Source organism: Serratia sp. J2, from assembly GCF_046269175.1.
Lineage (GTDB): Bacteria > Pseudomonadota > Gammaproteobacteria > Enterobacterales > Enterobacteriaceae > Chania > Chania fonticola_C.
Window position 1 is genome coordinate 57,040 of record NZ_JBKABN010000013.1, and the last position, 57,671, is coordinate 114,710.

Consider the following 57,671-nt stretch of genomic DNA (forward strand, 5'->3'; position numbering starts at 1 on the left):
AAGGCTGGAGATCCTGATGCAAAATGCGGCCGAAATTCTCCTCGGCAGAACCCGGCGGTGGCCCGTAGTTATTGGCCAGATCGAAGTGGGTAATGCCAAGATCGAAGGCACGATGTACCAGACTGCGCGCATTGTCATACAGCGAGCTATCACCAAAGTTGTGCCACATACCGAGCGAAACGGCTGGCAGTTGCAGCCCGCTGCGGCCACAGCGGCGATATTCCATATTCTGGTAGCGGGCAGGCTCAGCTTGATAAACCATAAAATCCTCATCGACGGCGGGAAATGATATTCAGTGTATGCGCTTACATCTGGGTTGTCAGAGTGCCAGATCACGCTAATTGTCCGCCATTTATTCAAATTGCTTATGGATGATCTTTACTGCATACCGTTAGTGCGTAGATGTAAAGTGAGGTTTCCAGTGCCTTTTGCCGATAAAGTTCGAAAATTCGGCAGCATCTTTAATACTTAATACTAACCATTCTCCCGTTACCTAGGTGATGATCATGAGCAAGAGCTATACGGTGGCAGATTACCTTCTCGATCGGTTAGCCCAGATTGGCATTCGCCACTTTTTCGGCGTACCGGGAGATTACAACCTGCAGTTTCTCGATCACGTTATTGATCATCAGCAGATAACCTGGGTCGGCTGCGCCAACGAGCTAAACGCCGCCTATGCTGCCGATGGTTATGCCCGCTGCAAGCCTGCCGCGGCACTGCTGACCACCTTTGGCGTGGGTGAATTAAGTGCGATAAACGGCATTGCCGGTAGCTATGCCGAATACCTGCCGGTGATCCACATTGTTGGCGCCCCGGCTTTGCGAGCCCAGCGTGCCGGGGATTTGTTGCACCATTCGTTGGGGGATGGGGATTTTGGTCATTTTGCCCGCATGGCGAAAGAGGTCACCATCGCCCAGGCCAGCCTGACGGCCAGCAATGCGGAAGCGGAAATCGATCGCCTGTTGACCACCGCACTTTACGAGCGCCGCCCGGTGTACCTGCTGTTGCCAAGTGACGTTGCTGAAGCTCCGTTGGCTTCGCGCCCGGCACCTTTAGTGTTACGCCAGCCCAATCTGTCCGACGTTTCCCTACAGGCATTTATCGCCGCCGCACGGGAAAAACTGCAGGCAGCGCAGAAGGTTTCCCTGCTGGCGGATTTCCTGGCCGAACGCTTTGGTGCCGAACCGGTGCTGGAACAATGGATGAATGAGGTCAATATTCCTCATTCCACATTACTGTTAGGCAAAAGCGTGTTGGATGAAACCCATGCCTGCTTCACCGGAACCTATGCCGCAGCCGCGAGCGATCCGCAAGTCAGGCAGCAGATTGAGGGGGCCGATGTGGTGATTAACGTCGGGGTGCGTTTCACCGACGCCATCACCGCGGGTTTTAGTCATAACCTGCCCGTGGATAAATGCATAGATATTCAGCCGTTCGAGGCAAGGGTTGGACAGCAGGTATTCAGCCAGGTCCCGATGCGGGACGCGGTGAAGGCTTTACACCAACTGACGTTATCGTTGGCCAGCAAATGGACGTTGCCGTCGATCAAACGGCCAGCGCTGCCAGGTCCCAGTGCCAGCGGTCTGGATCAACATGGTTTCTGGCAGCAGATCCAAGACTTCTTGCTGCCGGGAGATATCCTGATTGCGGAGCAGGGTACCGCCTGTTTTGGCGCTGCGTCGCTGACGTTGCCGCAGGGGTGCCGGTTTATCGTACAGTCCTTATGGGGATCGATCGGCTATACCTTACCGGCGGCGTTTGGCGCGCAGACTGCCGAGCCTCAGCGTCGAGTGATATTGCTGATTGGTGATGGAGCCGCTCAGCTTACCGTGCAGGAGTTGGGGAGTATGTTGCGCGATGGGCAAAAGCCGGTGATCTTGCTGCTGAATAATGACGGTTACACTATCGAGCGAGCCATCCATGGGCCGGAACAGCGCTATAACGATATTGCGCAATGGAACTGGACGCGGCTACCGCAGGCTTTATCGCTCGATCATAAGATGAAGTGCCTGCGGGTCACCGAGCCTGATCAACTGCGTGCGGCGCTTGGAGAGGTCGGTGGTTGCGAGCAACTGGCGTTTATCGAGGTGGTGCTGCCGAAAATGGATTTTCCCGAACTGCTAGATAGCGTTTCACGGGCCATTCAATCGCGTAATGCGGCGGCCTGATCGGTGGCATTTTCCAGCAGGCGATCCAATAACCACAGCCCCGCTGGCCCCGGCGGGGTAAGCTTGGACCATACGGCGTCGACCGAGATGGTTTGCGGCCAGCCACGCATTTTCAGCTCTGTCAGACGTTGCTGCCCGTACTGTTTGACCAGCCAGTGCGGCAATATCGCCCAACCCGCCCCTTGTTCCGCCATCTCCAACAGCATCAGATAGCTGGGTGCCGACCAGGTTCGCCCGCGCGGTTTGGCCGCGTTGTTGCTGGTATAGGTGTTGAGGTAAAGTTGGCGGCTGCTGGCAAGGTGGGCTTGTGTCAGGACAGGGAGATGGGTCAGTGGATGGTCATGAGCAACAAACAGCCCCATTTCAGTCTGCTCTGGCAGCCTGGAGACGGCAATCTCGGGGGGATAGGTGGGTTGAACCGCCAGCATCCCCAAGTGAGCGCGGCCAGTCTGTAGCAGATCCAGCACATCCTCCCCTTCGGCGATCATACATTCCAGCTCGATATCCTGATAACGCCGCTCGAAATGTTTCAGCAGGTTATCGTGATGGTTGGGTTGATAGGTATCGGAAAAAACGATGGTCAGCCGTGGTTCGATATTGTCCCCCAAGCGGATGCTCAGCGCATCGAGCCGTTCGCTGGCCGCGAGAATTTCCTGCACGTGGCCCAGCACCTTGCGGCCAGCCTCCGTCAATACTGGTTGACGGGCTTGGCGATCGAACAGCGTCAGCCCGAGATCTGCCTCCAGATTGGCAATGGCGGTGCTGATGGTGGATTGGCTTTTGCGCAACCTGCGTGCGGCGGCAGAAAACGAGCCTAACGCGGCGGCCTCAACAAAGGCCAGGAGGGCTTCTGGGGAATAGCGCATGATGTATCTACTTTATCGATGGAACCTATTTTTAATCTACGCAAAAAAGCGATGATAATCACCTGACTTTTTCAATAATGATCACAAAGCAGGTGAAGTATGCAGTTGCAAAACAAGTCGTTGACTGAACGTATCGTTCACGCAGTGGGATTCGAAGCTATCGCTGTAATGATCTGTGCCCCTGTGGGGTCATGGTTGCTTAACCGCTCTATGGCACAGGTCGGGACGCTGGCGATCATGTTATCTACTGTCGCCATGCTGTGGAATATCGTCTATAACTCGATCTTTGATCGGCTGTGGCCGGTGAGCCGAGTGGTCAGAACGCTCAAAGTGCGTATTGGCCATGCCTTTGGCTTTGAAGCCGGGTTTGTGCTGATTGGTCTGCCGATAGCCGCCTTTATGCTCAATATTTCGTTGTGGCAGGCCTTTGTGTTGGAGATTGGTTTCTTCCTGTTCTTCCTGCCCTATACCATGGCGTATAACTGGCTCTACGATACCCTGCGCCAGCGTTGGTTCGAGCCGCGCCAGGCTCAGGCTAGCAGTTCGCGCAGCAAATAATTGCTTCGTCAGTCGGGTCGTTCTCGGGTAATGTCTGGTTGATAGTGAGTCAAAACCAAGGAGAACCGAATGAAAGTGTTGGGATTATTGGGCGGGATGAGTTGGGAATCCACCATTCCCTATTACCGAATGATCAACGAGCAGGTGAAACAGCGGCTTGGTGGCCTGCATTCAGCCAAAATCGTGCTCTACAGCGTGGATTTTCATGAGGTGGAACGCTTGCAACACCAAGGTGATTGGGAAGGCGCTGGCCGTTTGCTGGCAGGGGCCGCCGCTTCGCTGCGTGCTGCCGGTGCCGAAGCCATCGTGATCTGTACCAACACTATGCATAAGGTGGCGGATGCGGTGGAACAGGCCAGCGGTCTGCCACTGATCCATATTGCCGATGCCACGGCATTGCAGGTACGGCAGCAAAATATTCGCCGTATCGGCTTACTCGGTACGCGCTTTACCATGGAGCAGGATTTTTACCGTGGGCGTTTGCAGGATAAATTTGCTATCGAAGTGGTCACGCCGGATGCTGCCGATCGCGATATCGTACACCGCATCATTTATGAAGAGCTGTGCCTGGGCAAGATCGTTGATACCTCACGCGATGAATATCGCCGGATTATTGCCAAGCTGGAACAGCAGGGCGCCGAGGGGATTATCTTTGGCTGCACCGAGATCGGCCTGTTGGTTAGCGCACAAGATGCCGCTGTGCCAGTATTCGACACCACGGCAATTCATGCGCATGCCGCTGCCGAGTATGCTCTGGCCTAGTCTTCATGCGGAGGCTGGTATTTTACTACCAGCATTAAAGGTTTGCCCGCCAGCACTAACCAGGCGGGCAACATAACAATACACAATATCGGTAACAGGTGTAGCTCTGGCACCACCGCCACGGCCATAAACAGGCTCAGCCAGCCGTCGCGAGTCACTACCAGCACCAACCCCATAATGGCACAAGAAACGGTGATCGCTGCCGGAACCGCCGGAACATGTTGATGCAACATCAACCCCAGTGCGACACCGATAAATACCGCCGGGAAAATACGCCCGCCACGGAAGCCACTGGCGGCAGCTACCACCAGGGCGGCCAGCTTGGTCAGGGTGATCACCAACAATTGGCTGGTGGTGAAACTGCCGTCGACCACCAACAGTTTCATCTCATCCAACCCTTTGAACAGGGTGACATCTCCGCCAATTACCCCAAGGATCCCCAGCAACAGACCGCCTAGTCCGAGCATCAATACCGGATTTTTCAGCGAATGGAACATGTGGTGCATACGTGGGAAGCACCAGATCGCCACCATCCCCAGAGCAATAGCGATCAGCGCGACCACTGAGCCGCTGAAGATATCGCGTAGCCGGGTCACCTCGTAAGCATCAAGCTGTAGGGTAAAGTTCGGGGTAAAGAATATCTGGGTAGTGATGGCCCCGGCGGCGGCGGCCATCAGCGGGGCAAACAGCCGGTCCCACAGGGGGACTTCGTTATTTCCCCCTAGCGTTTGCGAGAAAATCAGGGCGGCGGCAACAGGAGTACCAAACATTGCGCCAATCGTGCCAGCGGCGGCGAGGATGATCCAATCCATCCTGGGCACTTTGGGTAATAGCCTGGCCCCAAGTGCGACCACCAGGGCAATATTGATGGCGGTGATCGGGTTTTCCGGCCCCAAACTAACGCCGCCTGCCAGGCCGATCATCAAAGCCAACGCCAGCCCCGGTACGGCGACCAGCGGCAAAGGCATGCCGATCAGTGATTCGGTTGCCGGATCGGGCCCGGCATGGCCCGGTACGAAACGTATGATCAACCCAACGGCTATACCGGTCAGCGTGAGAATACCTATGGTCCACCAGGGTGAATGGCTATCGATATTGAGCAGTTCCGGGAGGCGAGTCCACAGTAAATTCTGCAGCATGCTGGCACTTTCCATCAGCAAGATGAGGATCAGGCTGGAGGCGGAACCGATAACGATCGCGGGCAGGGCGAAGGCCAACATAGCATTGGCGCGCGGATGCAGCATGCAGGATCCCTTGTTGTTACGTCCCTGATTGGCAGGGAAAACAGAGAGTAAAGCCAGCAGAATCGCCAGGCCCCAGAGAAATGGTTTGCATAGTATATAGCTCCAACGGAGCGATTTCGCTAATGGTAGCCGCACGCCATCGCTTTCATCTCACGTTTTTTGCGCCAATCTGTAACCGTCGGTATAAATCGGTGAAAACGGTGCTGGCTGAAACGATTTTTGTGATCGAGATCGCTATTGCGCAGCGGGCCACAGAATGGCGATTGTTGTTTGGGCGGCGTGATTTTACAGTGTACCCAATTTCGCATTATTCATTTTAGGGAGAAACACCGATGACCTATGCCCTCGTAGGTGATGTTGGCGGCACCAATGCCCGCCTGGCGCTGTGCACTGTCGAGACGGGCGAGATCGCCCAGGCGAAAACCTATTCTGGTCTGGAGTTCGATAGCCTGGAAGCGGTGATCCGCCAATACCTGGCCGAGCTGCAACTGGAGGTTCAGGATGCCTGTATTGCCATCGCCTGCCCGGTAACGGAGGATTGGGTCGCCATGACCAATCACACCTGGGCCTTCTCCATCAAAGCGATGAAAGAAAGCCTGGGCTTAAAGCACCTGGAAGTGATTAACGATTTTACCGCGGTTTCGATGGCTATCCCGATGCTGTCCGAAGATGACGTGTTGCAGTTTGGCGGTGGCAAAGCGCAAAAGGATAAACCGATTGCCGTTTACGGTGCGGGTACTGGCCTAGGGGTAGCGCATCTGGTGCATGTTAACCGCCGCTGGGTGAGCCTGCCGGGTGAGGGCGGCCACGTGGATTTTGCACCGAACAGCGAAGAAGAGGACATCATCCTCGAGGTACTGCGTGGCGAAGTAGGGCACGTCTCAGCGGAGCGTGTGCTGTCTGGCCCTGGGCTGGTGAATCTGTACCGTGCCATCGTTAAGGCAGATAAGCGGCTACCCGAGAAGCTGGAGCCAAAAGACATCACCGAGCGTGCGCTGGCGGACAGCTGTACCGATTGTCGCCGTGCCCTGTCACTGTTCTGCGTGATTATGGGGCGGTTTGGCGGCAACCTGGCGTTGAACCTGGGGACGTTTGGCGGGGTGTATATTGCCGGGGGCATCGTGCCGCGCTTTATGGAGTTCTTCAAGGCCTCCGGGTTCCGCGCCGCCTTTGAAGACAAGGGCCGCTTTAAAGACTATGTACGTGAAATTCCAGTCTTTATGATCACCCATTCCCAACCGGGGCTGCTGGGAGCCGGTGCCCATCTACGCCAGACACTGGGGATACACCTGTAATCAGCCAATAAAAAAGGGGCGCTACCAGTTTGGCAGCGCCCCTTTTTTTGCCGACCAAAGACGACGGGTTGATTAGCCGTTGGCCTTAGCCAATACTGGCTCTGCGTGAGACTCTTCTTCCTGCTCAACCGCTTTCGGCGCTTTGATAAACAGGGTGATCAGCAGTGAAATCACCGACAGCACACCCATCACCATAAAGGTCGCGTGGAAGCCGCCGAAGTGGTTGGCAACAAACGACCCTGCCAGCGCGCCCAGACCAAAGCCCTGATAAATGATGCCGTAGTTTTTGCTGTGGTTTTTCAGACCGAAGAAGTCACCGACAATCGCCGGGAATACGGTAATGTTGCCACCGAAGCAGAAAGCAACCGCACCGACGCAGATAAAGAACAACGTATGGCTCAGCGTCACGAAGCTCAGTGCGGCAATCGCCAGAATAGTGACCAGCATGGTGAAGCTGATGACGCGCATACGGCCCACTTTATCCGACAGGGTGCCCAGAATGATGCGGCCTGCGGTATTGAAGATTGCCACGGCGGAAACGGTGTTGGCGGCGGTGGCCAAATCCATCCCAGCCAGCTGTACGCCCATGTCTTTAACGATACCAATCAGATACAGGCCACTCATGCAGGCCGCGAAGAAAATCACGAACAGCATGTAGGCTTCTTTGCTGGCCAGCATCTGGCGCACGGTGTAATCGTTGCCCAGCGTGCCGTGGTTAGCCTGTTGGTTAACCTGCACCGGTTCTTTGAGCAGCATGGAGCCCAGCACAATCAGCGCCATCACGATCACGCCCCAGTAGAAGAAGGCGGCAGAGACGCCGGCACCGCTAATCAAGGCGGCGTTAACGTATTTGAACAACAGGCTGCCGCTGCCGAACGCCCCGACGGAGATGCCGGAAATCAGCCCTTTGTTGTCTGGGAACCATTTGATCAGGTTAGACAGCGTAGAGATGTAAGCGATACCCACCGCAAAACCGACCACCACGCCCGCTAACAGATAAATCATATCCAGCGATTGCACGTGGGCGCTGGCAATCAATCCCAGGCCGACCAGCACGCCGGAGACCAGCGTCAGATTACGAATACCGAAACGCTCTTGCAGTTTACCGGCGAACAGTGTGGCAAAGGCCAGGAAGAAGCTGGTGATCGAGAAGGTGGTAGCGACATCGCCAAGGCCCCAGTGGAACTTGTCTACCAACGGCTGGTTGAACAGACTCCAGGTATAGATAGTGCCGAGGCCCATCTGGCAGATGATGGTGCCGAGAACGATTAAGCTGCGATTTGCCGGTTTGCTGTTCATGGCCGGTCTCCTTCCTGTAATGGCGTTGCCTATTGGCAAAATTAGCAAGGCCACCAGAGCCCTGCGGTATGGGCTTATTATAAAGGGGGCGATCGTTGCCCATGGCGGATCGGGAATGAACTGCCGCTGCCGAGGAATGAAATGCCGTTATCGCTGCATGAGTTGCCGAATAAGGGCCAAAATGCCGTTGGAATGCGGCCTGCCGGGCGTGATCTATATCAAAGATATGTCAAAAAGATGGCTAAACCGACGCGGCAAACTGTGTGGTAATTGTGAAGGATATGTCTGAAAGACGTAATTGGGCTTTCGTCCTATAGAGAACGTACCGGTGCGGAACTACTGTGATGGGGAAATGGACAGGTTCTGTTCTCTGGGAGTTACCCAATGAAAAAAATGCTGTTGTTATTGGCTGCGTTGCTGCCGCTGTCACTGCCTGCGGTGAGCCATGCGGATGTTTCTGTCGGGATCAATGTGCCCGGTATGTCGGTGCATATTGGCGATCGTGATGACCGTGGCCATTACTGGGATGGTTATCGCTGGCGTGAACCACGCTGGTGGTACCAGCATCGCCCACGCGAATATTATGGACCACGTGAATACTATGGGCCGCCGCCACGGGTGATCTACTACGGGCCCCCACCGCGTGAATGGCGTGATGGGCCACGTTATCACCGGATGCCACCTCCGCCACCACCGGGTTATTATCGTGGAGGTCCACGCTGGTAATTACAGGCGCATCAGTTGGCGGAACGCCTTGACCTTGCTGCGGCTGACCGGAACTTCAAAATCCAGATCGCTCAGCCGCAGAATATAGGTGTTGTTGAACCATGGAACGATTTCCCGGATCTTGGACAGATTGACGCAATACGACCGGTGGCAGCGGAAGAAAAACTCTTCCGGCAGCCGTTGGTAAAACTCGGTGATATTCATCGGCATCACAAACTCTTCGCGCCGGGTATACACCCGCGTGACTTTCTCATCGGCGGCGGCGTAGTAGATGTCGTTGATATCCGTGACGATGATGCGCTCGTCTTTGATCAGGTTGATGCTGTGGCTGGTGCGATTTGCTGGTGCGCTAGGCTCCGGCGTCTGCGCCGGTCGGCTATGCAATGCTTCCAGCTTTTGCAGCATGGTGATGATACGTGCTTCATGATACGGCTTGAGGATGTAGTCGAACGCCTCGATCTCAAACGCCTCCACCGCATGTTCTTTATAGGCGGTGATAAACACGATCGACGGACGATGCGCAAACTTGCTGATGTTCTGCGCCAGTAATACGCCGTCTAACGACGGAATATTGATATCGAGGAAAATGGCATCGACCTGATGGGTTTGCAGGTATTTCAGCACGTCAAGGCCGTCTTCAAAGGTGGCTTCGATGATGATATTACTATGTTTATTAATTAGATAAGTCAGCTCTTGCTGGGCGAGAAACTCATCTTCCACAATGATGGCTTTCATAACTGTTCCCCGGCAGGTTGTGGGCTGTTTTCGCTCTGCAGTTTATGGCCATTTTTGGTGACATAGAAGGCGATTTCCGTTCCCGGCTCCAGCCGTCGGATGCGCAATCCTTCGCCGTAGAGCAATGAAACCCGGTGATGTACGTTGAGCAGGCCGATATTGTGGCCAGGCATTTCATTGCGCGCTACGCGTTTGATTACCATCGGATCGATGCCGTTGCCAGTATCTTTCACCGAAATCCTGACACGATCGCCCCGATCTTTCACCGCGATCACCACCACGCCTTTCCCTTTACAGGGTTGAATACCGTGCACGATGGCATTTTCCACCAGCGGCTGGATCAGTAGACTGGGGATGCGCACGGCAATATCGTCGTCGATGTCATAAATCACCGTCAGCTTACTGCCGAAGCGCGCCTGCTCGATGGCGATATAGTCCTGGATCTGATGCAGTTCCTTACGGATATCGATCAGTTCGTCGTTCAGTTCCAGGTTATAGCGCAGGTAACGTGAGAGGTTGATGATCAACTGGCGGGCAGTATCCTGATTAAGCCGGATCGACGACGAGATGGCGTTAAGCGCATTAAACAGGAAATGCGGATTGATTTTGCTTTGTAGCGCGCGCATTTCGGCCTTGTCCGCCATTTGGCGCAGATGCTCAATGCGCGAGACTTCCATCTGGGTGGAGATAATCTGCGACAGACCAACCGCCATCACCTTCAGCGTATTGGTGATCTGATGGGCATGGCAGTAGTAAATTTTCAGTGCCCCGGTCACCTCACCCTTTTCCCATAGAGGGATCACCAGTTGGGAATGGATCTGCGGTGCGGTCTGGTTCTCGAGGTTGTTTTTGATGATGATTTTGCCCTGCTGGATGCTTTCCAGCGTGACTCGGCTCAGCCCTGCGCGCCCGAGTGGGTAGTGCTCTGCTCCCACGCCAACGTAGGCCAGCACATGTTGGGTATCGGTGATGGCGACCGCATCGGCATTGATATCGTGGCGGATAATTTCGCAAATGGTGGTCAGCGATTCGCTATTGATATTACGGAAATAGGGCAGCGTTTTACGGGCGATATCCAGCGCCAGCTTGGCCTGCCGCGCCGCAATCACCTCTTTCTCGTCTTCGACGCTTTGCACCAGCAGCACGATCAGGCCGATACACACCGTGCCGAGGATCATCGGCAGGGCAATTTTAGACACGATATCCAGCCCGAGTTCGGTGGGTTTGGCCCAGGCAACGATCAACAGCATGGTGAGTGATTCGCACAGCATGCCTCCCAAGATCCCGGCACGCCAGCGCTGGCCTTTCTTCACTTTCAGGTTGATATAACCGGCACCGATCCCGGCAATAATGCTGGTGATCAGGCAGGGAACCGAGGTGATACCGTCGATATCGATCAGATAGCGGTGCAATCCGGCGATAATGCCGGTAATGATGCCGACCCAGGGGCCAAACAGGATCCCCCCGGCCATAATGGCAATCACGCGTACGTTAACCAGAGAGCCTTCGACGTTGATGCCAGAATAAGTACTGAACAGGGCGAACAGAGAGAAGATGGCCGTGACTGCGGCCAGTTCCAGCGGAGTATGATCTTCCTTTTGCAACAGCTGGCGAAACAGCCGGGTGCGGGTGAGGAAAAACAGGCAGATCAACATCAGGGCGGCACGATCGAAGACCGCTAACAACATTTCAAAAACAGGGTGCACAACGGCGGCTCACTGCGACGAACGGGAGACCACAGTATATCACAGCGTGGCAATGACCGCGGTGGCCGGAGCACACCGCGATCATCAGGGCTATTTGATACCCAATTGCGCCTTGCCTAGCGGCGTCAGCAGGTCAACGGTGGCGCGGCCAATGAAATCCACTTCGAAATCATCCGCAGCAAAATCCACCGGGCTTTTGCCGGACAGGAAGCTTGGCAACTGCCGTTGCAGATAGGCATCGTTCTTCTCGCAGCCCGGCGCGGCGGCGATGTACATCACGTTGCTGTCGAACTCGCCGTTATGCTCGTTTTCTACCGAATGGATCACGTCACAGTGCCAGAATACCGTATCTCCCGGCTCCAGATCGGGAATAGGGGATAACCCACCTAATAAAAGGGGATGCCATTGTTCCGAGATAGAGAGCGCCCGGCCTGGTGCGGCTCCGCACAGATCGTCATCCGCCACATCGTCTTGCAGGGCACGCAGCAGGATATAGGCCATGGCGTTGGCGATCGGTACCACGTTCAGCGTTCCGGCGTGGGTGCGTTGCGGTGTCAGCGCCGTCCAGCCCTGGAAGGTGCGGAACATGGAACAAACCGCCGGTGAGGCAATCTCGCGCACTTCGGTGCGGCCATCGGCGGCAAAGGGATCGTATTGCTGCCAGTTGCCGGAGAACACGTGACGATAGACATAGCGGAAATTCTCATCCAGCCAGCGTTCGATGGTGCCGCTATCCACATGCGGGGAAAGGCCCAACGAAGAGGAGTTTGGCGGGCGGCGGCGGGTACGGTCGGCATAGGTAGCAACACGCGTTGGGTCAAAGTGCTGTTTACCGTTGCTTTCGGTTGCCCATAGGCTGTTGAGGAACACCTGCACCGCATGCATGCGCTGATCTTGACGAGCCTCGACCTGGGGCTTTGACCAGTAAATGCCATAGATCTGTGGCTTACTGGCAGCCAGTTTGCCAAAGTAGTTATCTTCGGCGGCATTTTTTAGCCGCTCGACGAAATTATTGCGTTCGAGATAATCGCCGATCTCCTGGTTCCAGGCCTCGGCTTTGCTGCGTGGGAATACGCCCCGAATTGCGCACACGCCGCGCTGTTTAATCAGGGCAATCTGTTGTTCGGTAACGCGTTGCTGCAGAATATCTTCGGCGTCCACCTGCGGCACCGGGTCCTGGCCGTTGGCCAGTTCCTGACGGATTTGCTCCACCTGCTGGCGAATATTGTCTTCCAGTTCCAGGAAGACTTCGCGATAGTTGGGTAAAGCCTGGCGTAACTGCTGCTTGACGCTTTGTATTGCGGCAGGAATATCATCGATGAGTAATGAAGCCATGGTGTTCTCCTTGGCCCGCCGGTGGGCGAGGATGGTGGTGGTAGGGTAGTGTTATAAAGTTGCTGTTTTGTTGTAACCTGGTTAACGATTATCTGGGTTTAATAGGGGAAAATAAAGGGATATCTTTCATTCGTAACTTCCTCTTTTTCGTTTTTCGGAGATTTACCTGATGAAATTGGAAACACCGCGCTTGCTGCTGACATCACTAGCGGCAGATGACTGGCCGTTATTCCTACGTCTGTTCCAGGATCCTCAGGTGATCCGTTACATTGCCGATCCGCTGCCGGAACACGAGATCCGTGAACGTTTTGAAGCACGTTTGCCCGCATGGGATAAGCATTGCGTTCGCTGGTTGTGTCTGGTGATGAGAGAAAAAAACAGCGGTCACGCGGTGGGAATGACCGGGTTTCGCCCTGAGTGGTCCCCGTGCCAGCAGGCCGAAGTGGGCTTTGGCAGCCTGCCGGAAGGGCAAGGGAAAGGTTATGGCAAAGAGTCGCTGCCCGTGATCCTGGACTTTGCCTTCAATGCCTGCGGGTTTCACAAAGTGTATGCCACGGTGACAGAGGGGAATTTAGCCTCACGGGGTCTGTTGGAGAGCTGCGGTTTTCAACTGGAAGGGACGTTGCGTGACAATTTCCGCCTGGCGGACCGGTGGTGTAATGACTGGCGGTTGGGGTTGCTGGCGACGGAGTTTGCGGCTGCCAAACGGTAAAAAAATTGTTATGCGGGGGACTCGACAGCCTGACAAGGCTGAGTTATGTTCGATGTTCGGCCATTCTGTGGTCAGCGTCGCTCGGATGGTCCGGGCGCTAACGTCTCTTCGAGGTAGCTATGTCTGATAACAACCCGCGCCGTTTCACGCGCATCGAACGCCTGCCCCCTTATGTGTTTAATATCACCTCTGAACTGAAGATGGCCGCGCGCCGTCGCGGGGAAGATATTATCGATTTCAGCATGGGTAACCCGGACGGCCCGACGCCGCCGCATATCGTAGAGAAACTCTGCACCGTAGCCCAGCGCGACGATACGCATGGCTATTCAACCTCACGCGGTATTCCGCGCCTACGCCGAGCTATTTCGCACTGGTACCAAGAACGCTATCAGGTCGATATCGATCCTGAGAGCGAAGCCATTGTGACCATCGGCTCGAAAGAGGGGCTGGCGCATCTGATGTTGGCAACGCTCGATCACGGGGATACGGTGCTGGTGCCGAATCCAAGTTACCCGATCCATATTTATGGCGCGGTGATCGCCGGTGCGCAGGTGCGTTCCGTGCCGCTGGTGGACGGCGTGGATTTCTTTGGTGAGCTGGAGCGCGCCATTCGTGAAACCATTCCGCGGCCAAAAATGATGATCCTGGGCTTCCCGTCCAACCCGACGGCGCAGTGTGTAGAACTGGATTTCTTTGAGCGGGTAGTGGCGCTGGCGAAGCAGTATGACGTGCTGGTGATCCACGATCTGGCCTACGCCGATATCGTCTATGACGGCTGGAAAGCGCCTTCGATCATGCAGGTACCGGGAGCCAAAGACATTGCGGTAGAATTCTTCACCTTGTCGAAAAGCTATAATATGGCCGGCTGGCGGATTGGCTTTATGGTGGGTAACCCTGAGCTGGTTAGCGCATTGGCACGCATTAAAAGCTACCACGACTACGGCACCTTTACGCCGTTGCAGGTGGCCGCTATTGCCGCACTGGAAGGCGATCAGCAGTGTGTGTTGGACATTGCCGAGCAGTATCGCCAGCGCCGTAACGTGCTGGTGAAAGGGCTGCACGAAGCCGGCTGGATGGTAGAGAACCCGAAAGCCTCGATGTATGTGTGGGCCAAAATTCCTGAGCCTTACGCGCATCTGGGGTCGCTGGAGTTCGCCAAGCGTCTGTTGGCGGAGGCTAAAGTGTGCGTATCGCCGGGGATCGGCTTTGGCGATTACGGCGATACCCATGTGCGTTTTGCCTTGATTGAAAACCAGGATCGTATCCGCCAGGCGGTGCGCGGCATCAAGGGGATGTTCCGTGCCGATGGGTTAATCAAGCCAGCTAAAACGGCAACCCCTGCTACCAAATAACCCCTCATCTTGAGGGAGCTGGTGTGTTGCCTGAGACTCGGCAATCGTTGTTGCCCCTCACCCCAACCCTCTCCCACAGGGAGAGGGAGCTGTTAGCCCCAGCTCGTTTGGAAGTAAAGCGATAATCTCAGCAAGCACGATTGTCTCTCATCCAAGGTAAGTCACCACAATTTCAAGCACGCTCGATCGGTTCCCTGTGGGAGCTGGCAGCCGCTGCTCGTTTGGAAGTAAAGCGATAATCTCAGCAAGCTCGATTGTCTCTCATCCAAGGTAAGTCACCACAATTTCAAACATGCTCGCTCGGTTCCCTGTGGGAGTTGGCAGCCCCAGCTCGTTTGGAAGTAAAGCGATAATCTCAGCAAGCTCGATTGTCTCTCATCCAAGGTAAGTCACTATAATTTCAAACACGCCCCTCACCCTAACCCTCTCCCTGTGGGAGAGGGTTAGGGTGAGGGGCGTGTTACGTACTCACAATCCTGATTTTTCTTCTACTTAAGGTTCTTTTCAGTTGTTATCCGCTATGCTCAGCTAATACCGTATTTAGTAGGAGTCTCTATGAGCGTTCGTTTTGCCAAATCGCAAATCCTCCTGCACTGGCTGACGCTGGTGATGGTGATCCTGACTTACAGTGCCATATTGCTGAAGGACTCTGTGCCGGATGACAGCGCGGCATTGGTGAAGGATCTGCACTTTAACTTTGGCCTGTCGGTGTTTGTGCTGATGTTTATCCGCCTTGGGCTACGCCACCGGCATCCGACGCCGCCGATCACTCCGGCCTTGCCGGAATTACAGGCGCTAGGGGCGAAAATTCTCCATTGGGTGCTGTATCTGCTGTTTTTATCGTTGCCGATTTTGGGCTTCTTGACGTTGGCCTATGGTGGCAAACAGTGGATGCTGTTGGGCTGGCAGGTGCCGCAGTGGGTCACGCCCGATGCGGGCATACGCCGCACGCTGAAAATGGTGCACGAAACCTTGGCAAACACGGGATATTTCATCATCGGCATCCATGCCTTGGCCGCAATTTATCATCACTATGTGCGGGGTGACGACACCATGCGCCGGATGATGCCCGGCAAATAGTTCGCGGTGCAGAAACAACAAAGGGGCGCAGAAGCGCCCCTTTATCTATGTACCTGGTGAGATTGCTGTTAGGCAACCATCAGCATGAAGGTGCCTACCCATGCAACCAGCATGAATGAAACGCCCATCAAAAAGTATTTCACGTAACAACTCCTTGTGGAGTCCTCGCAAACCAACGATCCCGATTGTTGTCTGAGTATTTTGTGGCAAATCAGCGGCGGATGGCGGGTTCTTCAATCAGAAGGAACAACGTCCTGAGCTACGATTTACCGGTCGTTGCGATTCAAGTTCCTTGAGGTTATCCAGGAATCGCAACAGGATCGGCGCTAATGTACTCCCAAAATCCTACCCATTTCAATACTGTGTTTTTGATCACACTTTTGCCGATTTTTTACCCTGCCAGGGGGAGACGCGATTTGCCTCACTATGAGGAGCAATGCATCAGGCCACGGCGCTGACGCTGGCAATCAGGATAGCCCAGAAGATCAGACAAGAAAGCAGGATAGCGGCCCAGACATGACGACGGTTGAGTTCCATTTTTAGCCTTCACTTTGCAATCGGTGGTTGTTTAATAACCCTATCGGCGCAAAACGGTAAAAATTTACTCTCTGGGCAAACTATTTATTCTGATGGCAGGTGGATCGCCACTACCGCGGTATGCACTTCGTAGCCCAGCAGAAACAGGGCTTGCTCAAGGGCCTCGACTTTCGAGGCATAGGCCACATCCAGCAACCGATCGATCTGAGCACCGTTAAGCCCCATCTGGCGAGCCAGCAGCGCTTTTGACGTGTTGCTGCTCAACATATGGTTATGCAGTTCCAGCTTTAATTTTACCAGCACCGGCAAATGCAGGGCGATATCGCCGCTTTGTAATGCGGAGGCCGTAGGCACTGGACGCCCTTCTTCCATTTCAATGGCAATAGCCGTCAGCAGGCTTTCCTGCGCCTCCAGTTCAACGTCCTCACGTTTGTAGCAGGCGGCCTGCTGCTCGGGGAAATCGCGTAGGGTAATTTGCCAGGCATCGCTTTCGCTATCGAAGGCGTATTGGGCGGGATAGTGGCAAGGCATCATATTTCCTGCTTGGGGGGAAGTGAGCCGCATTGTGACCGGTTGGCGACAACAATGCCAGAGATTGGCGTTCTTAAAGCGCGAGGAAAATCACTGCGTAGGCCGTCAAGCTGAGAGCACTGTTGCACCGTATCTTTTTTGAACGGTGACTGATGTTTTATTAGGAACTTATGCCAGAATTATCCTATAAGCCCAATGATGGTCCGGATTAACATGAAATACAGATTTAACGATCGTGTGCTGTTTGATGATGATAGCGGAACGTTGGGTCCAAGCGACTTTTCCGATGAGCCCACTTCTATTTCCAATCCTGCCAAACGCCTTTTGCAATTACTGCTCGCCAACTATGGCAAACCCGTGGAACGGGAGGTGATTTTCAAAAAGGTGTGGGACGACTACGGCATGATCTCCAGCAATAACAACCTTAATCAATGCGTAAGCAAGTTGCGCCGGGTGCTTAAGGTGATGGGTATCGATGATGAGGTGATTGTCACCGTGCCGAAAATAGGGTTCATGTTACGCCGCGAGATCCAGGTTGAAATCAGCCAGGAAGACGATGGACATTTTACTCCGCTAGTTCCTGCACAGACAGTAGGCAATGAGGCCTATTTGCCAGTAGAGAGCGGGCTGGAAGCCGAGACTGACGATGATGTTGCTATCGCTTCAGAGATGGATGATGAGCCCGATCTGCCGACAAGCGTAGAGATTGCCACTCCAGTTAACAAAAAACGTCTTGGTTGGGGGCTGATCGCTGGGGTTGCTGGTTTGGTCTTTGTACTGGGGATCGCTTCTACGATGTACGCCACCAATTCGCTTGCCAGACAGGAGGTATTTCTTGGCAAGGCGGGGAGTTGCAAGGTGTTTATGTCGACATCCACGCAGTCAGGTGTCCCCGGCCCCAGTCTGAATCAGGACATGTTGTCCTATGTGGAGCAACGAAAAGCCGAATGCCGGGCAGATGAATATCTACTGGTGATACGCAGCAACCAGGTACGCTCTTTTATTTCTGGCGTGAGCCGCCTGTTTTTTGTGCGCTGTACCATCGTACGTGAGCACAAAATAGAGTTTTGCTCAGGGTTAGAGAACGACAGCTTGCCGTTGTTGCAGTGAGGCCAAGTAAAAGAATGGGCCTGATCATCGCAACAGTAGTCTGGTTTTTTGGCGGATGAGCAATAACTCGCCGAATTGTTTAAAATTTGTATAATTTGAACATAAAACAAACAAGTTTTTTGTGCTTAACAATGAGGCCATACAGAGCTTTATGCATTAAATTAGTGATCTAAAACATTAAATTTAGGTTTAAAACCTAAATAATTGCAGGTTAATAGTTAATGATTCTTTTATGCCGATTGCGGGTTAAGATTTTTCTCGTCAACGGGTGGTTGGGATTTTTCTTAAGTCACTGACTGATGACGCTCACCACGGAACCTGCGGAGTTATTGCAGAACGGTGGAAACAAACAAGTACGGCAAGATGGTAAATAACGGACCGATGACAGTAAAGATTCTCGGGCGCACCAATCGGCAATGTGCTTGGTTAACTACAGTTATCTTGTAACGGATTAGGATCATTATGAAATTTTACAACACCAAAACTACCCTGCTGGCCGCTGTTATCGGTATGACTTTTGCGGGTTCTGCCCTGGCAGCAGATGGCACCATTACCATCAACGGTACCATTACTGACACTACCTGCGATATTTCGGTTAACAACCAGTCTAAAGACGCCACGGTAACTTTGCCGACTATTTCCATCTCTGCGCTGCCAGCCGTTGGGGCAACAGCAGGGGCAACACCTTTCAGTATCGCACTGACCAACTGTGCGGGGGCTACACTTAATACTGCCAGCACCTTCTTTGAAGCAGGTGCTTATGTTGAACAGAGCACCGGTCGCCTGAACAACTCGGCATCGGGTACGGCGACCAACGTTCAGGTTCAGCTGTTGAACGCCAATCTGGGCAGCATCATGGCGGGTAATGCACATAGCCAAGGCGATTTGGCCGTTGATATCAGCTCCGGTGGCGGCGTAATGAATTATTACGCGCAATACTATGCGAACGGGACGGTCACGCCAGGTACGGTTAATACCCAGGTGGATTACACCATCATCTACCTGTAAGACATCCAGCCGTGGGATGGGGGCAGCCTCATCCCTTTCAGAGGACAGCGCCATGTTAAGAACTCTATTTACCGTTTCCGCCCTTAGCTTGGCGCTGACATGGACAGTTGCCGCTGATGCTGGTGTGATCATCAACGCCACACGCATTATTTATAACGAAAACAGCGGTGAAGCGATTACCCAACTGCGTAACCAAGGGACCAGCCCGGTGTTGATCCAGTCCTGGATCGATAACGGTGATGTCAAATCCAAACCCGACACCGTCAAGGTGCCTTTTACCCTGACGCCACCGGTCGCCCGTATCGATCCGGGTAAAGGGCAGGCGTTGCGCATTGCACGTACCGGCGGAGGATTGCCGGGTAACCGTGAATCTCTGTTCTGGCTCAATGTGTTGGAAATACCACCCAAGGCTTCCCAAAAAATAGCCGCGGGCGACAACCTGATGCAGTTCTCTTTCCGTACCCGCATCAAACTGTTCTACCGGCCGGATAACCTGCCAATGACCCCGGCTCAGGCTTACGAAAAACTGGATCTGAGCTTACGCAAAGGGGCTGCGGGTTACGAAATCGTCGCCAAGAACCCATCGCCTTATTACCTTACTTTCCGCCAGATTGAGATTCGCAGCGCCAAAGGCGCGCCAGTGCTGGGCGATCTGGGGAAAACGCAGGAAAGGATGGTGGCCCCCTTTGGCGAGTTGGTGATGAAAATTCAAGGAATGAAATCGGCACCGTCAGCAGGCTTAAAAGCGTTTTACAGCCTGATTGATGATTTCGGTGGGGATAACAAAAATGAGCGGACGTTGGCGGGCAGTGGTAAGTCTTGATTGGCGGCCCTCTTTTCTCAACCAGATTTACATTGCCGGAGCCATTTTACTGGCTCCCTTGGCGTTGGCTTATGCGGATGAAACCGAGGCTATTGAGTTCAACGAGTCTTTTCTGCGTTCGTCCGTCGATGTCAGCCAGTTCTCCAGCGGTAACCCGGTTGCTCCCGGCATTCACCGCATCGATCTCTATCTTAACGACCAATGGAAAGGGCGGCAGGACGTCAACTTTTCCCTGGCTTCGCCGCAAAGCAGCATCGCTCAGCCTTGCTACGATCTGAAACTGTTAAGTCTGTTCGACATTGCCTTGGATAAACTGGACAAGGCGGTGTTGTCACGCTTGCAGCAAGGGGAACACTGTATTGCGCTGGGTGAACTGGTGCCTGGCGTGGAGGGCAATTTTGATAGCGGTGGCCAACGGTTGGATGTGCGTGCACCGCAATCTTTGCTGCAGCATGAAGCCCGTGGTTATGTCAGCCCTGAGCTGTGGGATAACGGCATCACGGCGGCTACTCTGCAATATGACTACAACGCCTACCGTGCTGATCATTCCGACTCATCTGCTCAAACCACCCAGTTTCTGGGGTTGCGTGGCGGATTGAACTGGGACGTGTGGCGTTTGCGTTACCGGGCGTCGGCCAATTGGAATGATGACGAGGGTTTTCGCTATCAAAGCAATGAAACCTATCTGGAGCGGCCTTTGGTTGGCTGGCGTAGCCGGATGGTGCTGGGGCAATCGACTACCGACGGTCAAGTCTTTGACAGCATTGGGTTCATTGGCGCTCAGATCAGCTCGGACGATCGTATGTACAGCGATTCCCAACGTGGCTTTGCCCCGGTGGTGCGTGGTATCGCCAATACCAACGCGCTGGTGCGTGTAAGCCAGCGTGGCAGCCAGATTTATGAAACCACGGTACCGCCAGGGCCGTTTGTTATTGACGATTTGTATCCTACCGGCAGCGGCGGCGATCTGCTGGTCACGGTGACCGAAGCCGACGGCACCGAACGCAGCTTTACCGTCACCTATGCTTCGATAGCCGAACTGCTGCGGCCAGGTGTAACCCACTATTCACTGATGGCGGGGAAATATCGCAATAATTCGGTGAGCGAGGAACCTGCCATTGCGGTGGGTACCTTGAGGCATGGGTTCACTAACCTGCTGACGGGTTATACCGGCGTGATCGGTGCCGATGGCTATGCGGCCGCCTCGGGCGGTCTGGCATTCAATACCGATTTTGGTGCGCTCTCGGCGGATATTACCCAGGCACAAACGCAGTTTGATAACCGTCCTAACGAGCAGGGGCAGAGCGTACGGCTCACCTATGCGAAAATTTTGCCGGTGGTGGATACCAACATCACGCTGGCCAGCTACCGCTATTCCAGCTCTGGGTATTACAACGTGGATGACGCCATGTTGCTGCGCGATCGCGACAGTAACGATAGCGGCTTTGCTGACTATAACAGTTGGAAACGACGTAATCGTTTCCAGATTAACGCCAGCCAGTCGTTGCCGGAGGGTTTTGGGACGGTCGCGCTGAATGCCAACGTGCAGGATTATTGGGATCATGACCAGACTGACCGCGAATATCAGCTTAGCTACAACAATCACTATAACAAGCTGAATTATGGGGTTAACTTCGCACGGACACGCAACCTGGCAACCGGAAACTGGGATAACAAAGCCATGCTGACCCTGTCGATCCCATTGGGCTCCAGCTCGCGTGCGCCTAACCTGACCAGCAGCTATACCCAGCAAAAGGATCGCCAGGGGTTGCAGAACTCGCTTTCCGGTAGCCTGGGAGAGGACCGGCAGTATAACTACAGCGCCTTTACCAACTACGACTATGCTAAAAATGGTAGCAACAGCGTTAGCGGCGGCGTCAACGGCTCATGGGCCGCACCTTATGCCTTCGTTGGGGGCAGCGTTTCCGCAGGCCAAGGTTATCAACAATATGGTGCCAATATGTCCGGTGGCCTGGTTGCTTATAGCGGTGGAGTGGTGTTTACACCGATGCTGGGGGAAACTTCGGCGATCGTCGAGGCAGAAAACGCCAAGGGGGCCAGGATCACCAACTACAGCGGTCTGCGCCTGGATAACAGCGGGAAGGCGGTGGTCCCTTACCTCAGCCCTTACCGCCAGAATACCGTGGAGTTGGATCCGAAAGGGCTTTCCAGGGATGTGGAGCTGAAATACACCAGCCAGAAGATCGCGCCTACCGCCGGTGCCGTCGGGCTGTTACGTTATGAGACCGAAAGCGGCTACTCGATCCTGGTGACGGCCCGAGACGTTGCTGGTAATCCGTTGCCCTTTGGCGCAAACGTGTCCGACGAACAACAGCGCAGCGTGGGCTATATCGGTCAGGTTGGTGAAGGCTTACTGCGAGTCAACAACCCTAAAGGCCAGTTAGAGGTGAAATGGGGGGAGGGGGCCGGAGAAAGTTGCCGGTTTACCTATCAACTGCCCGCCGTATCGCCTGGGGCTGAATCTGACTATCGCCGCCTGGAGGTAATATGCCAATGAAGCAACGACTGACTTTGACCCGTTTTTTCACGTACTGGCTTGGCGCGGGGTTCCGGCAGCGTGGTAAGCGCTTGCTTCTTGGCTTATTGCTAATATTTGGCTATGGCGGAGCGGCCAGTGCCGAAGGGCTGGCGGTCAGTTGCGCGCGTAACAGTGGTTATTACCAGTTTTTCGATACGGCCACCATTGAGATTGGCAAAGACAGCGCCGTGGGTGATGTGCTGGGTCCTTGGATCAACTCTTACAACTCCACCGCCTGGAACTGCACCCCCAATAGCGCCTACCAGCAGCCGGTGCAGTTTAGCGTACAGGGCTACCCGCCTTACACCACGCGTAATACTATCGTGGTCGATGGGCAAACCTACATGCTGTATAACACCACGGTAAAAACCGGCCTGGGTTATATCGTCCGTTGGCGTTATACCCTGAATGGTAAAACGACCAACTGGCAGCCGCTGACCATCGGTACCGGCGGGCAACAGACCCATCCTGAGTCTATCACCGTCAACTACAGCGGTAACCGCTTCTATTTGGGCGTTGATGCCCAGGTGCGGTTTGTGAAAACGACCACCGGCCTGACCGCTGGCGCAATTCCCCTGTTCGATCCGATTTATCTGCGACATTTAGAGACGTATAACGGTATTGCTGCGCCAGGCGATCTCACCTACATGATTGCCCAGTTCAAAAGCGGCGGTACGATCGCCAGCGGCGGCACCTGCACGACACCTAATGTGAATGTCGATCTGCCGGAGGCCAGCGTCGGACAGTTCAACGGCGTGGGGACAGTGGCAGGGCGTAAAGCCTTTGAGTTGGCGTTCAACCAATGCCCGGCCGGCTTGGCCAGCATTGGTTACAGCTTTGCCGCCACGACTCAGGTGCTGGATGCCGCCAATGGCGTAGTGGCACCGAATGCAACCTCAAGCGCCCGAGGCGTCGGGATCCAGTTGTTACGTGGCAACAATCTGCCGGTGACGTTTGGCACTATTTATCTACTGGATAACTATGATAGTTCGGCCAAGGCCAACTATCGGGTTCCGATGCAGGCTGGTTTGTTCCAGGTGGGTAATACCGTAACTGCTGGTACGGCCAATACCGCAATCACTTTTACGCTCAATTACAAGTAGGGTGAAAATGGCAGCTATGTATGGTTTCACGCCACAATATCGCAGGCTTGGCCGTTGGCTATTGATTACGGTGATGGCCCTATTTATCCCACTGAGCCACGCCGAGATATACCTGGGAGCCACGCGCCTGATTGTCAACGGCAAGGATAAGGAAGCGACGCTGCGCGTGACCAACGAGGGTCGCTCTGCGGTGTTGCTGCAAGTCTGGGTGGACAATGGTGATAGTGAGGCGGAACCGGAGAAAATCGCCACGCCGTTTACCGTAGCGCCGCCAATCTTGCGCCTGGACGGGAAGCGGGCACAGCGTCTGAGAGTGTTGTTTACCGGGGCAGAACACACGCTGCCGAGCGATCGTGAGTCGGTGTTTTGGCTTAACGTGTTGGAGATCCCGCCGAAAGTGGCCAGCAATACGGCCAGCCAGATGCAGATGGCGTTCAGAACCCGGATCAAATTATTCTACCGGCCACGGGCATTGCAGACGATGAACACGACTAACCTTCAGGAGCAACTGCGCTTTAGCCTGGCAAAACAGGGCGGCAACCCAGTGTTGGTGGTCAGCAACCCCACGCCTTTTCATCAGACATTACTTGAAATGATGGTGGGCCGCGATAAGCAGCAGGCAGTCGCTACCTTGGTGCCGGAAAACGGTATGGTAAGCCCAAAAGGGCAGGCTGATTTTGCGTTAACGGCGGCTAAAGGCCCGGTGAGTGCTGGCATGAAGGTGTTTTACTCGGTGCTTGACGATTTTGGCTCTGTGGTGACGGCAGAGCAAGTCTTGCAAGCTGCGCAGTCGCCCTTGCCGCGCTAGGTATTTCTGCGATCCTTGCTCGTTTTTTAATCACACAGCACGTATGGCGTATATTTTTTAGCTTTTGCGAGTATTCTTAGAGGTGCAGCACATTTAACGAGCGATTGTCATCCTGCTTGTGGCACGTCAACTTTACTGTAAACGTTGAGGAGGAGAGCATGGAAACTTTGGAAAAGTGCTATGTCTATGCCAAGAACACCAGCAACATGGATTTTCTCGCTTCTACGGTGGCATTCTTGGAGTTTCAGGGACGTGAAGTCGATGCTAACGGCGTGGCGGGTAATATGTCGCGTGAACAGAGCGACAGCTTCTTCGAACGGCTCAATCATTACCGTTCTATCTATAAAAAGCAGACCCAGACCGTTTGAATCCACCCTAAGGCCCCGTTTTCGGGGCTTTTTCATGAATGCCCTGCCTAAATTCTGCTTTCCTTATATGCCTTTTTTAATTGCCATAAATCCACCTTATTCCTGTGCCGGTGCGGTTTTTTTATTACTGCCCCGAGCGAACCATTTCTTCTATTTCACGCAGGGGGCCATCGGTATATTTAATGGCATCCTGAAGCGAAATTTCATATACATCACGGCGTTCGAAACGCTCGTTATTCTCTGGGGTGATGGCGTGAATGATGACGGCCACCTCGGCAAATATCCTGAGCGGTGAGGCAGTTCATCACTGCCTGGTTACAGGTGGGAAGTTGCCTATGCAATTACCTGTTCTCGCGTCAGGTCCGCCAGAGATTTTTTCAATTGTGACTGATTGAACCATTCACAGTAGAGCGGCGAGCCGCGCTGAAAACGCCAGCCTTCTTTCAGGACGCCCGCATCAACCACGTCGAAACCAAACTGGTCGATCAAATCGCTAACCCGTTTTTTGGCATCTTCATTATCCCCAGCGATGGGCAGGGCGCGGCGCCGTTCATCCCCTTGTGGGCGGCCATCTTTATCCAGATCGATGACGCGTATGGAGTTAAACGCCTTCACAACGTGAGATGCATAAAGGTGACGTGCGAGCAATTCGCTGGTGGTGGTGAGTTGTTGATCCAGTTCGACGAAATTACCGTCGCGTTCGGGATAATAGTTATTGGTATCGATTACGATTTTGCCGCGTAACGCCTCCGCAGGTACTGTCGCATAGTGTTTGAACGTGATCGCAATGACGACGATATCACCAAATTCTACGGCTTGTTGCACCGTTCCCGTTTCACACGCGAGAGCGACTTTCAGGCTGTATAAAGTGTCCGGCCCGCGTGAATTACTGAGCATAACCTGATGCCCTTTAGCCAACGCATGTTCTGCGAGCGAACGTGCGATAAAGCCTGCGCCGATGATGCCAATTTTCATGGTGTGAACTCCTTGATTAAGTTCGGCTACTGTAATTCATCATTTTTATGTGATAAATAGAGGTAAGGTTGCGATACTCGAAACTAAAAGTAGGGAATGATGGATCGGCTTAAGTGCATGTTGGTGTTTGTGAAGGTTACGGACTGCGGTTCTTTTGCTGCCGCGAGCGAGGTGCTGAATTTGTCACCGCAGATGGTGGGTAAACAGATCAGCATGCTGGAGGAACATTTGGGGACCCGTTTGTTAAACCGTACGACCCGGCGGCAAAACCTCACGGAAGTCGGGCGTATTTTTTATGAGCGTTGCAAAATTGTGCTTGCCGAGGCGGATGCCGCTGAGTCTGTTGCCCAGGATATGACCGCAATGCCGCGCGGAATGTTACGGGTTAATGCGCCTGTCACATTTGGGGCATACAGCCTGCCACCTTTGGTGAATGACTACATGCGTCGTTACCCAGACGTTCAAGTTGAATTGACGTTGAGCGATCGCTTTGTGGATCTTGTCGATGAAGGGTTTGAGGCGGTTATCCGCATTGGACCGTTGGCAGATTCGGCACTGATTGCTCGTAAACTCAAACCTTATCAACTAATTGCCTGCGCATCCCCTAGGTATCTGGCCGAATATGGTACTCCAGCTCAACCTGAAGATCTGCTCGATCACGAATGCCTCGGATATACTTACTGGTCCCGTCCTTCAGAGAAAGAATGGATTTTCACCAAAGGGGGGAAGCAGTACGCCGCCAAGGTGAACAGCCGTTTGCAGTCAAATAATGCTACGGCGCTGCTGTCTGCAGCGCTTAGCGGCGGTGGGATTATTTTGGGAGCAGAAGTGGTGCTCAGAAGCTACATTGCCTCCGGCCTGTTGACGCAGATCCTGGCTGATTATCAGGCACCTTCGCGCGAAATGCATTTGCTGTATTCGCCGAACCGTTATCCGACGCAGAAACTGCGCTGCTTTATTGATGCTGTGATGGCGGAGTATGGCTAACGTCAGGCAATAGTACTTACCACATCAGATCGTCAGGCACGACAAAATCGGCATACGGATCGTCTTCATCTTTAGCTTCTTTGCTCAGTTCGGCATTTAATACAATACTGCTCGCATCACGCTGCGCAATTTTATCGGCCACGATCGCGGGGATAATCGCGTATTCGCCATCAGGATTTTTATCGGTAATCAGCCGAGCAATGGCAAGGCGGCCACTAATCAATTGAGATTGGGTTGTTTTATCCACATATATTTTTTTAATTAAATTGTTATCTGTGAAGTTATAACCAATATCGCCATTTGCAATAACGATCCGATTCATTTCAATGAGCTGCTTAACCTGAGCTTTATATTCTTTGGCCAAGGCGGCCTGCTTTTGCTGCTCATTCAGCTGTTTATCACGTTCAACCTGCGCTTTTTTGTTTTCTTCCACGGCCTCTCTTGCCTCACGAGCCTGAACCCGCGATTTTTTCGCCGTTCTTTCCACTTTCGCCAGTTTTTTACTGTTGACCAATCCAGCTTTAAGCAGCTGCTCTTGTAATGTTAGCTTTGCCATGTTCGTTTCCGAAACCGATTAAATAATGCCTTGGATTATACCCTTAACGTACGAGGTTGTGCTAGATTGTGGTTTTTATTATGTAACATATTGATAATATTTAATTTAATGATTCCTGTGGCAGTTAGTGATGCGCCTATCCTCATCCTCTCCCAAAAAGAGGGGGGCATGACGTGCTACAAATTGGATCCACTATCTGACCGCTGCTCTGGGCTCGCTCCCTCTCCCCTAAGCAAGTGTTTATGAGATTCTTGGTGTGTGTTGTGGGAGATGGATGGGGTGAGGGGAGTTTTCTTGCTTTTTACCCCGTAGGAAAAGATGCATATCCTTTTAATGCTATTAATTACAGCATGTTGGCCAGTAAGATATTCAATATGGGCTGACTTAAAGGGATTTCTGCCTGTTTTACCTCCAGCAAGTCACACCATTGAATTTCTTTGTCCCCCGACATAAGTCAGCTACAATGGATCTGATTTCTCAAGCGATAAAAAGGAGCTTTTCGTGGCTAATGAAATTTACGCAAAGATAATCGGTGAAAAACAAGGGCTTATATCTGCTGGTTGCTCAACCTATGATTCTATTGGTAACAGATACCAATCCGCGCACAAAGATGAGGTTTTTGTTGTTTCATTTGATCATGAAATAATGCGGCAACAAAATGTCAAACACCACCCATTAAACTTTGTGAAATTAATTGATAAATCCTCACCTTTAATTGGTAATGCGGTAACAAACAATGAAAAGATGACTTTATTGTTTGATTTTTATAGGACATCTTCTGCAGGAGTTCAAGAGAAGTTCTATACTGTAGAGATAAGAGGTGCCACAGTAATGAGGCATAGCGTAAAGTCCCCCAATATTTTTGACAACCCTGAGAAACATCCTGAAGAGATGATATCACTTTCTTATGAGAGCATTACATGGAAACATCATACGGCAGGGACTTCAGGCTACAGCATCTGGACTGAAAACGTTTATTAAAAACCGCAGTTCAAGGTGGGTCATCCCCACCTTGATAATTCTTTAAGATGCTTTTTATTTTCCGCATCCAGCGATATTATTATACTAGTTGCATAAGCCTGCTTTTTGAAAGGATCATTATCTATTTTTTTATCAGGATTTAAAGTGTATATAGTCACATGATAAACAACATCCATTTCAAATTTATACCCAAGTGTTGGTATGCAGTCATTCTCTTTTACACTAATATAATTATTGCTACCTTGTGTAAAGTTGTTAGATGTAGCCATCCCTCCAGCCTTTTCAATGCTGATAGAGTACACCTTATTGCTCTCACCCCTCCCTGGCGTGGTAAAACAAACTTCCCCGCCAACAAGAAATGCTTTAGCTGGTGATGGTGGCACAATGGGTTTTTCCAATACACAACCAGAAAGAGACAACATAAGACATAAAACAATCACTTTATTACTCATGCGATACCCTCCAATAATTTAATAGTCAGGGAACTTATGCAAAATTTTTCTGTAGTAAGATGCAATATCATCATGAAAGACACCATTATAATTCCTATTTCTAAGTGATTTCCACTCACCAACTCCATAGGTAGAAAGATAATAGTAATCTGCTATTATTGATGCCTGTTGTTCCATTGAGTAATCACTTAGCACCTTCTTCCCGTCAAAATTATAATGATAGTCTACTGCCCAACTCATACTACCTCTTAGTTTGACCCACATACCATTCTGGTACTGCCAAACGTGAGCCATCTCATGAATAAAAAGGTGTTTAAGTACAAGTTCTTCAGTGGAGTAATCAGTTGAGTATAATTCACGCCTGAAATATAACTCACCATTTGGAGTCATTGCCGTGTATTTATCTTGAAGAGAGAATGGCAGGTAACTACCGCAATGGATCCATACCTTTGATAAGTTGATGGAGTCACCAAAAACAGATCTTATCAAAGACATTTCCCCAATCGTCAGTTGCCTTAAAGTTCCCTCTTTGTATTCATTCCCCATATAAAACTTGGCTCCTATTATTCTGAAAATAAATATGATCCAACATAGAGAATGACCTTGTTTGTACTGGAAATCAAGCATTGTCCACGGAGAGTTTACAATGTCGTTGTATACTCAGGGTCTTCAAGGACTGGCTTTCTTTCGTGCACGTTATACAGTTGCAGTTTTTACCGGTCCGGATAATCTTCACATACAGGGTATTATCCTGCATGCTACGCACAAATCCGGCCTTCATATCCCCCTTACAGTTACTGCCATCGAAGGAAGCGTTAATACCGGTCTGATTGCGTAGGCCGATACCCCTGAAGCTCAAATCTTCCCTGGCCGGATCCGGCCAGTCCTTAATTTGGCAAGCTTATGATCGTCGCTGACGTCGGTCAGCGAGCAGGCAGAGGAGTTGATAAATAGCGGAATTTGTTCTGGCGAATAATGTTTTTGCCATTAGCTAGCCAAAACCTCGTTTCAGGTCATTACCTGACTCACTAATATGTGTAAAATCAGGGGTAACCCTATACTGTTGAGAGCGATGCTATGGCTGGCGTGAACAAAACCACTCTGACTGAAACGGACATCATCACAAAATTCATTCTGCCTGCGATTAAAGACGCAGGTTGGAACGTGATGACGCAGATACGCCAGGAGGTAAAACTCCGTGACGGCAAAGTGGTGGTGCGCGGCAAACTGGCGGCACGCCTCACGGTGAAATCCGCCGATATTGTCCTGTATCACAAGCCGGGGTTACCACTGGCTGTAATAGAGGCAAAAGCCAATAAGCATGAGATTGGCAAAGGCATGCAGCAAGGGCTGGATTACGCCCGTTTGCTTGATGTGCCGTTTGTTTTTGCCTCCAACGGCGATGGATTTATCTTTCACGATAAAACCAACCCTGTTCAGTTTGAATCTGAAATCACGCTGGATGACTTCCCTACTCCTGAGCAGTTGTGGAATAAATACTGCGTCTGGAAAGGTTTTACCGCCGAACAGATGCCCGTCATCAGCCAGGATTACTACGACGACAACTCGGGAAAATCCCCGCGTTATTACCAGTTGCAGGCAATCAACAAAACCATAGAGGCAGTTTCTGCCGGGCAAAAGCGCGTGTTGCTGGTGATGGCGACCGGAACCGGGAAAACCTACACCGCTTTCCAGATAATCTGGCGTTTATGGAAAGCGAAAAATAAGAAACGCATTCTGTTTTTGGCTGACCGTAATATCTTGGTTGATCAAACCAAAACGAACGATTTCCAACCCTTTGGCGGCGCGATGACAAAAATCACCGGGCGCACCATCGACCCGGCCTACGAAATCCAGCTGGCGCTTTACCAGGCTATCACCGGACCAGAAGAGCACCAGAAAGCGTTTAAACAAGTCGCGCCAGATTTTTTTGACCTGATTGTTATCGACGAATGTCACCGTGGTAGTGCATCGGAAGACAGTGCCTGGCGTGAAATCCTCGAATACTTCAGTAGCGCTACGCAGATAGGCCTCACCGCTACGCCGAAAGAAACCGAAGAAGTCTCCAGCACTGATTACTTTGGTGAACCGGTCTATACCTATTCCCTGAAAGAAGGCATTGAAGATGGTTTCCTCGCACCATACAAGGTGGTGCGTGTGGATATCGACGTGGATTTGCAAGGCTGGCGGCCAACCAAAGGGCAGTTGGATAAACACGGTGAACTGATCGAAGACCGTATTTATAACCAGAAAGATTTCGACCGTACTATGGTAATTGATGAACGCACCCTGTTAGTGGCGCAAACCATCACCGATTATTTAAAACGCACCAACCCGATGGATAAAACTATCGTCTTTTGTAACGACATTGACCATGCCGACCGAATGCGCCGGGCGCTGGTAAACCTGAACCCGGAACAGGTTAAGAAGAATGAAAAGTATGTGATGAAAATCACCGGTGATGACGATATCGGCAAAGCGCAACTGGATAACTTCATCAACCCGAAAAAACCTTATCCGGTGATTGCCACCACTTCTGAACTGATGAGCACCGGTGTAGATGCTCAAACCTGCAAGCTGGTGGTACTGGATCAAAACATTCAGTCGATGACCAAGTTTAAGCAAATCATCGGTCGTGGAACGCGCATCAACGAAAAACACGGCAAGCTGTGGTTCACCATTCTCGACTTCAAAAAAGCCACCGAACTGTTTGCCGATGAACGCTTTGATGGCGTGCCGGAAAAAGTGATCCGCACTACCCCAGAAGAGATCACCGATCCGGACTCGGATTTTGACGAGCAGCTAGCAGACGAAACACCAGAGAACGAATCACCGGATTTGGTGACCGGGGCGAATGAGACACCCGCGACCTATGACCCGACGTCTGGTGAGGGAACTGGGGCCTTTGAAGAAGACGACGAAAACAAGATCCGCAAATTCCATGTTAACGGCGTTGCGGTAAAAGTACTGGCGAAGCGTGTGCAGTATTATGATGCCGACGGCAAGCTGGTCACGGAATCCTTCCAGGACTACACCCGCAAAACGCTTCTGAAAGATAAAGCGTATACATCGCTTGATGACTTCACCCGTAAGTGGCACTCTGCCGCCCGTAAACAGGTGATCATTGAAGAGCTGCAACAACTGGGCATTCTTTGGGACGTGTTAGCCGAAGAGGTGGGTAAAGATCTCGACCCGTTCGATTTGCTGTGCCACGTGGTTTACGGCCAGCCGCCGCTAACCCGCAAAGAACGTGCCGACAACGTGCGCAAGCGCAACTACTTCACCAAATATTCCGAGCCAGCGCAGAACGTGTTAAACAAGCTGCTGGATAAATACGCCGACGAAGGCGTGCAGGAAATCGAGGATATCCAGGTGCTGAAGTTGAAGCCGTTCGACACGCTGGGCCGCCCGCTGGAGATTATCAAAAGCAGCTTTGGTAACAAGCAGGCTTACGAAGACGCAATTAACGAACTGGAAAACGAGATCTACCAGTTGCCGCCACGCTTTGCCTGATAACCTAAACCATATTCTGCCACCTGGTGCTTACGGCTCCCGGTGGCATCCTTTTTTAGAAACGGAAAGAAAACATGTCGATTAGCTCAGTCATTAAATCCCTGCAGGACATCATGCGCAAAGACGCCGGTGTGGACGGCGATGCCCAGCGCTTAGGCCAGCTCTCCTGGCTACTGTTCCTGAAGATTTTTGACACCCAGGAAGAAGAGTTGGAGTTGGAGCAAGGTGACTACCAGTTACCGATCCCAAAACGTTACCTCTGGCGCACCTGGGCGGCGAACAGTGAAGGCATTACGGGTGATGAACTGCTGGAGTTCGTGAATGACGATCTCTTCCCAACGCTGAAAAGCATGATTGCGCCGATCGATAAAAACCCACGGGGTTTTGTGGTGAAGCAAGCGTTTAGCGATGCCTATAACTACATGAAAAACGGTACGCTGCTGCGCCAGGTGATCAACAAACTCAACGAAATCGACTTCAGCAGCAGTTCAGAGCGCCACCTGTTTGGCGACATCTACGAGCAAATCCTGCGTGATCTCCAAAGCGCTGGGAATGCGGGTGAGTTCTACACCCCACGTGCAGTTACGCGTTTTATGGTCAACCGTATCGATCCTAAACTGGGCGAGTCGATTATGGACCCGGCCTGCGGTACGGGCGGTTTCCTGGCCTGCTCATTCGACCATGTCAAAGAGCATTACGTTAACACCACCGAAGACCATAAAACGCTGCAAAAGCAAATCCACGGCGTGGAGAAAAAACAGCTTCCGCATCTGCTGTGTACCACCAATATGTTGCTGCACGGCATTGAAGTACCGGTTCAAATCCGCCACGACAACACGCTCAACAAACCGCTTTCCTCCTGGGATGAGCAGCTTGATGTGATCATCACCAATCCGCCGTTTGGCGGCACCGAAGAAGACGGTATAGAGAAAAACTTCCCGGCAGAGATGCAGACCCGTGAGACCGCCGATCTGTTCCTGCAACTGATCATCGAAGTGCTGGCCGATAAAGGTCGTGCGGCGGTGGTGTTGCCAGACGGCACGCTGTTTGGCGAAGGCGTAAAAACCAAAATCAAAAAGCTGCTCACCGAAGAGTGCAACCTGCATACTATCGTGCGTTTACCTAATGGAGTGTTTAACCCTTACACCGGTATCAAAACTAATATCCTGTTCTTCACCAAAGGCCAGCCAACCAAAGAGATCTGGTTCTATGAACATCCGTACCCAGATGGCGTGAAGAACTATAGCAAAACCAAACCGATGAAGTTTGAAGAGTTCCAGACCGAGATCGACTGGTGGGGTAGTGAAGTCGACGGTTTTGCCAGCCGTGAAGAGAACAACCAGGCGTGGAAAGTGGGCATTGACGACATCATTGCCCGTAACTTCAACCTCGATATCAAAAACCCGTACCAGGGTGAAACCATCAGCTACGATCCGGATGAACTGTTGGCACTGTATCAGACGCAACAGGCTGAAATAAGCGAATTGCGCAACCAGCTGCGCGATATCCTCGGGGCCGCGCTGGCAGGCAACAAGGGGGCGAATTGATGACTGTTGAGAAACTCATCACCGACCATATTGATATCTGGTCCTCAGCGTTGCCAACCCGCTCCACCGCCGGGCGTGGCAGTAACGGCAAAATCGACCTCTATGGCATTAAGAAACTGCGCGAGCTGATTCTGGAACTGGCGGTGCGCGGCAAATTGGTGCCGCAGGATCCGAATGATGAACCGGCGTCTGAGTTGTTAAAGCGTATTGCCGCAGAGAAAGCGGAGCTGGTGAAGCAAGGGAAAATTAAAAAGCAGAAGCCGTTGCCGGAAATTAGCGAGGATGAGAAGCCGTTTGAGCTGCCGGGCGGGTGGGAGTGGACGACGCTAAAAAATATATGTGTGCTTGAAAATGGTGATCGGAGTAAAAACTATCCTAATAAATCAACACTTGTTGAGTTTGGGGTGCCATTTGTTAATGCAGGGCATTTGGTCAATGGGGAAATAGATAGAAGTGAAATGACCTTTATCAAGGAAGAACATTTCAACTCCTTACGATCGGGGAAATTTCATCATGGTGATATATTGTTTTGCTTAAGAGGATCTTTAGGTAAATCCGCTCTGGTAGAGAATTTATCTGGTGCAATTGCGTCATCTTTAGTAATTATTAGAGTGTTTCCATTAGTAGACGGCGAATATGTAAACCTTTACTTTAACACTCCCCTGTCCTATCGATATATTAAGAGATATGATAATGGAACGGCACAACCAAATCTTGCTGCAACTGATTTAGAACGTTTTCTTGTACCAATACCTTCTTTTTTTGAACAGAAGCGAATTATCGCTAAAATAAACGAACTAATGTCCCTCTGCGACCAACTGGAACAGCAGTCCCTGACCAGTCTGGGTGCACATCAGCAACTGGTGGAAACCCTGCTGGCAACGTTGACCGACAGCCAAAATGCCGAAGAACTCACCGCAAACTGGGCGCGAATCAGCCAGTATTTCGACACACTGTTTACCACTGAAGCGAGTATCGATGCACTTCAGCAAACGATTCTGCAACTGGCTGTAATGGGATTATTGATCGAAAGTGCTGAGTTTAGCCAATTAGATCATTTGAAAAAACATCTGTCGTTTGGGCCTAAGAATGGTCTATCTCCTAGTGAAGTAAAATATGAGACGGATATTAAAGTTTTAAAGTTAGGAGCGACATCCTATGGTTATTTGAAACTTCAGGAAACTAAATATGTTGATATTGATGTAAGTGATAAATTGCATTTATTCCTGAAGAAAAATGACATTCTAATTCAACGCGGAAACTCATCTAATTTTGTAGGTTGTAGTTTGTTGATTGAAGAAGATTTTGATAATTTAATTTATCCTGATTTAATGATGAAAATTAAAACAAAAGATGAGCTACTACCTGAATATGCGACGTTGTGGTTATCCTCTCCATTTGCCAGAAATTACATGTGGTCAAAAATGACAGGAACGTCAGGAACAATGCCTAAAATAAGCAAGAAAGTAGTTGAAGACGTACCTATAGCTGTTCCTCCTTTGGCAGTTCAGCATCAACTGGTGATTAAAATTAAAGAGCTATTTTTGCTTTGTGGATCTCTTAAATCCCGCCTCCAATCCGCCCAACAAAACCAGCTCCACCTGGCGGATGCGCTCACCGATGCAGTATTAAACTAAGGAACAGACGATGCCGGTTCATCATGCTATCTGGCGGGTAGGGGAGAACCCTCAACCGCTAACCATCAGCAAACTCGCCAGCGAACAACTGCTGGAGAAGATGATTTTAAACGACCCTACTATCCTCTCTGACCAGTGGATGATCATCGGCCATCAGGAAAATACGCTCGACAAAGGGCGTATCGATCTGCTGGCGATTGCGCCGGATGCCTCTCTGATCCTGATTGAGCTTAAACGCGACCGCACGCCGCGTGAAGTCGTTGCCCAGGCGCTGGATTACGCCTCCTGGGTGGATGATTTAAGTGCCGAGCGTCTGTCGCAGATTTACGATAGATTCTCCGGTGGTGGAAACTTGGGTGACGCATTCAGACAACGCTTTAACGCTGAACTGGAAGATGATGCCATCAACAAGTCACATCAAATCATTATTGTCGCAGCGGAACTGGATCCGTCCACCGAACGCATCGTCGACTATCTGAGCAAAAATGGTATCTCGATTAACGTGCTGTTCTTCAAAGTGTTCCAGCACGGTGACGAGCAGTTCTTAAGTCGCGCCTGGCTTATCGATCCTAGCGAAACGCAAACCAATGCCGCACAAGCCACCGCAGGGACAAGCGCCAATGCTAAGGAACCCTGGAACGGTGAGTTTTATGTCTCGTTTGGTGATCCGCAAAGTCGAGTCTGGGAAGAAGCGCGTCGCTACGGGTTTATCAGTGCTGGTGGAGGAAGCTGGTACAGCCAGACCTTAAAACAGCTCCAGCCGGGTGACCGAATTTGGGCAAAAATCCCAGCAACGGGTTACGTCGGCGTTGGGATTGTGCAGAGCGCCGTTGAGCCTGCCAGTAGCTTCACCATCAATACTGACGACGGCGAAAAGCGGGCGATGGATGTGCTTAAGTACAGCGATCTCTATCACCGGAATGCGGATGACCCCGACAAGTCCGAGTATTTTGTCCCCGTGAAATGGCTTGAAACTCGAGCAGAACATGAAGCAGTGAATGAGGTAGGTTTTTTCGGTAACCAAAACACGGTATGTAAACCCACTGCACCGAAATGGCGTCATACGATCGAGAAGTTGAAGCGTTATTTCCGCAATTGGGATGTGGAGATGTAAAAGCTAGCTCGCTCGTGGCGATAGCCTTAGCGAGTGAAGTAATTTATCGAGGCACGTAACGGATTGTCGCATCGATGAGTAGGCAGTAAGTTTGTCTTTTGATTTTACTGTGACTGGATTTTGTTCGCGTGGGGGAGATTCGGTTCGTATCAACATGGTCCCCCCTGCAGACTTCGAATATGATGGTGTTATCCATTGTTAATGTTGATTATTTTAAAATTCAATGATTTCGAGAGCCCCCAATTGAGCCCCCATAATGTTTTCCATCAGCAAGAAGGACTGATAAAGCGACGGTTAGGGAAGGGGAAACCCAATCGTACCATGGTCCAAGCTAACTTGGAGGATTTTACCTAAGAATGCGCAAGCATTCCTGGATAGTGCTTCGCGATAATCTCATTCATCTTATCCACCAACGCCGGTTTCTTGAATGTCAGATGTGCTGATCCCTTCATGAAATATTTGATTGAAAAGTAATCATCTTCATACACCTCCGCTCTTTGTCGATGGGCGCTGATATGCTCATACAACCGAGCGGTAACATCCTGCCGATTATCCGGTATGGCTTTCCCCTCCAACAGGTACAACATCCGTTCCAAATCGGCCAGTTGGTCACGCCGATAACTGTGGTTCAGTGTATACCCCCATTGGTTGTAACTCACCAAACTGTTGACGATAATTTTTTTGCCAAATTTACAAGGATGATTCGACTTGTAATCCCACGAGAGCGACTTAAATACGTTTATCACCCCTCGCTCAAACACCTCACCCTTATCGTGGTGCAACCGCTCGAATGTGCTGTAAATGCTATCTGTACTAATGGCGGGCACGTCTTTGCTCTCCAAATTTCGATACCATTGATCACGCGCTTGAGCATCCATGATCGACAACATTCCTGACTTTTTCATCAGATCTCGCCATATGTCGCGATCAAGATTGCGGGTGATCACAGGCATGACCGTTTCCTCTTTCTCCATCAGCCAGCAACCGCAGCGAAAGTCTTGTTTCATTGCCCAATCTCTGGCGAGCCCTCCACCGATGCTTTTGGTGAGGGCCGAGATATCTTCAAGCTGGTGGATGAGGGCTTTAATCTGTTCCAGCGCGACATTACGCCCGGTGACGATACGTTCAATGCTGGTAGAGCAAATCACTTCAGTGTGACCGGTTAAAACTTCAGGTTCAATCACGGTATTCAATGTAGTTGGCATCGCTGAATTCCTTAGAAAAAAATGCCCGCGTCATCGCAGGCCGGGTTAAAGGTGGGGTGTGAGTGAGTGCTCGCGGCTTACGCTGGGTTGAACGGTGTCGTTTGATAAACAGCGATATAGGCATGCCCAAAACTGCCTAACGTATCCGCTTCACAGGTAAAACCGGCATGCTGGACGGTGACGCAATGCTGGCGGCGAGGGTTGAGTTCACCAGACCGCAACCGGGCCTCCAACTGCTCAATCAGTACAGGGAAAGCGATATCCAGCGCCTTGAGGGAATCAGGGGAGAACGTACCGACAAAACCGGCACGGTCGGCCAGAAAATGCAGGTGATTACCCTGTTGCACCAGTCTGGCACCTAATCTTGGTGTGATAGCACACCGTAAACCCCAGATCGGGGTAATGTCGTTGTTGGCGTTCAGGTCTGTCTGGTTATCGGTGTCTTTCATTGTCGAATTTCCTTAAAAAGCACAACGCCAGCGACAAGGCTGGCGTATTATTGGATCACAGAGGTTAATGGGGGATAATCAAGCAAGGCGTCGAATGACCGGGCTGCGCAGCCCCAGCGCACTGCGGGCGCGTAACATATCTCCACCGTTCAAGGTTGGGTCCTGTGCCATCATGCTGAAACCTGTGCGATCAATGCGTACCAGGTCAAACTTTTCCACCAGTTCATTGACGGTTTCCCGTACAGTAATGCCATGCTCAATCTGCTGGGCAATGGCCTGATCCTCGTGGTAGGGAGTGTCATTGAGCTCCAGGCCGTAACAGTGATTCAGCAGCCAAGTGAGCAACTGTTGGTATTCGGCCAAGGCCTGACGGGCATTGGCGGTAATCGGTGTGGCGGTGTTGATTGTCGTCATGGTGAATTAACCTCAGTAAAGGGGAGAAACCGGTAACTGACAATGGTGGGTGAGCCAATGTGCTACCTTTCGCCACTGCTTCACGGGGACGTCAGATTCAATCGTCCAGGTATTTGGGCACTGCGTATTGGCCAGCAACAGCGTAGCCATCACCAGCCACTGGTAGGGATAACCTCGCGTATCACAACGGATCAGGGCATAAGGTGTTTGGCGCCGATAGAGGATGAACGGATCTCCTGCCTGATGGGTAATCCGCTCACCGTTAAAACCGATCATGCCCAATCCCATCAGGTTGTTGTCGAACTGGTATCGTCGATTGCCAGTGTGTTCACAGATAACCGGCGCGGTGTCTAAATCCAGCGTATCGGGTTGCCAATTCAGTTTCAGAGACGCGGTGGTGATCGCCTGGCATAAGGCTTGCCAGTCCTGCGATGTCACGTTGCTGTGTTGCAGAAAATGGAATACGCCAGGTACGGGTGATGCGCTCGTGTTCATGAGATAATCCTTGTAAAATAGAGGGATAGTGCGAAGGTGGAACGCTGAGTGTGGGTAGTATTACCAATCGAACGTGGCAAAATCGGGCAAGATCTCACCCAGGGCATCAATATGCAGATAGCTTAGGTGATGGCGTTTCATCAGCGTAGTAACCAGGCAGCGGCAGGCTTTGGAGAGCCCCAGCCGTTTAAGCCGCAATACCGGGTGGCTCCATGCCTCCAGCCTGAGCAGATAGCCGGTACCCGAAAAGTGCAGCCACTCGCCGTCGCCGAAGTCGTCCTGGCAATGCGAGATCTGATAGAGCCGTTGATTGTCGTCTTCGGTGATATGCGCCGTACTGCATTGCAGACCGAAGCGCAAAAGCGGCGTTGCTACCATTATGGGGTCGCCTCCTTTATTACATCCGGTCGTGGATAACGGCGTTGATGGTGTGCCAATACCTTTTCACGCCATTCCGGGCAGATCTCCGGGGCCATCGACAAATAGCGTTTTGGGCAGGAAAAGTAGTAAGGATGTACTGACTCATCCATCGCCTTGTAGCCCCAACTGCCACCAGAGCCCTGCATCAGTGTGCAACGAATGACAGTGTAGGAGGTTTTGCAGGGGTCCCTCGGTGTGCTCTGAACAACCGACCACAGGACATTGCCCCGTAGTGCATGCGCCAGCGTAATGTGTTGATAGTGTTCTGTGTCATCGGTTTGGATCAGTGCCGCGATCAGTTCACGGCGAGAGCGGTGTGAAAATAGCCAACCCATAGAGAATACTTCCTGAAAATGAGGTATGTGAAATGGAGGAAGTCGCTATCAGCAAGGCAACCAACCGCGCTCAGCCAGCGAGAGAGGCTCACCGTCGCCAATGATCAGGTGATCCAATACACGGATACCTACTAAGTCCAGCGCACTCACCAAACGGTCCGTCAGCACACGATCAGCGTCGCTGGGTGTGGGATCTCCGGCAGGATGATTGTGAGCCAGTGCCACCGCAGCGGCCTGGTGGTGTAATGCCCGGATCACCACTTCGCGGGGATAGATGATAGTGGCATTGAAGGTGCCTACGGAGAGTGTTTCACTGGCGATCAGCCGGTGACGATTGTCTAAAAACAGCACCATAAAGCATTCACGGCTTTGGGGTTGCAGGTGGAGTTTTAGCCAGGTTTTGACCGCTTCCGGCGCGTTGAACGTATAAGGACGGTGTTTAAGCTGGGTTTCGAGTATCGCCAGTGCCTGGCTGACAATCTGCTGCTGGCTGGCGGTGAATGTCGGTGGGGGTGTCAGCAGTTGGGTGTGTTGCATGGAATACCTCATCTCAGTCAATCAGGGCGAAAATGGCACGGCTGTCTGGATGGTGCAGTGCGAACTCCCTGAGGCGGTAGAAATGCTCTGTCATCGCCTCACTTTCGGTGCGGCAGGCGTGATGACTGTAGGCCATCAAGCAGGCAGTCATACCCGCAGCCTCGGCACTCATCTCGGCACCGTTACCATTCATACTGTTAAACAGTGACCACCGCTCATCGCCTTCTGGAGCCATAAAGGCCCCACCGTTGCTTAGCGTATAAAAATCCCACTGCCCACCGTGGTAATCGGCACACAGGCGATCCAGCCAGTTGAAGACACGGGTCTCCAGCAGGAACCATTGCGGTATGTTGCCGAAGTGCTGCTGCCAGAAACGGGGGCGTTGATGGTCTGCCACCACAGTAGCGGTCAGCGTGCTTTCCAAAGGGAGGGCAGTAGGCGCGGTAGAATATGTATTCATTGAAAATATCCTTATTGATGAGATAAATAGCAAAACAGGCCCCACCGGAAAACCGGGGAGCCTGTGCGTTGTGGTAGGTAATAAAATAATGTATTGATTTAATAGAGGCTTATTAAGGCGTCGATGGTCATTGACGACCTCTCCTTTGCCTTTTCGAAAGCCGTTATCGTAGTGATAACGGTCAAGGAGTTTCCCCGATGTTGGTGTGACAAAAATGCTGTTGAAGCGTTATCGAAATACCGACAGACAACCCCACCTATCCTATCGGGCTATAAACGGCAAAGATAATGGGTTGTACAGATCAATAATCGGAAACCGATCGTCGAAACCGATCGTTTATCGTTAACTAAAAAGGGGTGACGTTACTGTGCTTGGCTGTTTTGAGGCATGGTAGGGACTATCAGGTGCAATTCAGTGCAGGATTGGGCATAACCATCAGAATCGAAGCAGGTAGGCCAATGACCCTTTACCTCGACTAATCGGCAAAGGTTGCTCTCACCGGGTCGGTAATACAGATGGCTGCACCAGGCGCACAAATCGTCATCGGATATCGAACGACTGTCGGGTGTGTTGTCCAGTGGCAGCGGATACGGGGTAGCCTGCTGTGCGTCAACGGGAATATGCTGCATCAGGCCACGGCCTGCTTGAGTTGCTCCGCCATCACCCACAAGGCTCTATTGAGCTTGATATCGCTGTCAATACCATTAACGGCGCGGGTCTGTGCCCGTTTACCTGTGGCACTGAGACCTGATAATCCTCCTTTACTCAGATTTTCCTGAACCCGTTGAAAGACCGTCCACAAATCATCTTTCTTGTCTTCCCAGCGGCGGGGCATCAGGATTTGGCTTTCGGTCACCGGATGGTGTTCTTCACCATAACGGTAGGTTAGTGCGGCGTGCGCCAATGCGTGTTGATGTTCCGGCGTCAAAGTCAACGCCAGCATGCTTTCACGGCTTTCTTCTATCCGGTCAAATATCCCCAAGACCTCGTAGGCCCCTTCAATGACCTTTTCCACAGCGTTCCCCTGGTGTGGCACACGAATTTCGCCAAAACTTTGGCCGCAGACCAGACCGTTACTGCAAATTTGACGGAACCAGCCTGGTAGCATTTGATAGCTCGAAGAGCCATCGTGGCTATTTAACAGAATGATTTCCTGGACTTCTTTCTGGGTGATTTGCCCTGAACGACGTAGTCGCAGCATGTGCTTGGTATGTTCACGTTTATCCACATCCCGCACACGGGTCTGGCAGGCGAAGAACGGTTCAAAGCCTTCTTCGCGCAACCGGTCCAGCAAGGTGATGGTCGGGATATAAGCGTAGCGGGCACTGCGGGATTGATGTTTGTCATCACCTAATACGCTTGGCACGTACTGGGCTAACTCATCAACGGTTAATGGGCGATCGCGGCGAACTGAATTCACCCGACCAAAACGGGAAGCTAAACGTACCATAGTGAATACTCCTTTGAAGGCTGTCAGGTAAATAGGTTTGGTTACCAAACAGCAGAATAAAGAACGGAAATTGATTCACTCTGATAGTACTTGCTCCAGTTTTTTTACAAGTTGTTAATAATGAATAGGCTAAGTCATTTTCGAAAAAAAACATCGCACCCTCAGTCACAGGAGCTAACACTCAACATCACAATCCAATCAGCATATCAGATATTGAAATTTATTTTTGTGAAAAAATAATATTTCGCCCTTAGCGATGATTTATTTATTTTTATTAAATCCCTATCGCTATGTATTTTCATAAACCCATTTCTATACTTTATTGTGTTTATACTCTTGTGGTTAACCTCGAGACTTTTTTCAATCGATTTTACTTTACTCAAATTTATAACCTTAATTATTTTCTCCATTTCATCTTTCTTTAATTCTTCTGGATTATGATACAGCTCACCTTTTTGAATTTCATCGACCAGCGATTCATTATCATAGCACTCAGTACCATAGTTATATTCCTTCGCTGAATGGATTTCAAACATCACCTTTGCTAGAGGCATAGCTGCATTTCGATATCCTATGAAGTATCCACCAGACCCTATTTTACTTTGAGTGTCAATGTAAATGAGTCGATAATATTTCGTACCCCAATCCTTTGTCGCCACATCACAAAAACGCCTGTAACTTACGTTCATAAAGTCGAGATGGCCAAAATGCGGGTCAGTTCCAATATAATCCGAATGGAACGGAATAAAATAAGCATTTAAATAAACATTAACTATAAATCTATTCTCTTCAAATTTAATATATTCTACTTTGATATCTTCCACTAATGCCAAAGCAATATCAGCAACATTGATGTTACAATTGTCACTATTAACAGGCTGCAACTCAGCCCATATGTCACTCATATTATTTTTTATAATCGCTCTAACTATTAATTCAATATTCTCAATTACTTTCTTGGCTGGCCAAGTATCATTACTCCTTAAAAATGGGCTGTCTATTATTACTATTCCTTTAAGTCTTCTTTGAAAATAACGATTCCCTTCTGAATTTGTAAAGCCTAAAAAGTTACAATTATTTCTTAGAACAGTTTTCAAAATCAATGCACCTTGAAAACGGTCTCCTGACCTTACTAGTGCACTATGCAAATGAACATCATTTCTTACTTCAGGTCTGTTTTCCAACTCTTCATTTATTCTATTGCATACTTTTATTTGATTTCTTTCCACATCATCAACTAAAGATTCCCATAGTATTTCTTCAATCAGTCTAGACTTTGTTTTTTTCAATTCCTTTGCTTTTATCAAGACTGCATCGAGTAGAACCTCGTCTCTAATGTTAACAGTGATTCTGTGCTTACCCGCCATGTTCCTACCTCCCCCTAAATATTTTATTAAATCGCAGTGCTTAATTTTTTAAAAAAAAGTGCAGCACTTATATTTTTAAAAGTGATGCACATAAAAATAAAACTCAAAAAAATGTGCAGCATATCAACTGTAAAATCACATAAAAAAGTGCAGCACCTTATTGCATCACTAAAAAATCAGTATATTACGATAAAAGTAAAAATCAAGCATAAAGGTTGTGTGCAGGTTCTCTATGCAGAGATAAACAGCCATGAACGAGAGAGTGCTGTGGAAAAGTAAAAAATAACTGCGGTTTGTATAGGGTGCGTACCCTCATTTTCAGCTCAAGATAGCAACATGCCCCCCCCCCGCCAGCCTTTGTATCTACGACTAACTTGAGAGTAAGTTCTCAGTGCTATAAACACGAAGCCTGCTAGCCGTATCGAACAACACTGCGGTATCCAACGTAATTGCTGGTGATCTCAAAAGGTACAGATCATGACGGTTAGTTAATATTATTAAGGAGTGGTTATTATTAAAGAGATAGTATTATTAAGAACATGGTTTAGAAGAAGAGAATAACGAGAGGAGGAAGCAACTCAAGTCATAACGAAAAGATCAGCCTCAGAAGTAAAGACCTTGATTATTAACAAACCAATGGTCGTATTTACTCATATTTTAGACTTGTGCTTCATGGTGGCTTACTTACCTTGGAATAAGCTTTCTCTATACCCGTGATCAATGAAGACTGATTTCCCAGTCATAAATATTGGCGTTAACATCGATGAGGGTTATGCTCAGATCACCATAAAAAACCATGTTAACTAAAGAGTGATTTTCACATGCTTTCTTGCTCATTTCACCCTGTTCTAGGGTAATGCTTCTTTTATTGCCAGTTACCTCTTTTCTTCGTTCCTGTCTCCGTATTGTTAATAATGACCATAGGTCTAATGAACATAGTTTATGGGTATCTATAGCCAGCAATGGGCATAGAAATACCAATGACCCTAAGTGATACATGTTGGGATACAGATAAGAAGCTAAACCAACGAAGAGGCTAACCAACAGTACAACCCGATGGGGTCCCCCCCATTCCGTAAATCATTACCAGAGATCCGATGAACTGAACCCAATCAGCCAAGGAGACAACGTAATGAGCAAGAAGAAAATCAGTAAGCATAACCAGAATCGACTCTATGCCAGACGCATCACTGAAACCATCGACAAAGCCCTGGATCACTATCCCCGCTTGCTGGCTCTTAGGATAGACCTCCGTTTCCCTGATGAAGAAGACCGACTGGATTGCCCAACACGTTACTATGCGGGCTCCGATGTCATATCCCTCTTCATCAACTCAGTGAAATCCCAGATTGAAGAAGACATAAAACGCAAGATAAAAGCCGGGAAGACCACGTTGACCTGCTACGTGAGGTTTGTATGGGTACGGGAATTCAATCAGGAAGGCTCTAAGAAGCACTATCACGTCCTGCTCCTGCTCAACAAAGATGCTTATGCCTGGCCGGGTCTAAGACAGACTGATACGTTCTATGACCGTTACACGCTGTTTCAGATGGTCATTAATGCTTGGCTAAGAGCGATAAACCGGGCAGATAAGGAGAATAAGTATCATGGACTCGTGCATATGCCCCAAAAGGGGTATTACCAGTTAAACAGAAAAAAGCCTGATTTCAAAGCAACCTACGAAGAATTAACTGAAAGAGCGATGTATCTCGCTAAAGAGCGTAGCAAGGATTCTTCAGATGGTCAGCGTAGCTTTGGCTGCTCTCAGTACTGATCCGTAATTTATGACTGGCATGTGGATGTTGGGAAGGAGAATGCGTCAACGGTTAACCATCACCAATTACGACGTTTCTCCATACCTCTCAGCATTCCATATGGAGATAGTTCCCATGACAACCCAGAATACCCCTACCAGCCTGCTTAACGATAAAATGGTCGATATGGTCTTCATCGTCAGCTTTACCGGGTTAACCGACAAGTGGTTCTACAAGTTGATTAGTGAAGGTAAATTCCCCAAACCGATTAAGATGGGCCGTAGTTCCCGATGGATGAAAAGTGAGGTTGAGAACTGGGTACAACAGCGTATCAATCAATCCAGACAGTAAGTTAACTATAATTATTACAACAAGTTAATCCTGAGACATCCATTAAACCATTTGCAGCGGCCTCTGAAGGCTTTAACACCACAAAGCCAATAGATTCATTATCTTCATAGAAATAACATCTCAGGATGCGTTACAGAGCGCTTAAACAACACTATCGGGAAGCGTGGTATATCGATTTATATTAATTCGATATGCCTGTGATTAATTAATCTTACTGTATTCATTTTGCCCAGTCGTTATTCTTGACACTTTGCGCGCATTCCCCTCCCGCAGTGCCAAGTGAATAATTATGCATAATCTTCTGTTCCCACGCTTTTGAGCTTCACCAAGTCCTACTCGCGTTCATTATTGATACCTACTCCTTCACCATGTTGATGCCAAGGTTGCATATCCCATACCCAGGTATGTGCCTTGGTTGCTCGTGTTGGAGCATACTTGAGGTGAATTTCATGCAATTTAAGAAAATCCATGAGGCCTGTACCGCACAAGGCGGTAGTGTCAAAGCTGCCGACATGTCTCTCAATGTTTTGTTTAACTACTCGTGCCCGTCCTGCGGAAATCTGTTGCGTTTGCATTGGACTCATACCGAAGGTCGCTATTTTACGCACATTCTAGAACAAGCCAATCTGACAACGCTTATCAACTGTGAGTACATCATTCCAGCAGGTTCTGCAAAACCACCAACACCATTCTCAACAGCAGTACAGGAAACGTTGCAGCGAGACAATTCAACCTTGGGATTTCCGGTAGCCGAGCGTTTTATGTGCGTGATGTGCAACCATGAATATGACGGTTTGAAAATGTGTCCACTGTGCCAAGACACGATGTATACCACCGAAGTGAAAAATCGTGATACCCAGGCGTTACCTCAGTGGTTTGCAAAGTGAAGGGTTCCTGGGAAAAGCACCCTGAGGTCAAGTACCAAGCAGCTATCCACCTTTTGACTGGTTCGGTTTGCTGATAATGAGATCTGGTTTGAACAATGCATTCACGCCGCCCAGCTTAAACGCAGTAACAATACGAGTCTTGTCGTCAAACGTCAGCGCATCGGAGACTATCCCCCACCATCTGGCAATCTCTTCTTCGGTTAAACGTTCTGAAAGTGAAGACGCCGTTGCACTGGCGTTCGACTCCTCAACACCGGTAATGAGCCACGACAGTGACTTACCTGTAACGGCTCGCAATCGAAATCCCTCGGGCTCGCAATCAGCGCATTTTCCAGCTCAGATTAAGTGACAATGAAAATCCTACCGAGCTCACATTAAGTGATAATGAGCTCGCGTTTATCTTTTCCGGCTCGCTATCCATTGCCTCGGGCTCACATTAACTGCCAATCAAAATCATCATGTTGGCAACTCACGGCTGACATTGTTACCTTTTCTAATTCAATCGACATCAGGTGTGTACCCGCTTCTCTGCCGAAAATATGGGCCCAAATCTACTATTAAAGCTGACATATGATTGATTTATCATACCGACATCGCTGCCATGCTGCCATGCTGCCATGCTGCCATGCTGCCATGCTGCCATGCTGCCATGTTGTGTGCCAATCCCCACACAACCCATCCTGCTCGTAACCTCACCATTAGGGTTTTATCATGTATATGCATACAGTGCTGTGTGCATCTTATAAACCCAATGAGGATGAACATATGAGTGGAAATGGTGGGGATAATGCCCATAACAACCAGTTTGGTGGTGGCGGTCGCGGGCCTACTGGGGGGGTCAATACAGGGGCTGGGAGTTCCAATGGAAATTCTGGGGATAGGGGTTACGGCTACTGGAAAATGGACCCTCCTACTCCCCCAGGCCCGACGCGGTATGCTCCTGATGGTTCAGTAATTATAAACATCACTGGTGGAATGAACTGGGTGAAAGATAACTCCATTCACTGGTCTGACGGTAAAGGGGGGAGTGGCAATGATAATGTCCGTACCAATGTCACAGCCAAGGTAGAAAACGGTTACCGCGCTGCGGTTGATGGGTATATCTACACGGTCACGGTGAATGGTAACAATGCCATCACGGGCGTGTATCTTTATTCCCGACCAACAACGCCTTCCAGGCAGAACTGGGCACAAACTGAAACTGCACGTATCACTCAAGCTCGTGCCCTGGTTCAGGCTCAACTGAACGCACTCAATGCCAAAAAGTTGGCAGAAGAAAAAGCAGCCGTGGAAGCTAAACGCAAAGCGGATGAGGAGGCCAAGCGCAAACAGGATGCGTGGGATGCCGCACATCCTGTAGAAGCTGCAGAGCGGGATATCAATCAAGCCCAACAACGTATTAATCAAGCCCAGACTGATAAATCCAATGCTGAACAAGGGTTAAATAGCAAAACCGCTCGGCTTAATACATTGCAGAATGAGATTGCAGCCTTTAAGCAGCAAGAAGCTGATGCACTGGCTAAACTTGATGCTATCACCTCAAAATATGGTCCAATACTCAATATCAGAGATAAAGCCATTTATAATGAAGGTATAAGGCTCTTTGGATTAGGTGCTGTGGCTGTTCAAGAACGCTTGGCGAGAGAACCACAAATAGCCCCGTTGAGCAATGAAATTAACGCTCTACGCAGTGCCTTGAACGATGCAAATATGCGTCTTAGTCAAGCGAATCAAGATAAAGTCAATGCACAAAATCGGTTGAATACGCTCAATAAAGAGAAACAGGCTCTGCTGGACGCGGAAGCTCGTCGCCAAAAAGAAGCCAATGCAGCTAAAGCAGCAGCAGAAGCGAAAGCAAAGGCGGAGGCAGAAGCTGCAACCAAGGCGGCAGCGAAAGAAGCGGCCATGTCGAAGCTAGAACAACCCAATGTGTTTGGGATGTCGGGTTTCCCTGTTGCTGCGGCAGTTTCTGCAGCCCCTATTACTTTTGCTGAAACCGGCCTGGGCTCTTTGGCACTGGACGGAGCAGTAGCTACAGCTGCCTGGGCATCCGTACGAACAGCTATTGCCGACCTGATTGGTGTTGTTATCAAAGGTAGCGGTTGGGGGACAGTGATTGCATCTATCACCTACATACCCAGTGCTGGTGTAGGTAGTGACCAGGTGCCAGGGCGTGATAATGCCAACATGTTCATGTCGGCGATGCCTGCCGATGCCATTAAACTACCTGATGCCAAGACGCTGAATGCCGCGGCAGCAGCCAAAGGCACTGTGAATCTGGCTGTTCGTGGCCGGGTGTTTTTCAGAGAAAATACGTTTAAGACCTATCTGGTCCGCACCACAACCCCAACACCCGTGCGGGTTGTACAGGCGGTTCGCGATGAAGTTACCGGATTATACGGCTACACTATTCCGGCGGAAGGCGAACTGCCATCACGAACCATTCTGGTGTCGCCAGATAAAACTCCGGGCTACAAAGGGTTACCCCCTCTTGTTACCCCTCAACAAGGGAAAGTTACTCCAGGCAATACCGGTAACCAGTCACCGGTCGTGGCCAAGCCCATCATCGAATCGTTCCCGATGGCTGATGACCTGGATTTCCGTGATATTGTTCTGGTCTTCCCTGCTGAAACAGGCATGGGATCGCTTTACATCATGCTGCAGAGCGGGCGTGACTTGCCGGGCAAGGTCGAAGGCAAAGGGACTAGCGTTACCGGAACATGGCTTGCTGGTGCAGGTAAAGATCTGGGATCAGCTATCCCGAGCCAGATTGCTGATAAGCTGCGCGGTAAGGAGTTCGATAGCTTTGACAAATTCCGCGAAGCTTTCTGGGCCGAGGTGGCGAAAGATCCGACATTGTCGAAACAGTTTAGTGCTTCGAATAAAAAAAGGATGGAAGGTAAGCTAGCTCCTCGGGCAAGATTTGTTGATACTGTTGGAGGTCGCCGTTCCTTTGAGATTCATCACAATAAACCTATCAGTGAGGGTGGAGCAGTCTATAACACTGATAACCTAAATGTTGTAACACCGAAACGGCATATCGAAATTCATTCTAAAAATGGGAGTAAATAATATGAATTTGAAAAGTAATCTTGGTCAATATACCGAGAATGAATTTTTAAAATTAGTCGAAACTCTCGTTAAAAACGAAGGTACTGAGAAAGAAACAGATGCTTTGCTTGAACATTTCATTTCGATAACAGAACACCCTAGTGGGTCAGACCTCATTTACTATCCAGAAAATGGTAATGATGGAAGTCCAGCGAGTATTGTGAAGGTCGTTAAAGAATGGCGAGCCAAGAACGGTAAACCAGGTTTTAAAACAGCCTAACAGAAATGCCTTACCAAATCAGCCCGGTTAATCGCCGGGCTTCTCTTTTGGGTACACCCTAAACATACAAATCATTGAGACAGTTTTTCTGTCTCATTTGGGTTGTCTCTGTCTCATCTGCATGTTAAGTTTTCCTCATCTAAAGTCTAACGAGACACTTCTAGAAAAATGGCACTTTATGGCTATGCCCGCGTTTCAACCAATGATCAGGATTTGGATCTGCAGATACAGACGCTTCGCGCAGCCGGTTGTGAAATCATCCGCGCAGAAAAAGCCAGCGGCAGCAGCCAGGATGGACGAACAGAACTGCAGCTTCTGCTTGACTTTCTGCGGCCGAATGACACGCTGATTGTCACGCGGGTCGATCGCCTGGCTCGTAGCATTAAAGACTTGCAGGATATCGTATATACCCTGAATCAGCAGGGGATTACCCTCAAGGCAACAGAACAGCCCGTCGATACACGCACGGCTGCAGGCAAGGCGTTTCTTGATATGCTAGGTGTCTTTGCTGAGTTTGAAACCAATCTGCGCCGCGAACGCCAGTTGGAAGGTATTGCGGCTGCAAAAGCGCGCGGGGTTTATCAGGGGCGTAAGCCGCGTATCGATCCTGTTGAGGTTCGTCGGTTGTACGTTGATGAGAAGATTGGCGCAACGGCGATTTCACGTAGACTAGGGATTGCTCGGGCTTCTGTCTATCGTGTGCTAGAGCGCGATGAGCAGCCAGCGTAAGGCTATTCCCACTGATTCTCTGTTGCAACTAGGGCGACGGCTAGACCGCCTGCCACCAAAAAGCCCGGAACGCGCTGCCCAGATCACCGCGATGGCTCTGTTGTATGACATTTCCATCACCACAGTTTATCGCGCACTCCGTTCCTTCCAGAAACCTCATACCGTACACCGGCGGGATCACGGTAAACCCCGGATACTGCCGCCGTCAGAACTCGAACACTATTGTGAACTGATCGCCGCATTGAAATTACGCACCACCAATAAAGCGGGCCGTCATCTGTCCACGACTCGTGCCATCCAGTTGCTTGAAGAGCATAGTGTGGAAACAGCTCAGGGGCTGGTTAAACTCCCACAGGGATTGTTGCGCCGGCCAACGATTAACCGCTATCTGTCCCTGTTCCGACTCGACCACCCACGGCTGTTGCGAGAACCGCCGTCAGCGCGGTTTCAGGCCGAATGCAGCAATGACTGCTGGCAGTTCGATATTTCATCTTCAGACCTCAAACATATCGAACGCCCTGACTGGATTGATCCGGCACGCGGTCAACTTCCTGCGCCCGTTGCCTTATACCCGGAGCAACGCGTAACGCAGACCAATAGCGATCGGAGACACATGCTCGATTTAGATGCCATTTGGCACTGGAGTGGCATGCAGGTTACCCTGGGGAAGCCACCCTGGTTCGAGCCTCGCATCGATGCTGATGTGCGTATTTGGATCCGCATGTGAAGGCTGAAAAGTTGCCAAGAACCATGAGCTTGCGGTTAAAGCCTGGTACTACGTGTTGTGCCAGCACCGAAGGGCAAGATTGGCAGAAGAGTTAGACCTGACGCGTCTGTTGAGAAACGGGTGGGTCCGCTGCCTGTTGATGTATTTTACCAAGTTTATTCGGCGATAACCGGATAAGAAGGCTACTATATTTTGAGTTTGTCGTTCCATCCGTAGCCGAAGTACTTTTTGTTTTCCTCCGGTTACGGGCTTGTTACACTGTTTTCCTGGTTGTCATGGCCTCACTGAGGTAATGATGCCCCAAACGACACGGCGGTCTTCGCTAGTGGTTTCTAATGGAAATAGAATAGGAAATCAAATTTGACTCAATATCTCAAGCCAGGTGAGAACACTGGTCTCAGCGTTGCCAATGGACAGGTTCTGGTGACGCACGCATCTAGTGAGAGCCTTGACGTGAACCTGACGGCCTTTCTGGTGACTGACTCCGGAAAGGTACGCGACGACAGCGACATGGTGTTTTTCAACGCCCCAGAGCATGTATCGGGTTCCGCCGCATTTTCGCCACCGGTCAATCAGGCAGGTTTGGTCAGCCATTGCATTAGCTTTGATCTGAGTAGGTTGCCAGAAACAATCAACAAGATAGCGATCACGCTGACGCAGGATGGTAGTGGGGGTGGTTTCGCGCAGGTGAAGGATCTCAGGGCGAAGGTCGTCATCGGTGGCCAGGTTTTGGAACTCACCGCAGGAGCATTCCAAGCTGAGACCGGCATCACAGTGCTCGAACTGTACGTACGAAACGGTCAGTGTAAGGCCCGTGCAGTGTGGCAAGGTTTTGCTTCCGGACTTGCCGGTCTTTGCAATATGTATGGCATCGTGGTGAATGACGAGCCAGTCGTCGCCGCGCCGGAGCCCGACCAGTCCAAACCTGTCAGCATCATTAAATCCGTCGTAACCCTCGATAAGCCTGGTGCAGTACACAAAGTGTCGCTGGAGAAAGGCGCGGTAGCCCCTAAGACCATCAGAGTCAGCGCGAACTGGGTGGACAACGGGGATGGCCGGGATAACGACGATCTAGACCTCCGGATTGGCATCCTGAGGCCGGATGGTCGCATGTCTATCATCCAGGCCCCAGATAAGCGTGGGGCTATGGATGCGGACCCGTATGTCTTCCACACCGGAGACGTTGTGAGCGCAAGCGTGTCCAGACCAGGGATAGAAATCGTTGAAATCAACCCTGCAATTTCGAATCTCATGGGGGGAAGAGTGACGCTGGTATGCAGCGTCTATTCAGCCGTTGCCAATGGTGCAGTTTCGGTAGCTTCGCTGAAACCGAAGATGCGCATGGAATATGGCGACCAAGTTGTCGAATGCGATTTTAAGTTCAAAGGCGGGTTCTTCAGTAACATGATCTACACGTATGTACTGGGAACGGTCGAAATTGATGGTGATACTATTACTATCAGTCCGAGCGGAGTGACATCCAGTGCTGGTTCTGAAGCAACACCGTGGCTGACCCGTAAGGGTGACAAGGTTGAGCTTACCCTTGATGGCCCTCCGGTGTTTAAAGGCCAACCGATCAAGCGGAGCGGCAAGAAGCAGTACGTTTGAAGTCCGAACGGGTGGCACAGGAAAACCGCCTTCTTTACTTTAGTTCGTTCATAGCGTCCTCATAAACAAGGAGAGAAAATTATTTCAGACGCACTAAAAACCCGCTTTAGTGAAGAAATGAATAATCTTCTACAACTTGCACAAGCAATAATTGTTGAGTCAAAAATGGGAGAGAACAACGGGGGCCCAATGGTTTTTCGCGAGCATTGATTTAAATGTAGAACTGTCGTTGCCTAGGGGGGCATAAAATTGGCTGCGACTTTTTAGCGGGGAATAAGCAGCACAGGGATCACAGTAACGACTGGAGAAGGCCATCGCGCTCAGGGCTAGCTTAACGAACTGGCCATCTCGACTGAATGGGACTCTGGGACACGGGATGAAGCGCCAGCGATGTGTGTGGTCAAATCCGCGCTCAACGAGGCGTTTACTACAGAAGGGCGATTGATTGCGCCACTTGAATTCAAGATAGCTGGCGACACTCAATGTGTCGTTGAAGCATAGGCCGCTTGCGACCTCCTTGCGTACTTCTCAGGGGCTACTGTTACGTTGATGCCCGTTCAGGGAGGTTAGATGGGAGAGGCTGTTGTCCTCGGCGATGCAGGCTATCACCATGCGGGCCGGATGAAAGAGTGGGGGGTTGTGATTTCACTACCTGCCCCCCTATAGCACGAATCTGAACCCGATAGTTTTCAGGACAACGCTACCAGAAATAGTGGGGTTGTAGGCCTCCCACATTAACGACAACCTCCAGGTCGCTGAAAAGCGAATCTTCAAGTTAAGCGGGTATATCAAGCCTTTTACTCTGTATTTTTTTTATGTAATATGAGCAGGCAATTTCTCAATCTAACTATAAAAAAAATGCAGGGTTCATCATGAAACCCGTGCTTAAACGAACGGTAAGTTCTGTTTTTTGTTGTCATTAACCAGGTTTTTCTTATATTTCATTCATGATGTGAATGATATTTGGTTATGCTATGGAAAAATGACATGGGATCGTTCGAAGACCTCTTTCGTGATGAAGTAGATTATCTGCAACAATTGACTGAGCATATGGCCACAGACAGCCCTCATTTGGCGAATTTCTTGCCAAATTCGGGTGATCCCGATGTAGCGCGGTTAGTCGAAGGATTTTCTGTTTTAACAGCAAATTTGCGACAGAAAATTGAGGATGATTTTCCCGAGATCACCCAGAACCTGCTGGCTAATGTTTGGCCGTTGCCACTGCGTCCCATTCCATCAACGTCGATTATCCAGTTTTCCCCCAAGAACCACTGTATTGATAACGCGACGAATGTACCGAAGCATAGCCAGCTATTCGCAGAGTACGATGACCGCAGCTTCACGTTCCAGACTTGCCATGACCTGCATATTGAACCCCTGACTTTGCTTCACCGTGAGTTAACCCACAGTGCGGGCAGTAGTCAGATCACGCTGACATTCCGCTATGACGGCAAGGGTGACAATTGGCAGCCAACGGCACCTGTCAGATTATTTTTAGGTGAGGATAAAGCACTTGCCACCACGTTAATGCTGTGGCTGGATTGTTATCTGGCCAAAACGGCGATCCACTATGAACCGCATCCTCTTTATAATTGCGAGCCGGATATTACTGCCTGGCAACCTGATGTCAGCAATCTGATATTACCCACGGATAAGCCGGATTTCTGGCCGCTGCAACTGCTGCCAGAACTGTTTTACCTGCCTCACGTGCATGATTTTATCTCACTCGATTTATGCAATGAACGCGCTACGCTGCCGTTTTCTGCGGGGCAACAGTTTGCCATTACGTTGGTGTTTGATGGCGTGATACCCATCGATACCATTGATAACGCCTTTATCTTGAATTGTGTTCCGGCGATTAATTTGTCCGGTGCTCAAACCCCCAAAGTTTACTTTCAGAAAGATCGCGCCAGCTACCGATTGCCATTGCTAGGCAATGCACTGTTTGATATTCATTCTGTCGTCAGCCAACAAGAGCCGGAAAGTGGTTTAGGTGAACCCCACGTGTTCCAACCTATCAGTGCCGCCACATTAGCCGAACACCGTTTTTCAGAGCAACGGCAGCAGACCTTCTTGTATGAAACCAAAAGACAGCGAGATCCGCTGGATAGAGAACAACTTCAACTGACGTTTTACCAGGATAACGGGGTGCCGATGGTCGAATGCCACCTGGAGTCCTTTGTATGCCATTACACCGCTGTTGATAAACAGGCTGAGCAGATTGGACGGGGAATGATCACCCTGCCGAGTGAAACCATACAAAGTGATTTGACCATGAGCAATATTACGCCCGCGACACCTTACTACCCGATGATGGCGAAAACACCGTGGCCGCTGATTTCCCTGCTGCAATTTAACGCTGTTTTTCTAAATGATATCAATGCATTAAAAGATGTAGTGCAACAATTTGATTTTTATCCAGAACGCAATGTGCCATTAAGCCGTCACATTCAGCGCCATATTGACGGGTTGATCGATATTGCCGCCAAACCCATTGATCGTTTGCGTAAAGGGCAGCCTTTTAGGGGGATAGGGATCTCGCTGACGATGGATGAACACTGTTATGACAATGAGGGTGAAATGTATCAGTTTGCCGTCGCACTCAATACCCTGTTCTCTGTCAGTCAGTCAGAGAGCAGCTTTACCTGCATGAATGTCATTCAATTGCATTCACAATCCCGTTGGTCCTTTGCACCGGTTACCGGCCAGCGCAGCATAATGTAAGGATAGCCTTAATGAAGAAAACAGGACTCTATTTTTCGTGTCAGATAGGTGATACGCCAGACGGTACCTTTGAGGTGGCCGAATTTACCCTTAACGAGGGGCTGTCTACCCTGTTTACCCTGTCGCTCACGTTGGTGAGTAAACAGCGTGCTATCGATACAGACGCGCAACTGCTGCAAAAAGGGTCACTCACCGTTAAGCTTGATGATGAAGAACAGCGGACTGTAACAGGCGTGATTGAAAGTATCGACATGGGTAACAGCAACTTTCACTATACCTACTACTATGTCATCGTCCGCCCTCCTCTGTGGCTATTGACGCTGGATCAGGACAGCCGGATTTATCACAACACTACCGTACCGGATCTGTTAAAAGAAATATTGCAGCAAAAAAACGTTCAGGGGCAGGGGCGGTTTCTTGATAGCCATCAACAGCGTGAATATATCACCATGAAGCGGGAATCAAGCTATGCGTTCTTTAGCCGTCTGGCGGCGGAAGAAGGGATTGCTTACTGGTATACCCCTGAGGGGCTCTATTACAGTGATTCACACCTGAGCATGACCGCCGGTCTTGATCTGGTTTACAATCCCGATAGCACCCCCGTGAGCCAATTGAATGTCATTAGCCAACTGCGCTTTGGCTCTCGTGCGCGTCCAGGGGAAACACTGCACAAGGATCGCAACTACGGTAATCCTGATTATGCCCTAAAGCACCAGGCTGTGCCGGAGCAAGGCGGTATGCCCGGTTATACGGTATTTGAAAGCTATGGACGTTTTCAAAAAGACAATGCCGCCAAGCCCTTCCTGCGTTACCGAATAGAGCAACTTAACACCGAGAGTAAATCCGGGGCCGCCTCCTCCAATTGCATCAAGTTGATGCCGGGAAAAATATTTAAGCTTACCCTGCACCCGGTTGAGGCAATGAATGACCGTTGGCAAATCGTCACGGCTACGCATCATGGGGTACAACCCAGTTCGCAGATGGAGCAAGGCCAGGGGCAAGGCACCACGCTCACTAATCAGGTAACCTTTATCCCCGGACGTCACGATTGGCGACCACCCTATCATTACAAACCGTTGGCTGACGGTGATGAAGTTGCCACCGTCGTGGGGCCGAAAGGTGAGGAGATTTACGTGAACGAAGATGGCGCGGTGCGTGTCCATTTTCACTGGAATCGATACGATGCCGCCGATGATAATGCTTCTTGCTGGGTTCGGGTGGCACAAGGCTGGAACGGTAATGGGTTTGGTTTTCTTGCCACCCCCCGCATTGGTCAGGAAGTGATTATCTCCTATCTCAACGGAGACATTGATCGCCCGATAGTCACTGGCTGTACCTATAACGGCCTAAACCGCCCTCCGCTGAATTTACCCGCAGAAAAGACCCGTACCACTATCAAAACCAAAACCCACAAGGGAGAGGGTTTTAACGAACTGCGTTTTGAAGATGCCAATGGTAGCCAGGAAGTGTATATCCATGCACAGAAGGATATGAACACCAAAGTCCTGGATAACCGCAGTACCGTTGTTGGTACTGACCATACGGAAACTATCGGTCATGATCAGAAGGTGACGGTTAACAATGACCAAACACTGGTCGTTGAGAAAAATCGCCAAAAAACGGTTAATGTCAGCCAAAAAACGGAAGTTAAAGAGAATGACATCGAGAGCGTTGGTATCAAACAGGCCATCGAGATCGGCAAACTTTACGAATTGACAGTGGGTGATAGCTTAACCATCAAAGTGGGTGAGTCCAAACTGGTCATGAGGAAGGACGGCACTATCACATTGAAGGGCGTTCGTATCTTGGTTGATGCGGATAAAGGCATCAAAAATATTGCTGAAAAAATTAATCTCAATTAATGGTGATTAAATGTTGACCAAGAGTGTTAACCCCATTTTGGTAGAGCAATATGCCGATATGCACGCCGTGGATTTTCGGCGTAGGCGGCTACTGTTAGAGTCGTATGAACATGATCTTGATAACCTATATCAATGGGAT

The 57,671-nt window shown here is 50.4% G+C and carries 55 protein-coding genes and 2 pseudogenes (2 of these 57 only partly in view); 32 read left to right on the top strand and 25 right to left on the bottom strand.

All coding sequences use genetic code 11. From position 1 onward, the window contains the following. Positions 1-262, bottom strand: partial view of an L-glyceraldehyde 3-phosphate reductase gene (gene mgrA / locus ACKWMY_RS14760; RefSeq protein WP_065683015.1) — the 5' end (the start) only. 728 nt of this gene lie to the left of the window's left edge; only the first 262 of its 990 coding nucleotides appear in the window; its start codon is at positions 260-262; its stop codon lies beyond the left edge, outside the window. A 244-nt stretch (positions 263-506) separates the two neighbouring features. Here mgrA and ACKWMY_RS14765 point away from each other — a divergent pair, with 244 nt between their 5' ends. Next, positions 507-2,168, top strand: a complete 1,662-nt coding sequence (locus ACKWMY_RS14765) for an alpha-keto acid decarboxylase family protein (protein ID WP_261161669.1) — start codon at positions 507-509, stop codon at positions 2,166-2,168. On the opposite strand, the gene ACKWMY_RS14770 is transcribed toward ACKWMY_RS14765, so the two are convergent. Next, positions 2,144-3,034 (bottom strand): LysR family transcriptional regulator, encoded by an 891-nt coding sequence (locus tag ACKWMY_RS14770; RefSeq protein ID WP_074030334.1) that lies wholly within the window; start codon positions 3,032-3,034, stop codon positions 2,144-2,146. The two genes, ACKWMY_RS14765 and ACKWMY_RS14770, sit on opposite strands and share 25 nt — an antisense overlap. A gap of 99 nt (positions 3,035-3,133) precedes the next feature. Between ACKWMY_RS14770 and ACKWMY_RS14775 the strand changes: the two genes are divergently transcribed. Both ACKWMY_RS14775 and ACKWMY_RS14780 read left to right on the top strand, forming a co-directional pair. Further along, entirely contained in the window at positions 3,134-3,592 is a 459-nt protein-coding gene (locus tag ACKWMY_RS14775; RefSeq protein WP_211136127.1) for a multidrug/biocide efflux PACE transporter, read from the top strand. Positions 3,593-3,661: 69 nt separating this feature from the next. After that, complete coding sequence (locus ACKWMY_RS14780; protein ID WP_024486101.1) at positions 3,662-4,354, top strand: aspartate/glutamate racemase family protein; 693 nt, start codon at positions 3,662-3,664, stop codon at positions 4,352-4,354. Here the strand turns inward: ACKWMY_RS14780 and ACKWMY_RS14785 are convergent. Beyond that, complete coding sequence (locus ACKWMY_RS14785; RefSeq protein ID WP_309048229.1) at positions 4,351-5,598, bottom strand: ion channel protein; 1,248 nt, start codon at positions 5,596-5,598, stop codon at positions 4,351-4,353. The two genes, ACKWMY_RS14780 and ACKWMY_RS14785, sit on opposite strands and share 4 nt — an antisense overlap. A gap of 332 nt (positions 5,599-5,930) precedes the next feature. Here ACKWMY_RS14785 and glk point away from each other — a divergent pair, with 332 nt between their 5' ends. Next, positions 5,931-6,893, top strand: a complete 963-nt coding sequence (gene glk / locus ACKWMY_RS14790; protein WP_024531243.1) for a glucokinase — start codon at positions 5,931-5,933, stop codon at positions 6,891-6,893. 72 nt (positions 6,894-6,965) lie between these two features. On the opposite strand, the gene ACKWMY_RS14795 is transcribed toward glk, so the two are convergent. Then, on the bottom strand, positions 6,966-8,192 hold the full coding sequence (locus ACKWMY_RS14795; protein ID WP_024486104.1) for an OFA family MFS transporter: 1,227 nt from the start codon (positions 8,190-8,192) through the stop codon (positions 6,966-6,968). A gap of 384 nt (positions 8,193-8,576) precedes the next feature. Here ACKWMY_RS14795 and ACKWMY_RS14800 point away from each other — a divergent pair, with 384 nt between their 5' ends. After that, positions 8,577-8,918 (top strand): DUF2502 domain-containing protein, encoded by a 342-nt coding sequence (locus tag ACKWMY_RS14800; RefSeq protein WP_024531242.1) that lies wholly within the window; start codon positions 8,577-8,579, stop codon positions 8,916-8,918. Here ACKWMY_RS14800 and ACKWMY_RS14805 read toward each other — a convergent pair whose 3' ends face one another. The 3 genes from ACKWMY_RS14805 to ACKWMY_RS14815 form a co-directional block, all read right to left on the bottom strand. Next, a complete protein-coding gene (locus ACKWMY_RS14805) occupies positions 8,919-9,653 on the bottom strand; it encodes a LytR/AlgR family response regulator transcription factor (RefSeq protein ID WP_024531241.1) in 735 nt (244 codons plus the stop codon). Then, on the bottom strand, positions 9,650-11,341 hold the full coding sequence (locus ACKWMY_RS14810; RefSeq protein ID WP_409486563.1) for a LytS/YhcK type 5TM receptor domain-containing protein: 1,692 nt from the start codon (positions 11,339-11,341) through the stop codon (positions 9,650-9,652). Before ACKWMY_RS14810 ends, ACKWMY_RS14805 begins: the two co-directional genes overlap by 4 nt. 108 nt (positions 11,342-11,449) lie before the next feature. Then, complete coding sequence (locus tag ACKWMY_RS14815; RefSeq protein ID WP_409486510.1) at positions 11,450-12,694, bottom strand: DUF1479 domain-containing protein; 1,245 nt, start codon at positions 12,692-12,694, stop codon at positions 11,450-11,452. Between the two features lie 169 nt (positions 12,695-12,863). On the opposite strand from ACKWMY_RS14815, the gene ACKWMY_RS14820 reads away from it, so the two are divergent. From ACKWMY_RS14820 to ACKWMY_RS14830, 3 genes are all read left to right on the top strand, one after another. After that, the gene (locus ACKWMY_RS14820) at positions 12,864-13,406 is read left to right on the top strand and encodes a GNAT family N-acetyltransferase (protein ID WP_409486511.1); all 543 of its coding nucleotides are present in this window, start codon (positions 12,864-12,866) and stop codon (positions 13,404-13,406) included. A gap of 119 nt (positions 13,407-13,525) precedes the next feature. Further along, the gene (gene alaC / locus ACKWMY_RS14825) at positions 13,526-14,758 is read left to right on the top strand and encodes an alanine transaminase (protein ID WP_074030349.1); all 1,233 of its coding nucleotides are present in this window, start codon (positions 13,526-13,528) and stop codon (positions 14,756-14,758) included. Positions 14,759-15,313: 555 nt separating this feature from the next. Beyond that, positions 15,314-15,838, top strand: a complete 525-nt coding sequence (locus tag ACKWMY_RS14830; protein WP_199062353.1) for a cytochrome b — start codon at positions 15,314-15,316, stop codon at positions 15,836-15,838. 68 nt (positions 15,839-15,906) lie between these two features. On the opposite strand, the gene ypdK is transcribed toward ACKWMY_RS14830, so the two are convergent. Together ypdK and ACKWMY_RS14840 are read right to left on the bottom strand one after the other, a co-directional pair. Next, positions 15,907-15,981, bottom strand: a complete 75-nt coding sequence (ypdK, locus tag ACKWMY_RS14835; RefSeq protein WP_099782600.1) for a membrane protein YpdK — start codon at positions 15,979-15,981, stop codon at positions 15,907-15,909. 478 nt (positions 15,982-16,459) lie between these two features. Next, positions 16,460-16,906: a hypothetical protein gene (locus tag ACKWMY_RS14840; protein ID WP_211136130.1), complete on the bottom strand. Its 447-nt coding sequence runs from the start codon at positions 16,904-16,906 to the stop codon at positions 16,460-16,462. 213 nt (positions 16,907-17,119) lie between these two features. Between ACKWMY_RS14840 and ACKWMY_RS14845 the strand changes: the two genes are divergently transcribed. The 7 genes from ACKWMY_RS14845 (at position 17,120) to ACKWMY_RS14875 (ending at position 24,665) form a co-directional block, all read left to right on the top strand. Continuing rightward, positions 17,120-18,016, top strand: a complete 897-nt coding sequence (locus ACKWMY_RS14845; protein ID WP_211136120.1) for a transcriptional regulator — start codon at positions 17,120-17,122, stop codon at positions 18,014-18,016. A 462-nt stretch (positions 18,017-18,478) separates the two neighbouring features. Then, positions 18,479-19,024 carry a fimbrial protein gene (locus ACKWMY_RS14850; protein WP_024529237.1) on the top strand — a complete coding sequence of 182 codons (546 nt, stop codon included), beginning with the start codon at positions 18,479-18,481 and terminating at the stop codon, positions 19,022-19,024. Positions 19,025-19,076: 52 nt separating this feature from the next. Beyond that, positions 19,077-19,847 carry a molecular chaperone gene (locus ACKWMY_RS14855; protein ID WP_024529236.1) on the top strand — a complete coding sequence of 257 codons (771 nt, stop codon included), beginning with the start codon at positions 19,077-19,079 and terminating at the stop codon, positions 19,845-19,847. After that, on the top strand, positions 19,813-22,365 hold the full coding sequence (locus ACKWMY_RS14860) for a fimbria/pilus outer membrane usher protein (RefSeq protein WP_409486512.1): 2,553 nt from the start codon (positions 19,813-19,815) through the stop codon (positions 22,363-22,365). The genes ACKWMY_RS14855 and ACKWMY_RS14860 overlap by 35 nt, the downstream gene beginning before the upstream one ends. After that, the gene (locus ACKWMY_RS14865; RefSeq protein WP_024529234.1) at positions 22,356-23,489 is read left to right on the top strand and encodes a fimbrial protein; all 1,134 of its coding nucleotides are present in this window, start codon (positions 22,356-22,358) and stop codon (positions 23,487-23,489) included. Before ACKWMY_RS14860 ends, ACKWMY_RS14865 begins: the two co-directional genes overlap by 10 nt. A 7-nt stretch (positions 23,490-23,496) precedes the next feature. Next, entirely contained in the window at positions 23,497-24,297 is an 801-nt protein-coding gene (locus ACKWMY_RS14870) for a molecular chaperone (RefSeq protein ID WP_409486513.1), read from the top strand. A gap of 158 nt (positions 24,298-24,455) precedes the next feature. Then, the gene (locus ACKWMY_RS14875) at positions 24,456-24,665 is read left to right on the top strand and encodes a glycogen synthesis protein (RefSeq protein ID WP_409486514.1); all 210 of its coding nucleotides are present in this window, start codon (positions 24,456-24,458) and stop codon (positions 24,663-24,665) included. A 124-nt stretch (positions 24,666-24,789) separates the two neighbouring features. Here the strand turns inward: ACKWMY_RS14875 and ACKWMY_RS14880 are convergent. Next, positions 24,790-24,973, bottom strand: a pseudogene (locus tag ACKWMY_RS14880) (PTS fructose transporter subunit IIB); the annotation flags it as partial. A 25-nt stretch (positions 24,974-24,998) separates the two neighbouring features. Beyond that, entirely contained in the window at positions 24,999-25,640 is a 642-nt protein-coding gene (locus ACKWMY_RS14885) for an NADPH-dependent F420 reductase (RefSeq protein WP_024529231.1), read from the bottom strand. A 99-nt stretch (positions 25,641-25,739) separates the two neighbouring features. Between ACKWMY_RS14885 and ACKWMY_RS14890 the strand changes: the two genes are divergently transcribed. Next, positions 25,740-26,627 carry a LysR substrate-binding domain-containing protein gene (locus ACKWMY_RS14890; RefSeq protein ID WP_409486564.1) on the top strand — a complete coding sequence of 296 codons (888 nt, stop codon included), beginning with the start codon at positions 25,740-25,742 and terminating at the stop codon, positions 26,625-26,627. Between the two features lie 16 nt (positions 26,628-26,643). On the opposite strand, the gene ACKWMY_RS14895 is transcribed toward ACKWMY_RS14890, so the two are convergent. After that, positions 26,644-27,183 carry a DUF2058 domain-containing protein gene (locus ACKWMY_RS14895; RefSeq protein WP_024529229.1) on the bottom strand — a complete coding sequence of 180 codons (540 nt, stop codon included), beginning with the start codon at positions 27,181-27,183 and terminating at the stop codon, positions 26,644-26,646. Between the two features lie 501 nt (positions 27,184-27,684). On the opposite strand from ACKWMY_RS14895, the gene ACKWMY_RS14900 reads away from it, so the two are divergent. After that, positions 27,685-28,164, top strand: a complete 480-nt coding sequence (locus tag ACKWMY_RS14900) for an Hcp family type VI secretion system effector (protein WP_074030361.1) — start codon at positions 27,685-27,687, stop codon at positions 28,162-28,164. 20 nt (positions 28,165-28,184) lie between these two features. Here ACKWMY_RS14900 and ACKWMY_RS14905 read toward each other — a convergent pair whose 3' ends face one another. Together ACKWMY_RS14905 and ACKWMY_RS14910 are read right to left on the bottom strand one after the other, a co-directional pair. Beyond that, positions 28,185-28,616, bottom strand: coding sequence for a putative T6SS immunity periplasmic lipoprotein (locus ACKWMY_RS14905; protein WP_409486515.1), 432 nt, complete (start codon positions 28,614-28,616; stop codon positions 28,185-28,187). An 18-nt stretch (positions 28,617-28,634) separates the two neighbouring features. After that, on the bottom strand, positions 28,635-29,162 hold the full coding sequence (locus ACKWMY_RS14910; RefSeq protein ID WP_409486516.1) for a type IV secretion protein Rhs: 528 nt from the start codon (positions 29,160-29,162) through the stop codon (positions 28,635-28,637). A 531-nt stretch (positions 29,163-29,693) separates the two neighbouring features. Here ACKWMY_RS14910 and hsdR point away from each other — a divergent pair. The 4 genes from hsdR to ACKWMY_RS14930 all read left to right on the top strand — a co-directional run bounded on the left by hsdR (position 29,694) and on the right by ACKWMY_RS14930 (position 36,427). Further along, positions 29,694-32,129 carry an EcoAI/FtnUII family type I restriction enzme subunit R gene (gene hsdR, locus ACKWMY_RS14915; RefSeq protein WP_409486517.1) on the top strand — a complete coding sequence of 812 codons (2,436 nt, stop codon included), beginning with the start codon at positions 29,694-29,696 and terminating at the stop codon, positions 32,127-32,129. Positions 32,130-32,203: 74 nt separating this feature from the next. Further along, complete coding sequence (locus ACKWMY_RS14920) at positions 32,204-33,676, top strand: N-6 DNA methylase (protein WP_409486518.1); 1,473 nt, start codon at positions 32,204-32,206, stop codon at positions 33,674-33,676. After that, positions 33,676-35,313, top strand: coding sequence for a restriction endonuclease subunit S (locus ACKWMY_RS14925; protein WP_409486519.1), 1,638 nt, complete (start codon positions 33,676-33,678; stop codon positions 35,311-35,313). Before ACKWMY_RS14920 ends, ACKWMY_RS14925 begins: the two co-directional genes overlap by 1 nt. Positions 35,314-35,323: 10 nt before the next feature. Next, the gene (locus ACKWMY_RS14930; RefSeq protein ID WP_409486520.1) at positions 35,324-36,427 is read left to right on the top strand and encodes a nuclease; all 1,104 of its coding nucleotides are present in this window, start codon (positions 35,324-35,326) and stop codon (positions 36,425-36,427) included. A 350-nt stretch (positions 36,428-36,777) separates the two neighbouring features. On the opposite strand, the gene ACKWMY_RS14935 is transcribed toward ACKWMY_RS14930, so the two are convergent. The 10 genes from ACKWMY_RS14935 to ACKWMY_RS14980 all read right to left on the bottom strand — a co-directional run bounded on the left by ACKWMY_RS14935 (position 36,778) and on the right by ACKWMY_RS14980 (position 43,559). Then, complete coding sequence (locus ACKWMY_RS14935) at positions 36,778-37,632, bottom strand: DUF4942 domain-containing protein (RefSeq protein ID WP_409486521.1); 855 nt, start codon at positions 37,630-37,632, stop codon at positions 36,778-36,780. Between the two features lie 77 nt (positions 37,633-37,709). After that, entirely contained in the window at positions 37,710-38,081 is a 372-nt protein-coding gene (locus tag ACKWMY_RS14940; protein WP_409486522.1) for a type IV toxin-antitoxin system YeeU family antitoxin, read from the bottom strand. Positions 38,082-38,159: 78 nt separating this feature from the next. After that, a complete protein-coding gene (locus ACKWMY_RS14945; protein ID WP_409486523.1) occupies positions 38,160-38,495 on the bottom strand; it encodes a TA system toxin CbtA family protein in 336 nt (111 codons plus the stop codon). A gap of 12 nt (positions 38,496-38,507) precedes the next feature. Next, positions 38,508-38,990: a hypothetical protein gene (locus ACKWMY_RS14950; RefSeq protein WP_409486524.1), complete on the bottom strand. Its 483-nt coding sequence runs from the start codon at positions 38,988-38,990 to the stop codon at positions 38,508-38,510. Between the two features lie 60 nt (positions 38,991-39,050). Next, positions 39,051-39,368 carry a DUF5983 family protein gene (locus ACKWMY_RS14955; protein ID WP_409486525.1) on the bottom strand — a complete coding sequence of 106 codons (318 nt, stop codon included), beginning with the start codon at positions 39,366-39,368 and terminating at the stop codon, positions 39,051-39,053. Then, positions 39,368-39,745: a hypothetical protein gene (locus tag ACKWMY_RS14960; RefSeq protein ID WP_409486526.1), complete on the bottom strand. Its 378-nt coding sequence runs from the start codon at positions 39,743-39,745 to the stop codon at positions 39,368-39,370. The genes ACKWMY_RS14955 and ACKWMY_RS14960 overlap by 1 nt, the downstream gene beginning before the upstream one ends. Before the next feature lie 48 nt (positions 39,746-39,793). Beyond that, positions 39,794-40,282, bottom strand: a complete 489-nt coding sequence (gene radC / locus ACKWMY_RS14965) for a RadC family protein (RefSeq protein ID WP_409486527.1) — start codon at positions 40,280-40,282, stop codon at positions 39,794-39,796. Positions 40,283-40,295: 13 nt separating this feature from the next. After that, positions 40,296-40,742 carry an antirestriction protein gene (locus tag ACKWMY_RS14970; protein WP_409486528.1) on the bottom strand — a complete coding sequence of 149 codons (447 nt, stop codon included), beginning with the start codon at positions 40,740-40,742 and terminating at the stop codon, positions 40,296-40,298. 628 nt (positions 40,743-41,370) lie between these two features. Continuing rightward, positions 41,371-42,192, bottom strand: a complete 822-nt coding sequence (locus ACKWMY_RS14975) for a DUF932 domain-containing protein (RefSeq protein WP_409486529.1) — start codon at positions 42,190-42,192, stop codon at positions 41,371-41,373. A gap of 206 nt (positions 42,193-42,398) precedes the next feature. After that, positions 42,399-43,559, bottom strand: coding sequence for a hypothetical protein (locus ACKWMY_RS14980; RefSeq protein WP_409486530.1), 1,161 nt, complete (start codon positions 43,557-43,559; stop codon positions 42,399-42,401). Positions 43,560-44,691: 1,132 nt separating this feature from the next. Between ACKWMY_RS14980 and ACKWMY_RS14985 the strand changes: the two genes are divergently transcribed. The 3 genes from ACKWMY_RS14985 to ACKWMY_RS14995 all read left to right on the top strand — a co-directional run bounded on the left by ACKWMY_RS14985 (position 44,692) and on the right by ACKWMY_RS14995 (position 46,551). Then, complete coding sequence (locus tag ACKWMY_RS14985; protein WP_409486531.1) at positions 44,692-45,333, top strand: inovirus Gp2 family protein; 642 nt, start codon at positions 44,692-44,694, stop codon at positions 45,331-45,333. Between the two features lie 115 nt (positions 45,334-45,448). Further along, positions 45,449-45,664, top strand: coding sequence for a helix-turn-helix transcriptional regulator (locus tag ACKWMY_RS14990; RefSeq protein WP_409486532.1), 216 nt, complete (start codon positions 45,449-45,451; stop codon positions 45,662-45,664). 449 nt (positions 45,665-46,113) lie between these two features. Further along, positions 46,114-46,551, top strand: coding sequence for a putative zinc ribbon protein (locus ACKWMY_RS14995; RefSeq protein WP_409486533.1), 438 nt, complete (start codon positions 46,114-46,116; stop codon positions 46,549-46,551). Between the two features lie 42 nt (positions 46,552-46,593). Here the strand turns inward: ACKWMY_RS14995 and ACKWMY_RS15000 are convergent, their stop codons facing one another. Then, positions 46,594-46,848: a hypothetical protein gene (locus tag ACKWMY_RS15000; protein ID WP_409486534.1), complete on the bottom strand. Its 255-nt coding sequence runs from the start codon at positions 46,846-46,848 to the stop codon at positions 46,594-46,596. Positions 46,849-47,316: 468 nt separating this feature from the next. Between ACKWMY_RS15000 and ACKWMY_RS15005 the strand changes: the two genes are divergently transcribed. The 8 genes and pseudogenes from ACKWMY_RS15005 to ACKWMY_RS15040 form a co-directional block, all read left to right on the top strand. Then, entirely contained in the window at positions 47,317-49,623 is a 2,307-nt protein-coding gene (locus tag ACKWMY_RS15005; protein ID WP_409486535.1) for an S-type pyocin domain-containing protein, read from the top strand. Between the two features lies 1 nt (position 49,624). Then, positions 49,625-49,882 carry a bacteriocin immunity protein gene (locus tag ACKWMY_RS15010; protein WP_409486536.1) on the top strand — a complete coding sequence of 86 codons (258 nt, stop codon included), beginning with the start codon at positions 49,625-49,627 and terminating at the stop codon, positions 49,880-49,882. A gap of 168 nt (positions 49,883-50,050) precedes the next feature. Then, positions 50,051-50,611, top strand: coding sequence for a recombinase family protein (locus ACKWMY_RS15015; RefSeq protein WP_409486537.1), 561 nt, complete (start codon positions 50,051-50,053; stop codon positions 50,609-50,611). Further along, positions 50,595-51,158, top strand: a pseudogene (locus ACKWMY_RS15020) (IS481 family transposase); the annotation flags it as partial. The gene ACKWMY_RS15015 and the pseudogene ACKWMY_RS15020, both read left to right, overlap by 17 nt. Before the next feature lie 540 nt (positions 51,159-51,698). Further along, positions 51,699-52,946, top strand: coding sequence for a TerD family protein (locus tag ACKWMY_RS15025; protein ID WP_409486538.1), 1,248 nt, complete (start codon positions 51,699-51,701; stop codon positions 52,944-52,946). Positions 52,947-53,933: 987 nt separating this feature from the next. Continuing rightward, the gene (tssF, locus tag ACKWMY_RS15030) at positions 53,934-55,670 is read left to right on the top strand and encodes a type VI secretion system baseplate subunit TssF (RefSeq protein ID WP_409486539.1); all 1,737 of its coding nucleotides are present in this window, start codon (positions 53,934-53,936) and stop codon (positions 55,668-55,670) included. Between the two features lie 11 nt (positions 55,671-55,681). Continuing rightward, positions 55,682-57,532, top strand: coding sequence for a type VI secretion system tip protein TssI/VgrG (tssI, locus tag ACKWMY_RS15035; protein WP_409486540.1), 1,851 nt, complete (start codon positions 55,682-55,684; stop codon positions 57,530-57,532). 10 nt (positions 57,533-57,542) lie between these two features. Then, positions 57,543-57,671 carry the 5' portion of a hypothetical protein gene (locus tag ACKWMY_RS15040; protein WP_409486541.1) on the top strand. It continues 1,113 nt past the right edge of the window, so only the first 129 of its 1,242 coding nucleotides appear in the window; its start codon is at positions 57,543-57,545; its stop codon lies beyond the right edge, outside the window.

Coding starts and splice junctions, on each gene's coding strand:
- ACKWMY_RS14845 (WP_211136120.1), top strand. CDS start 17,120: ATGAAATACAGATTTAACGATCGTGTGCTGTTTGATGATGATAGCGGA.
- ACKWMY_RS14805 (WP_024531241.1), bottom strand. CDS start 9,653: ATGAAAGCCATCATTGTGGAAGATGAGTTTCTCGCCCAGCAAGAGCTG.
- ACKWMY_RS14990 (WP_409486532.1), top strand. CDS start 45,449: ATGACAACCCAGAATACCCCTACCAGCCTGCTTAACGATAAAATGGTC.
- ACKWMY_RS14785 (WP_309048229.1), bottom strand. CDS start 5,598: ATGCTGCATCCGCGCGCCAATGCTATGTTGGCCTTCGCCCTGCCCGCG.
- ACKWMY_RS14795 (WP_024486104.1), bottom strand. CDS start 8,192: ATGAACAGCAAACCGGCAAATCGCAGCTTAATCGTTCTCGGCACCATC.
- ACKWMY_RS14830 (WP_199062353.1), top strand. CDS start 15,314: ATGAGCGTTCGTTTTGCCAAATCGCAAATCCTCCTGCACTGGCTGACG.
- ACKWMY_RS14920 (WP_409486518.1), top strand. CDS start 32,204: ATGTCGATTAGCTCAGTCATTAAATCCCTGCAGGACATCATGCGCAAA.
- ACKWMY_RS14970 (WP_409486528.1), bottom strand. CDS start 40,742: ATGAATACATATTCTACCGCGCCTACTGCCCTCCCTTTGGAAAGCACG.
- ACKWMY_RS14820 (WP_409486511.1), top strand. CDS start 12,864: ATGAAATTGGAAACACCGCGCTTGCTGCTGACATCACTAGCGGCAGAT.
- ACKWMY_RS14935 (WP_409486521.1), bottom strand. CDS start 37,632: ATGCCAACTACATTGAATACCGTGATTGAACCTGAAGTTTTAACCGGT.
- tssF (WP_409486539.1), top strand. CDS start 53,934: ATGGGATCGTTCGAAGACCTCTTTCGTGATGAAGTAGATTATCTGCAA.
- ACKWMY_RS15015 (WP_409486537.1), top strand. CDS start 50,051: ATGGCACTTTATGGCTATGCCCGCGTTTCAACCAATGATCAGGATTTG.
- ACKWMY_RS14960 (WP_409486526.1), bottom strand. CDS start 39,745: ATGGGTTGGCTATTTTCACACCGCTCTCGCCGTGAACTGATCGCGGCA.
- ACKWMY_RS14870 (WP_409486513.1), top strand. CDS start 23,497: ATGGCAGCTATGTATGGTTTCACGCCACAATATCGCAGGCTTGGCCGT.
- ACKWMY_RS14810 (WP_409486563.1), bottom strand. CDS start 11,341: ATGTTGTTAGCGGTCTTCGATCGTGCCGCCCTGATGTTGATCTGCCTG.
- ACKWMY_RS14800 (WP_024531242.1), top strand. CDS start 8,577: ATGAAAAAAATGCTGTTGTTATTGGCTGCGTTGCTGCCGCTGTCACTG.
- ACKWMY_RS14860 (WP_409486512.1), top strand. CDS start 19,813: ATGAGCGGACGTTGGCGGGCAGTGGTAAGTCTTGATTGGCGGCCCTCT.
- ACKWMY_RS14895 (WP_024529229.1), bottom strand. CDS start 27,183: ATGGCAAAGCTAACATTACAAGAGCAGCTGCTTAAAGCTGGATTGGTC.
- ACKWMY_RS14865 (WP_024529234.1), top strand. CDS start 22,356: ATGCCAATGAAGCAACGACTGACTTTGACCCGTTTTTTCACGTACTGG.
- ACKWMY_RS14890 (WP_409486564.1), top strand. CDS start 25,740: ATGGATCGGCTTAAGTGCATGTTGGTGTTTGTGAAGGTTACGGACTGC.
- ACKWMY_RS14855 (WP_024529236.1), top strand. CDS start 19,077: ATGTTAAGAACTCTATTTACCGTTTCCGCCCTTAGCTTGGCGCTGACA.
- glk (WP_024531243.1), top strand. CDS start 5,931: ATGACCTATGCCCTCGTAGGTGATGTTGGCGGCACCAATGCCCGCCTG.
- ACKWMY_RS14775 (WP_211136127.1), top strand. CDS start 3,134: ATGCAGTTGCAAAACAAGTCGTTGACTGAACGTATCGTTCACGCAGTG.
- ACKWMY_RS14975 (WP_409486529.1), bottom strand. CDS start 42,192: ATGGTACGTTTAGCTTCCCGTTTTGGTCGGGTGAATTCAGTTCGCCGC.
- ACKWMY_RS14910 (WP_409486516.1), bottom strand. CDS start 29,162: ATGGGGAATGAATACAAAGAGGGAACTTTAAGGCAACTGACGATTGGG.
- ACKWMY_RS14770 (WP_074030334.1), bottom strand. CDS start 3,034: ATGCGCTATTCCCCAGAAGCCCTCCTGGCCTTTGTTGAGGCCGCCGCG.
- ACKWMY_RS14840 (WP_211136130.1), bottom strand. CDS start 16,906: ATGCCTTGCCACTATCCCGCCCAATACGCCTTCGATAGCGAAAGCGAT.
- ACKWMY_RS14875 (WP_409486514.1), top strand. CDS start 24,456: ATGGAAACTTTGGAAAAGTGCTATGTCTATGCCAAGAACACCAGCAAC.
- ACKWMY_RS14930 (WP_409486520.1), top strand. CDS start 35,324: ATGCCGGTTCATCATGCTATCTGGCGGGTAGGGGAGAACCCTCAACCG.
- ACKWMY_RS14955 (WP_409486525.1), bottom strand. CDS start 39,368: ATGGTAGCAACGCCGCTTTTGCGCTTCGGTCTGCAATGCAGTACGGCG.
- tssI (WP_409486540.1), top strand. CDS start 55,682: ATGAAGAAAACAGGACTCTATTTTTCGTGTCAGATAGGTGATACGCCA.
- ACKWMY_RS15005 (WP_409486535.1), top strand. CDS start 47,317: ATGAGTGGAAATGGTGGGGATAATGCCCATAACAACCAGTTTGGTGGT.
- ACKWMY_RS14850 (WP_024529237.1), top strand. CDS start 18,479: ATGAAATTTTACAACACCAAAACTACCCTGCTGGCCGCTGTTATCGGT.
- ACKWMY_RS14980 (WP_409486530.1), bottom strand. CDS start 43,559: ATGGCGGGTAAGCACAGAATCACTGTTAACATTAGAGACGAGGTTCTA.
- ACKWMY_RS14985 (WP_409486531.1), top strand. CDS start 44,692: ATGAGCAAGAAGAAAATCAGTAAGCATAACCAGAATCGACTCTATGCC.
- ACKWMY_RS14885 (WP_024529231.1), bottom strand. CDS start 25,640: ATGAAAATTGGCATCATCGGCGCAGGCTTTATCGCACGTTCGCTCGCA.
- ACKWMY_RS14945 (WP_409486523.1), bottom strand. CDS start 38,495: ATGACGACAATCAACACCGCCACACCGATTACCGCCAATGCCCGTCAG.
- ACKWMY_RS14925 (WP_409486519.1), top strand. CDS start 33,676: ATGACTGTTGAGAAACTCATCACCGACCATATTGATATCTGGTCCTCA.
- alaC (WP_074030349.1), top strand. CDS start 13,526: ATGTCTGATAACAACCCGCGCCGTTTCACGCGCATCGAACGCCTGCCC.
- hsdR (WP_409486517.1), top strand. CDS start 29,694: ATGGCTGGCGTGAACAAAACCACTCTGACTGAAACGGACATCATCACA.
- ACKWMY_RS14950 (WP_409486524.1), bottom strand. CDS start 38,990: ATGAACACGAGCGCATCACCCGTACCTGGCGTATTCCATTTTCTGCAA.
- ACKWMY_RS14995 (WP_409486533.1), top strand. CDS start 46,114: ATGCAATTTAAGAAAATCCATGAGGCCTGTACCGCACAAGGCGGTAGT.
- radC (WP_409486527.1), bottom strand. CDS start 40,282: ATGCAACACACCCAACTGCTGACACCCCCACCGACATTCACCGCCAGC.
- ACKWMY_RS15010 (WP_409486536.1), top strand. CDS start 49,625: ATGAATTTGAAAAGTAATCTTGGTCAATATACCGAGAATGAATTTTTA.
- ACKWMY_RS14765 (WP_261161669.1), top strand. CDS start 507: ATGAGCAAGAGCTATACGGTGGCAGATTACCTTCTCGATCGGTTAGCC.
- ACKWMY_RS14905 (WP_409486515.1), bottom strand. CDS start 28,616: ATGAGTAATAAAGTGATTGTTTTATGTCTTATGTTGTCTCTTTCTGGT.
- ACKWMY_RS14815 (WP_409486510.1), bottom strand. CDS start 12,694: ATGGCTTCATTACTCATCGATGATATTCCTGCCGCAATACAAAGCGTC.
- ACKWMY_RS14940 (WP_409486522.1), bottom strand. CDS start 38,081: ATGAAAGACACCGATAACCAGACAGACCTGAACGCCAACAACGACATT.
- ACKWMY_RS14780 (WP_024486101.1), top strand. CDS start 3,662: ATGAAAGTGTTGGGATTATTGGGCGGGATGAGTTGGGAATCCACCATT.